Genomic DNA, 56,884 nt, shown 5'->3' with positions numbered 1-56,884 from the left:
CAGTACGGCGCCATCGCCAGCCTCGGCCTGGCCTCAATCCTCGGCCCGTCGGACGGCGCCAAGGCGCTCGCCAATGCCGTCGCCCGCTTCGTCGCCAAGCCCGGCACGCTCTCGGTCAAGGCGACCGCCAAGGCGCCGACGGGCCTCGGCCTCGCCGACGTGATCACCGTGGACGAGCCGAGCCAGATCTTCGATAAGGTGGACATCTCCGCCGACGCGAAGTGAGTGAGCCTCGTTGCCAGCCGATCCTTCGATCGCACCGGACGCCGCCTGGCGTCCGGACGCCCTCCAGCGCTGGTGGGCCGGTCTCCCGACCGGCCCTCGCCGTTTTCTGAGCCGCTGGGTCAATCCGCATAACCAGACCAGGCTGCATCTCGCCAGGCTGATCGCCCGGCGCCCCGGCCAGATCGCGGTCGGCGCCTATACCTATGGGCGGCCCAAGGTCCGCTTCCCGGAGAGCGGCGCGCGGCTCGCCATCGGCCGCTACGGCTCGATCGCCGACCAGGTCGAGATCCTGCTCGGCGGCAACCACCGCACCGAATGGATCACCACCTATCCCTTCCCCGCTCTCCCCGGCCTGTTTCCGCAGGCGAAGGGCATGACCGGCCACGACGCCACGCGCGGCGACGTGACGATCGGCCATGACGTCTGGCTCGGCTCGCAGGCGATGATCCTGTCCGGCGTCAGCATCGGCCACGGCGCCGTGGTGGCGGCACGGGCCGTGGTCACGCGCGACGTGCCGCCCTATGCCATCGTCGCGGGCAATCCCGCCCGGCTGGTGCGCCTGCGCCTGCCGGAGGCGCAGATCGAGCGGCTGTTGGAAACGCGCTGGTGGGATCTGCCGCCGGAGCGGATCGCGCCGCTGCTGCCCCTGCTGATGTCGGACCGCGTCGACGCCTTCGTCGCCGCGCTCAGCGACGGCCCATCAGCCGGCGCTTGAGGCCGAGCGCCGGCTTCTCGACCCAGTACCAGGAGGCCGCCGCGACCAGGACGGTCACGACGAGCGACGGCAGGAACAGCGTCAGCGCCGCCGCGGTCGGGAACAGGGCGACGAAGCTCTGCTGGATCGGCCAGCCATAGAGATAGACGCCATAGGAGAGATCGGCCGGCGGCTCGCTGCGCCAGCCGGTCAGCACCGCCGCCATGGCCAGCACCAGCACGCCCCAGGCGGTCACGACATAGAGCGCCGCCTTGTAGGCTGGCGTCGCCGACAGCAGCGCCGTCAGCACCATCGCGACGGCGAGGCCCGCCAGCGAGAGCGGCACCCGCTCGCGCCAGAGATAGATCAGCCCGCCCGTATAGAAGATCAGCGGCAGGCGAAGCATTGTCTCGACCGATTTCGGCCCTTCGGCGTCGACGACCTCGCGGGCGATGGTCGCGACCACCAGCAGCGCCCAGACCAGCAGCGCCAGGCGCCGGTTCAGCAGCAGGCCGGCGAGCCCCAGCGCCAGCACGCCGCCATAGCAGATCGTCTCGTATTTCAGCGTCCACACCGTCCCCATCGGGAACTGCAGCGGATTGTCCTGGAACACGCCGGGCAGCGGCGCAGAGCTCTTGAAGGTGGTCAGCGTGCGCCAGATGAAGCGCCATAGCTCGGTATCGGCGAGGTAGGCGCCGAGATCCATGCGGGTGAAGGCGCTGCCGAGCAGCAGCGAGACCACCAGCGTCGCCGCGATCAGGCCGGGCGCGATGCGCAACGCACGCGCCACGACATAGTCGCGCCAGCCGCGCTGGGCGAAGCTCATCGTCACCAGGAAGCCCGAGATGCCGAAGAAGCCGTTCACCGCATGTTCGCCGAGCGAGAAGCCGGTCGAGGCGACCAGCGGCTCGTCCGTGACATGGCCGGTCGTGACGCTGACCGCATGCGAGACCACCACCGCGAGCGCCAGCAGCAGGCGCAGCAGGCCGAAATGATTGTGCGGTGCCGCCAGCCCGTCGGCGACGTTGGCGCTCCGGAACAGGTCCGTCACGATGCCTCGCCCCCCTGCTCCGGCGCCGTGTCCAGGCCCTGCCGCGCCAGCGCGCTCTGGCCCCGGCGCGCCGCGAGCGCGCCGGCGGCCGAGCCCGCATGCGCCATCATCTTGTCGCGCTTGGCGATCAGCCCATAGCCCGCCGCCTTGAGCAGGTTGGTGGCAATCGGCCCTAACCCCGGCAGCGGCAGGCCGTAGGCGCGCCGCACATGGTATTCCGACCAGGCCAGATGCCAGCGCGCGGTGAAGCGGCGCTGCGGCGACGGCGCGGTCGAGCGGCCGCGCCCGTGGCGGGCGCTCGCCGCATCGACATGGACGAGGGCGTGGTCGGCATCGCGCAGCCGGCGGCAGAGATCGTCGTCCTCGTAGAACAGGAAGATCGCCGGATCGAAGCCGCCGAGGCCGAGGAAGACCTCGCGACGCAGCAGCAGGCAGGCGCCGGAGAGGAATGGCAGGCAGGCATCGCCCTCGGGCAGGACCATGCGGCCAGGCAGGTTGAGATGCGGCGGCGAGAGCAGCGAGCGCGGCTGCAGGAAGACGCGGCCCGAGGGCTCGATGATGCGCGGCGCCAGCGCGGCCGCGTCGGGATAGGCCTCGGCCGCCGCCAGCAGCGCCGCGACCGCGCCCGGCGCGATCTCGAGATCGGGATTGACGATGAGCACGAAGGGCGTCGTCGCCGCGCGCACGCCGCGGTTGTTGCCGCGGCCATAGCCTTCGTTGCGGGCGTTACGCAGCACCGTCGCCCCGGCCCGCTCGGCGATCTCGGCCGAGCCGTCGCCGCTGGCATTGTCGACGACGATGGCGGGAACGCCCTCCGCCGCCAGCGCGGCGAGGCAGGCGGGCAGCACGGCCGCACTGTCGAAGGAGACGACGATCGCGGTGATCTCGGCGGCGCGGGACATCATGCTGCGCATGTGCGCGGGATGGGCCGGGCAGGCAAGCGGAAATCAGCGCCGGGCCGGCCGGAGCGCCAGCTGGAGCGTCTCGCGCTCGCCGCTCTCGCAGCGCTTGGGCGCGTTGTAGGACTTCACCGCGTAGGCGGCGTTGGCCAGGACGAAGCGGCGGCGCTCCGCCTGGGGCAGGCCGGCGATCACGCCGGCGCGGTCGACCCTGAGGCCGCAATCATAGGCGCGCGAGACCTGCGCCGCCCGGAACTCGACCGTGCCCGGCGCCGGCCCGGCCACGGAGGTGCAGCCGGCGAGCAGGCAGGCGGGCAGGCACGCCGTGACGAAGCGCGGGCGCGGCATGGCTCGTCAGAGCGCTCCGAATTCGCCTGCGCGCACCGCGATCATGCGCTGGCGCAAGGTCGCGCGCTCCTCCGCCGTGCAGCCCTGCGGCTTGACCGACTGGTTGATCGTCTCGGCTTCCGAGACCGCGACATAGGCGGAGCGGGCGCGGGCGATCTGCTCGGGCGTGGCGCCGTGCTCGCGCTCGGCCTGGAGGAAACGCTCCAGCGTGTTGGCGCGCGGGCGCCCGGCATTGCAGGCGCCGGCGCGGGAGACGACCTCGGCGAGCGCGGTCGCCCGCGTCGCGCTCGGATTGCCCGAGGTGGCGACGCAGGCCGACAGCGCCGGTGCGAGCAGCAGAGCGGGCGCCAGGCGGCGCAGGACGAACCGGCCGGTCATCGGGATCAGCCGTTCTTCTCGGGCAGGTTGACCCGCAGATGCGCCTCGCGCAGCTGCTTCGGGGTCGCCGGAGCCGGCGCGCCCATCAGCAAGTCGACCGCCTGCTGGTTCATCGGGAACAGCGCGACCTCGCGCAGGTTCGTCGCGCCCGCCAGCAGCATGATGATGCGGTCGATGCCGGCCGCCATGCCGCCATGCGGCGGGGCGCCGTACTGGAAGGCGCGGTACATGCCGCCGAAGCGCTCGACCACCGTCTCCTCGCCATAGCCGGCGATCTCGAAGGCCTTCACCATCGCTTCCGGCCTGTGGTTGCGGATGCCGCCGGAGGCCAGCTCGTAGCCGTTGCAGGCGATGTCGTACTGGAACGCCTTGAGCGAGAGCGGATCCTCCTCGGTCAGCGCCTTCAGCCCGCCCTGCGGCATGGAGAAGGGGTTGTGCGAGAAATCGATCTTCTTCTCGTCCTCGTTGTACTCGAACATCGGGAAGTCGACGATCCAGGCGAAGGCGAAGGCGTTCTCGTCGATCAGGCCGAGATCGGCGCCGACCTTGTTCCGCGCCGCGCCGGCGAACTTGTAGAACTTGTCAGGGTCGCCCGCGACGAAGAAGCAGGCGTCGCCGCCCTGGAGGCCGAGCTGCGTCACGATCGCCGCGACGCGCTCCGGGCCGATGTTGTTGGCGATCGGCCCCTGGCCCTCGCCGTCTTCCTTGACCATCAGGTAACCGAGGCCGGGCTGGCCCTCGCCCTGCGCCCAGGAGTTCATCCGGTCGCAGAAGGCTCTGCTGCCGCCCTTCGGCCCGGGGATCGCCCAGACGCGGTTCTTCTCGCCCTCGAGGATGCGCGCGAAGATCTTGAAGCCCGAGCCACGGAAATGCTCGGAGACGTCCTGCATCTCGATCGGGTTGCGCAGGTCCGGCTTGTCGGAGCCGTATTTGCGGATCGACTCGGCATAGGGGATGCGCGGCCAGTTCTTGGTGACGCTCTTGCCGCCGCCGAACTCCTCGAACACCCCGGCGATCACCGGCTCCATGGTGCGGAAGACATCGTCCTGCTCGACGAAGCTCATCTCGACGTCGAGCTGGTAGAACTCGCCCGGCAGGCGGTCGGCGCGCGGATCCTCGTCGCGGAAGCAGGGCGCGATCTGGAAGTAGCGGTCGAAGCCCGCCATCATCAGCAGCTGCTTGTACTGCTGTGGCGCCTGCGGCAGCGCGTAGAAATGGCCCGGATGCAGGCGGCTCGGCACCAGGAAGTCGCGCGCGCCCTCGGGGCTCGACGCGGTCAGGATCGGCGTCTGGAACTCCGAGAAGCCCGACGACTTCATGCGCTGGCGCAGCGAGTCGATCACCTTGGTGCGCAGCATGATGTTGCTGTGCAGCTTCTCGCGGCGCAGGTCGAGGAAGCGGTACTTCAGGCGGGTGTCCTCAGGGTATTCGAGATCGCCGAACACCGGCAGCGGCAGTTCGGCCGCCGGGCCGAGCACTTCAAGGCCGGTGGCGAAGACCTCGATCGCGCCAGTGGCGAGGTTCGGGTTCTCGGTGCCCTCGAGACGCGCCTTGACCTTGCCGTCGATGCGGATGACCCACTCCGAGCGGACCTTCTCGGCATCGGCGAAGGCCGGCGAATCCGGATCCACCACCACCTGCGTCAGGCCGTAATGGTCGCGCAGATCGATGAACAGCACGCCGCCGTGGTCGCGGATGCGGTGGCACCAGCCGGAGAGACGCACGGTCGCGCCGATGTCGCTGTCACGAAGCGCGGCGCAGGTGTGGGAGCGGTAGCGATGCAAGGTCACGGGATCAGACTTTCCGGGCATGCGTGCGGGCCGCGTTCGGGCGCGCAAAGAATTTGGGCGGTTAAGCACACGCGCGCAGCGGCATTGTCAAGAACGCCCGCGACATGCCCCGGATCGATCTGCTAAGAGCGCGACGTCATGAAGCTGATCGCCACCACACAGGAGCTGGCCGAGGCCTGCTCCCGCCTCGCCGCGCACCCGTTCGTCACGGTCGATACCGAGTTCCTGCGCGAGACCACCTATTATCCGAAGCTGTGCCTGATCCAGCTCGCCTCGCCCGACGAGGCCGTGATGGTCGACCCGCTGGCGGACGACATCGACCTCGCGCCCTTCATGGCGCTGATGGCCGACACCGCGGTGGTCAAGGTCTTCCACGCCGCCCGGCAGGATCTCGAGATCGTCTGGATGCTCGGCCGCATCCTGCCGACGCCGCTGTTCGACACGCAGGTCGCCGCCATGGTCTGCGGCTATGGCGACTCCGTCGGCTACGAGCAGCTGGTCAACGATCTCGCCAAGGCGCGGGTCGACAAGTCCTCGCGCTTCACCGACTGGTCGCGCCGGCCGCTCAGCGAGGCGCAGCTCGCCTATGCCGAATCGGACGTGACGCATCTGCGCGACGTCTACCTCGCCCTCAAGGCCGATCTGGAGCAGACCGGCCGCGCCGGCTGGGTCGACGAGGAGATGGCGGTGCTGAATTCGCCGGCGACCTACGAGGTCAAGCCGGAGAACGCCTGGCAGCGCCTCAAGGGCCGCATCCGCAAGCCGAAGGAACTGCCCGCGCTGATGGAGCTGGCGGCCTGGCGCGAGCGCGAGGCCCAGCATCGCGACGTGCCGCGCCAGCGCGTGCTCAAGGACGACGCGCTGATGGATATCGTGCAGCGCGCCCCGCGCTCGGTCGAGGCACTGGGCGAACTGCGCTCCGTGCCGAACGGCTTCGAGCGCTCGCGCGCCGGCGGCGAGGTGCTGGCCGCGATCGAGCGCGCCCAGGAACTGGATCCGCGCACCCTGCCCCGCATCGAGCGCGAGCGCGGACGGCCGGGCAATGGCGCCGTGCTCGACCTGCTCAAGGTCCTGCTCAAGGCCACCGCCGACGCCGAGCGCGTCGCGCCCAAGATCATCGCCTCCACCGACGATCTCGAGGCGATCGCCCATGACGACGCGGCGGATGTCCCGGCCCTGCATGGCTGGCGCCGCGAGCTGTTCGGCGAGAAGGCGCTGGCGCTGAAGAACGGTGCCCTGGCGCTGCGCATCGTGAAGGGCCGCGTCACCGTCGGGTGACGCGAGCACCCGGTCCCGAGGCCCTCGCGAGGCTGGCGAACGGTCGCCGGCCTGCCGGCTTTCCCCCGCCCCCGATCCGGAAATTTGCCCCAGACCCGCCTGCCGGCCGCGCCGCTTTGCGTTTGATTAACCCTAACGGGGTCTAATCGCATCATCGCAAGCGTGACAGTCGGTATCGCGTAATGACCTCTCACCTTCACGGGGCTCCGGCCCAGCCCGCCTCCGGCGTCCTTCACCGCAACCGGTTCGCCATCCGCCGCTCGACGGCGCTGCTGGGCCTGTCGCTGCTGACCCTGACGACCGCCTGGAGCGGGGCGACGACCTGGTACATCCTGAACAAGGACGAGCTGGCCGCCCGGCTGATCAAACGGGAAACCTCGCGGCAATACGCCTATGAGGACCGCATTGCAGCGCTGCGCGCCGATATCGACCGCCTCGCCAGCCGCGCCCTGCTCGACCAGGACGGCGTCGAGGCGCGCGTCGACGAGATCGCGACCCGCCAGGCCGAACTCGAATCGCGCCAGGCGCTGGTCACGGCCGTCACCGAGACGCTGCGCAGCGCCGGCCTCTCCGCCGTGCCGAAGACCCCGCCGCCACGCCCGCTCGCCCTGCGCGAGCCGGTGCAGGCTTCGAGCGTGTCGAGCTTCGCCAAGACGGCGCCGCAGCGCGCCGCCGGCAAGCCCGTCCCGGCGCCCGACGCGCTGCCGCTGCGCGGCGCAGCCGACCGCAGCGAGGACGGCTGGACCAATGGCGAGCTGACCGAGCCGACGCCGCCGGCCAAGCGCGTGGCGCTGACGCTGGAGGAACTCGACAAGTCGATCGAGGAGACCGGCGAGACCCAGCTCGCCGCGCTGCGCCGGATCGATAGCAGCCTCGTCGAGAGCTACAAGGCGATGCGCAGCGCGCTCGCCGAAACCGGGCTGAACGCCGACCGCCTTGCCGCCAACGTGCCGGTGCCGAAGGATGTCGGCGGCCCGCTGGTGCCGGTCTCGCTCGATCCGGGCGCCGGGCCGTTCGAGGCGACGCTGCACAGCATCCAGCCGCGCCTCTCGCAGGTTCTGCGCATGCGCGAACTGGTCGGCCAGCTGCCGCTGAAGAGCCCGATGCGCGGCGATGTCGATATGAGTTCGAATTTCGGCTACCGGGTCGATCCCTTCACCCGCGGTCCGGCGATGCATACCGGCATCGACTTCCGCGGCGCACCGGGCACGCCGATCCACGCTACCGCCCCCGGCAAGGTCGTCACCGCCGAATACTCCGGCGGCTACGGCAACATGGTCGAGGTCGAGCACGCCGGCGGCATCACCACGCGCTACGCCCACATGTCGGCGATCGTGGTCAAGGAAGGGCAGACGGTGGAAGCCGGCACCATGGTCGGCCGCGTCGGCTCGACCGGCCGCTCGACCGGCCCGCATCTCCACTACGAAACCCGGATTGACGGCGACGCGATCGACCCGACGCGCTTTCTGCGCGCCGGCAACCGGCTTACCGGCCGCATCTGAGATCGCAGACGAGGACGTCCGGCTCAAGGGGCTGCCGCGACCTGACTTGGGCCGCCGATAATTACTTGGCCAGTTCAGCCGCGATGGCCGCCGCCGCCACTTCGTGGCCATAGCGGTTCCAATGGGCATCGGCGTCGAACTCGAAGCGCTTGCGATGCTGCGCCCAGTCGGCGGCGAAGACCGGATGGAGATCGAGGAAGGGCAGCCCGTGGCGCTTTGCCGCCTCGGCGACGATGGCATTGAGCCTGAGCGCCGGGCTCGTGGTCTTGCCGGCATAGATCGCAGCCCTGTCGCCATCCATCACGAACTGGAGCCGCGCGCCGATCGCCTCCGCACGTGCCTTCAGCCGGGCGAAGAGATAGTCGGTCACCACCCTGATCTCGGGCTCCAGCGCCAGCACGCTGCCGACATCGATATTGGCGGCGTAGCCGCCCTCGCCCTCCGCGGCCTGGGCCGGCCCGAGGAAGGCGTTGACCAGCACCTGCGGCCTCACCTGCCAGCGATAGAGCAGGAAGCGGGCGGTCGCGGTGCGGCGCAGGAATTCGAGCGGCCCGGCGCGCCAGGGCTCGGGGCGGACCTCGCCGGCGACGCGGCCGTTCTCGACCCGCAGCTTCAGGAAGCTCGAGGTGTAGCGACCGGGCTTGAAGACGAAGCTCTCGTCGAAGTCGTTGTGGACCAGCATCACCACGATGCGGTCGGGCCGGCGCTGCTCGACCTCGCGCTCGACCATCTGGAGATACTGGCTGAGCGGCGCGCCGGCCACGCCGAAGCGGTAGACCTCGACCGGGGCGGAAGCGGTGGAGAGCGCGGCAGCGGTGCGCTCGGCGAAGCTCTCGCCGACCGGGACCTGCAGCGCCTCGACGAAGCTGTCGCCGACGAAGGCGATGCGCCCGACGCCCGGCTTGCGGGCGACGGGATAGTCCGGCAGCGGCGAGTTCCAGCCCTCGGCATTGATCGAGAACGGCGCGTCGATCTCGTCGCGCACGCGCCAGGAGCCGGTCTGGCCGGGCGCGTAGCGCACCACCTCGTTGACGAAGGCGTTGCGCGGCACGTCGCTGGCCGGCAGCACGAAGCGGAAGACCACCAGCTCGCAGAACAGCGCGAAGACGAGCACCGCGCCGGCCGACACCGCGAGATTCACGAGAATCTCGCGGGCGCGGGACCGGCGGGGGGCGGTCAATCGATGTCCTCGACCTCGACCGTCGTGCCGTAGACGCGCTGCGCGAGCGACGCCTCCATGAACGGGTCGATCTCGCCGTCCAGCACGTCGGAGGGGGCCGTCGAGGTGACGCCGGTGCGCAGGTCCTTCACCAGCTGATAGGGCTGCAGCACATAGGAGCGGATCTGGTGGCCCCAGCCGATATCGGTCTTGGAGGCCTGCTCGGCGTTGGCCTTGTCCTCGCGCTTCTTCAGCTCGACTTCGTAGAGGCGCGCGCGCAGCATCTCCCAGGCCTTGGCCCGGTTCTTGTGCTGCGAGCGCTCCTGCTGGCAGGCCACCGCGATCCCGGTCGGGATATGGGTGATGCGCACCGCGGAGTCGGTGGTGTTGACGTGCTGGCCGCCTGCGCCCGACGAGCGATAGGTGTCGATCCGGCAGTCAGATTCCTTGACGTCGACCTGGATACGGTCGTCGACGACGGGATACACCCAGACCGAGGCGAAGGAGGTCTGCCGGCGGGCGTTGGAATCGAAGGGCGAGATGCGCACCAGCCGGTGCACGCCCGATTCGGTCTTCAGCCAGCCATAAGCGTTGTGCCCCTTGAACTGCAGCGTTGCCGACTTGATGCCGGCCTGCTCGCCTTCCTGGTAGTCCAGAGTCTCGACCTTGAACTTTCGCCGCTCGCCCCAGCGCCGATACATGCGCAGCAGCATCTCGGCCCAGTCCTGGCTTTCGGTTCCGCCGGCGCCGGGATGGATCTCGATATAGGTGTCGAGCATGTCGGCTTCGCCCGAGAGGAGCGATTCGACCTGCAGGCGCGACGCCTCGGCCTCGACCGTTTTGATGGCGGCCTCGCCCTCGCCGATCGTGGCGGCGTCGTCTTCCATCTCACCGAGCTCGATCAGCGTCAGCGCGTCTTCGAGATCGCGCTCGAGGCGGGTGATACCCTCGATCTGCGTCTCGAGCGCGGTGCGCTCACGCATCAGCTTCTGCGCGTTCTCGGCGTCGTTCCAGAAATCCGGGCCTTCGGAGAGCGCGTTGAGCTCGGCTAGGCGGCGTTGTGCGACATCCCAGTCAAAGATGCCTCCTCAGCAGTCCGATCGACTGCTTGGCGTTATCGAGCTGCGTCTGGACTTCAGGGCGCATGATCGCTGGCCGGCTCCGGTCACGGGGTTTGAAAAGGTCGCCACGACATAGGCAGCTTCGGCGCGCCTGTAAATGGAAGGCGGCCGGCGAATGGAGCCCGACGCCTCCCGGCGCTTGTTGCAAACGCTTCTTGAAGTCACTAAAATATTGATATCGCTTGACTTTCTCCCGAGACTGCCTAGACAGCGGCGCATCGGGGAGTAGCCACCGTCCTCCCGACGGGACCGCGTCAACAGACTCGCGCTTATCGCGCGTGGCGTGGTCAGCCGCAGAACGCGGCCAGGCGAGACCGGCATCGCGCTCGCCCGGAACCGGGCATGGCGCGGCCCGTCGCCAGCCTGGGGTTTGCACGTCTCATGTCTCCGTTCTCGATCACCGTGCTCGCGGTGAGCATGTCCGTCGACGCTTTCGCCGTCTCCGTCGGCCGTGGCGCTGCGCTAGGCCGGCCACGCCTCGCCGAAGCGCTGCGCACCGGCGCGGTCTTCGGCACGGTCGAGGCGATCACGCCGCTGATCGGCTGGGCGGCTGGCCTGGCGGCCAGCAGCCTGATCGAGGCGGTCGACCACTGGGTCGCCTTCATCCTGCTCTCTGGCGTCGGTGTCCACATGCTGCGGGCCGCCAGCCGGACGCCCGAACCGGAGGCGGAGAAGCCGCCCGGCCGCTCCTTCGGCCTGCTGCTGGCGACGGCGATCGGCACCAGCATCGATGCGATGGCGGTCGGCGTCTCGCTGGCGCTGCTCGACGTCGACATCGTCGTGGTCGCGCTGGCGATCGGGCTCGCGACCTTCCTGATGTCCTCCGGCGGCATGCTTGTCGGCCGTCTCGTCGGCGCGCGCCTCGGCCGGATCGCCGAAGCCTGCGCAGGGCTGGCGCTGATCGGGCTCGGCCTGTCGATTCTCCACGCCCATCTCGGCGCTTGAGGGCGGCGCTCCCGCTCCCCGCGCGCGACGCAGCGTCCCACCCGGCGCGATGCCCCCTGCCCGCCCGCGCTTGTCGCGGCCGATGAGCGGCAGGCTATCGTAGCGTCAAACCGGGAGGACGAATCGTGACGCAGATGAAGAGCTACCGCCTGATGCGCTATGGTGCGCCGCTGGAATGCCGCGAGGTCGGCACGCCGGAACCGTCCGGCAGCGAGGTGGTGCTGGCGGTACAGGCCGCGGGGATCTGCCATACCGACATCCATGTCTGCGAGGGCGGCTACGATCTCGGCGGCGGCAAGTTCCTCAAGATGAGCGACCGGGGCGCGAAACTGCCGCACACGCCCGGCCACGAGACGGTCGGGACACTGGTCGCGGCAGGCCCGGAGGCCGAGGGCGTCGCACCCGGCCGCTCCTATCTCGTCTATCCCTGGATCGGCTGCGGCAAGTGCGCCAATTGCGCCGCCGCGCGCGAGCATGTCTGCACAGGCGCCAACCGCTTCCTCGGCGTCTTCGCCGATGGCGGCTACAGCTCGCATCTCGTGGTGCCGCATCCGCGCTATCTGCTGGACATCGGCGATCTCGCGCCGGCCGAGGCGGCGCCGCTGGCCTGCGCCGGGCTGACCGCCTTCTCCGCCGTGCGCAAGCTCGGCAAGCTGATCGAGACCGCGCCGATCCTGGTGATCGGCGGCGGCGGGCTCGGGCTGATGTGCCTGAGCATGCTGGGCGCGCTGGGCGCGAAGGGCGCGGTCGTCGCCGATCTCGACCCGGCCAAGCGGGAGGCGGCGATCGCAGCCGGCGCGATCGGCGCGGTCGACCCACGCGACGCCGACGCGGTGGCGCAGATCGCGGCGCTGTGCGGCGGCGCGCCGTCGGCGGTGATCGACTTCGTCGGCGCGCGCGATTCCGTGCAGCTCGCGATCAACGCCGTGGCCAAGGGCGGCACCTGCGTCGTCATCGGCCTGGTCGGCGGCGACATCCCGCTGTCGATCCCGCTGCTGCCGCTGCGCTCGCTGACGCTGATGGGTTCCTTCGTCGGCAGCCTCGCCGAACTGCACGAGCTGCTCGCCCTGGCGCGCGCCGGCAAGCTGGCGCGCATCCCGATCACCAGCCGGCCCATGCAGGAGGCGAACGCGTTGCTCGACGCGCTGCGCGAGGGCCGCGTGATCGGCCGCGGCGTCCTGCTGCCCGCGGCCTGAGCCACCCCGCATCGCGGCAGGCCGAAACGAAAACGCCGCCCGGCAAGGGCGGCGTTTTGCATTGGGGTGGGCGGTCGCTGCCGGCGGCGCGAAATACCGGTTTCAGTAGAGTCCGCCGGTGCCGGAGCCGACCGAGCGGCCACCGCCCCCGGGCGCCCCGCCGAAGCCGCCGGTGCCGTCGGACGCGCCGATCACCGAATAGCTGTCCGGCGGCGCCGTGCCCGGCTTGAAGGCTTCGAGGATGCCGCCCTCGCCGCCGGCGCGCATGCCGGTGCGGGGATCGACGCGGATCAGCTTGATGCCCGCCGGGACGCGGAACGGCGTCGCCGGCTTGTCCTTCAGCGCGGCCTGCATGAAGTCGCGGAAGATCGGCGCGGCGTACTGGCCCGCGGTCGCCGAGTTGCCGAGCGACTTCGGCCGGTCGAAGCCCATATAGACACCGACGGCGAGGTCCGGCGAGAAGCCGACGAACCAGACGTCCTTGGCGTCGTTGGTGGTGCCGGTCTTGCCGGCGAGCGGCTTGCCGACCGACTTCACGACCGTCGCGGTGCCGGCCTGCACGACGCCCTCGAGCATCGAGACCATCTGGTAAGCGGTCAGCGGGTCGAGCACCTGGTCGCGGTTGTCGACGAGGCGCGGCTCGCGCTGGTTCGACCACTTGTCGGCGTTGCAGCCCTCGCAGACGCGCTGGTCGTGACGGTAGATCGTCGAGCCGGTGCGGTCCTGAATGCGGTCGATCAGCGTCGGGCGGATGCGCCGGCCGCCATTGGCCAGCATGGCGTAGGCCGCCGTCATGCGCATGACCGTGGTCTCGCCGGCGCCGAGCGACATCGAGAGCACCGGCAGCATGTCGTCATAGATACCGAAGCGGCGGGCATATTCCGCGATCAGCGGCATGCCGACATCCTTGGCGAGGCGCACCGTCATCAGGTTCTTCGAGAACTGGATGCCGTAGCGCAGGGTGCGCGGGCCGGTGAACTTGCCGTCGTAGTTGCTCGGCGTCCACATGCCGAGGCCGCCGCCCTGGTCGACCTCGATCGGCCCGTCGAGCACGATGCTGGACGGGGTGTAGCCGTTGTCGAGCGCGGTGGCGTAGACGAAGGGCTTGAACGACGAGCCGGGCTGGCGCAGCGCCTGCGTCGCGCGGTTGAACTCGGACTGGTCGTGCGAGAAGCCGCCGACCATGGCGAGCACGCGGCCCGAGAACGGGTCCATCACGGTGATGGCGCCGTTCACCTCGGGCAGCTGGCGCAGGCGGACCTGGCCGGGCTTGCCGTCGATCGGCTCGACATAGACGACGTCGCCCGGCGAGACGACCTGCGCAATGCGGCCGCGGCGGGTCCAGCGGATGCCTTCGGCGCCGAGGATCGCGGTCTCGCGCTCCTGGCGCAGATGGCCGGAATTCTCGCGGCCCGGATGCAGGCCGACGCGGGCGCCCTCGCCCGTCATCTCCAGCACGACGGCCTGGCGCCAGGGACGGACGTCGCCCAGCACCGGCAGCTCGCCGATCACCGGGCCCCAGTCGCCGCGGCCGATCTCGAGCTTCTGCACGGCGCCGCGCCAGCCGCGGGCCTCGTCATAGCGCACGAGACCGTCGACCAGCGCCTTGCGGGCCATGAGCTGCATCTTGGGATCGACGGTGGCGCGCACCGAGAGACCGCCCTCGAGCAGCTTCTTCTCGCCATAGCGATCCTGCAGCTCGCGGCGGATCTCCTCGGCGAAGTAGCCGGCGGCGATCTGGTTCGGCGAGACAGTGCGCGGATTGACGCCGAGCGGCGCCTTCTTCGCGGCCTCGGCCGCCTCGCGGGTGGCGTAGCCGTTCTCGACCATGCGGTCGAGCACGTAGTTGCGGCGCTCGATGGCGCGCTCGCGGTTGCGGTAGGGATGCAGGTCGGTCGGCGCCTTCGGCAGGGCGGCGATATAGGCGGCCTCCTGCAGGTTCAACTCGTGCACCGACTTGCCGAAATAGTTCAGCGCCGCGGCGGCGACGCCGTAGCTGCCCTGCCCCGGAGCCGGCGCGCCGAGATAGATTTCGTTCAGGTAGAGCTCGAGGATCTTGTCCTTGGAGTAGGTCGACTCGATGCGCAGCGCGATCAGCGCCTCGCGGATCTTGCGCTCCATGCTCTGCTCGGAGCCGACCAGGAAGTTCTTCGCGACCTGCTGGGTAATGGTCGAGGCGCCCTGCGGGCGGCGGCCCGAACCGCGATTGCGGAAGTTCGAGATCGCCGCGCGGGCGAGACCTTCCGGATCGACGCCGAAATGCTTGTAGAAATTCTTGTCCTCGGCCGAGAGGAAGGCATCGACCACCAGCTTCGGCACCGCCTGGATCGGCAGATAGAGCCGGCGCTCGCGCGCGAACTCGGCGATCAGGCTGCCGTCGCCGGCATGGACGCGGCTCATCACCGGCGGTTCGTAATTCCGCAGCTGCGCGGAGTCCGGCAGGTCCTTGGAGTAGTGCCAGATGAGGCCGGCGGCTCCCGCCACGCCGATCACGAAGAGAATCGTGCCGGCCGCGAACGCCCATCCGAAAAGGCGCAGAATGAACCGCATCGAGAAACCTGACCTCAGTCTGCCGGCCGTCGCGCGCGAATCGCCCTGCGCGCCCTGCCCTGCGTAACGCTCTTTAAACGCTGTCTATAACATGGCGCTGATGGCGGAACCGTGGCCTCTGGACAACAGCCGCCATCTTCGCCAGCCCTCACCGCCCATCGCTGGCCGCCGACTTGCCGCCGGCCTGAGCCGGGGCGCGCGTCGTCTCGAAATGCTGGTCGATGGCGGCGTTGACCGCCGCCGCCGCCTTGGCGCGCCAGGCTTCCGAATTCAGCAGCTCGGCATCCTTCGGGCTCGACATGTAGCCGAGCTCGATCAGCACCGAAGGCACGTCGGGCGCCGTCAGCACGCGAAAACCGGCCGAGCGGACCGGCACCTTGTGCATGCGGACCGAGGCCCCGAGATTTTCGACGAGATTGCGCGCGAAGATCGAGGAGAAGCGCCGGGTCTCGCGCTTGGCGAGATCCATCAGGATGCCGGCGACGTCGTGCAGATCCTCGCTGTCGTCGAGCCCGGCCACGGCGTCGGCCTGGTTCTCCTTGGCCGCGAGCCTGGCCGACTCGGCGTCGGTCGCGCGTTCGGAGCCGGTGTAGATCGTGGCGCCGCGCACATCCTGCGCCCGCGCCAGCGAATCGGCATGGATCGAGATGAAGAGATTGGCCTCGGCGGCGCGGGCAATGCGGACCCGCTCGCCCAGCGGCACGAAGCTGTCGTCGTCGCGGGTCATGATCACGCGATAGCGTCCGCTCGCCTCGAGCAGGTCGCGCAGCTTCTGCCCGAAGGCGAGCACCACGCTCTTCTCGGCGATGGAGGCGACGACCGCGCCGGGATCGATGCCGCCATGACCGGGGTCGATCACCACGATCTTGCGGGAATCGCCGGCGGCGCGCGGGGCGACCTCGACCTGCGGCAGCCGGGCGGAGGCGGCGGCGCTGCGGGCCTCGGCGGCGAAATCGCTGCGGCTGACCCGCTTCAGCTCGATGACGAGTTCGCCGAAGCCGCCGCGCACCGTGCGGGTGGCGATGTCGGAGACCGTCGCCGGCTGGCTCAGGCTGATGATCACCCGCGCCCGGTCGGCCATGAACAGGCCGTAGCGGAAGCCGGAGACGAAACCCGCCCCCTTCTGGCCGACTTTCGGATCGAGCTGGAAGTTGACCGAGGGCAGGTCGATGATCGCGCGGTCCGGCCCCGCCATGACGAAGGCGTTGGCCGTGACCGGCTGCGACAGGGTCAGCGTCAGGCGCACCGTCTCGCCCTGCGCCTCGATGCGCGCCTCGCTGGCCACCGGCAGCGGGCGGGCGCCCGAGGCGGACGGGTTGGCCAGGGCCATACCGGCCATGGCGCAGACGAGCAGCGCGGCGAGCCAGGCGAGGAGGCGCGACGCCGTTGCGGCTGGATGGCGAGAGCGACGCGGCAGGAGAGATCTCCGCAATTTCGGGCGCGGCGGTCGGTGATGGTTAACCAATGATGCCGCAATTCGTTGACAGGCCGTTACCATGGCTTGCCGCAGTTCGGGAACCGGCCCGGCGCGATCACGCGATGTTGCTTGCAAAACACTGCAACCTATCTGTAATGGAGTCGGTCGCGTTGCGAAGCCGACGCCGCAGGCCGGACGGGTCGCCAACGATCCTGCCGGGCCCGGCGAAACGGCGACCGATCCCGCCTCCTTCCTGGCGTGGAGCGGCGCAGATTGCGACCGGCAACAGAATCGTCCGCGGACAGACCCGCGTCAGGCAGCAGATCGATGCCGGGTCGGACTTTCGCGAGCGTGTGAACGCGGAATGCCTCGCCACCCGGCCGGCAGGCCGCAGGTCAAAGGTCAGATGTCGGGGCACACGACGCCGCTTCTCATTCCGGTGTTTCGTCGAGACCGCTCAAGCGGTGACGGGCCCTGCGCCCGCGCCGTCATGCACCCCCGTGCCCTGCCCCCGACCCGTTACTTCCCCCTGCAACATGCCGGCCATCGCCGGCCGACGCGCGATGCTCTCGCCCTCGCACGCGGTTTGATTACCGCGTGCCGACAGGCTGCCTGGGCCGTCGCGCAGATGGACTGTTCCAATGCCCAACAAGATGCTTATCGACGCCACCCACCCGGAAGAGACCCGGGTCGTGGTGGTCCGCGGCCCGCGCATCGAGGAATTTGATTTCGAATCCGCCAGCAGGAAGCCCCTGCGCGGCAACATCTATCTGGCCAAGGTGACGCGGGTCGAACCCTCGCTCCAGGCCGCCTTCGTCGAATATGGCGGCAACCGCCACGGCTTCCTCGCCTTCTCCGAAATCCACCCCGACTATTACCAGATCCCGATGGCGGACCGGCAGGCCCTGCTCGCCGAAGAGGAGCGCGCCGAGCGCGAGGAGGAGCGTGACGAGGAGCGCCGCGAGCGTCGCGGCCGCCGCAACCGTCGCGACCGCGCCAAGCGCACGAACGATTCCGGCGAGACCGTCAGCGCCGAGGTCGCCTCGGGCGAGGCGCAGGAAGGCGAGGCGCTGCGCGTCGAGACCGACGGCAAGGAAGCCGCCATGGTCAACGAGGGCGCGCCGGCCTTCGGCGAGGTCTTCGCCCCGGCGGTGACCGAGACCGATGGCGAGACCACGGCCGAGAACGCCGCGCCGCTGACCTTCGAGACCGTCGCCGACGAGACCGCCGAGGCCCCCGCCGCCCATGAGGACGGCGAAGCCGCCGAGGCCCGCCAGCCCGCGCAGGACGACGAGGACGGCGAGGACGGCGACGAGCACGCCGACGGCGAGGAGAACGGCGAGGAAGAGCCCGAGCAGCTCGGCGGCGGCGACGCCCTCGACGACATGCCGGAGCGCCCGCGCAACCTGCGCCGCCAGTACAAGATCCAGGAGGTGATCAAGCGCCGCCAGATCATCCTGGTCCAGGTCGTCAAGGAGGAGCGCGGCAACAAGGGCGCCGCCCTGACCACCTATCTCTCGCTGGCCGGCCGCTATTCGGTGCTGATGCCCAACACCGGCAAGGGCGGCGGCATCTCGCGCAAGATCACCAATGCCGAGGATCGCAAGCGCCTGAAGGAGATCGCCCAGGAGCTCGAGGTTCCGGAGGGCATGGGGATCATCCTGCGCACGGCCGGCGCCTCGCGCACCAAGCCGGAGATCCGGCGCGACTACGAATACCTGATGCGGATGTGGGAGAGCGTGCGCGAGCTGACGCTCGGCTCGGTGGCGCCCGCGCTGGTCTATGAGGAGGGCAACCTCGTCAAACGCTCGATCCGCGACCTCTACAACAAGGACATCGACGAGGTTCACGTCGCCGGCGAGGAGGCCTATCGCGAGGCCAAGGACTTCATGCGCATGCTCATGCCGAGCCATGCCAAGAGCGTGAAGCCCTATCGCGAGCAGACCCCGCTCTTCGCCCGCTTCGGCGTGGAGAGCCAGCTCGACGCGATGTTCTCCAGCACGGTGACGCTGAAGTCCGGCGGCTATCTGGTGATCAACCAGACCGAGGCGCTGGTCGCGATCGACATCAACTCGGGCCGCTCGACCCGCGAGCACAATATCGAGGACACCGCGCTCAAGACCAATCTCGAGGCGGCCGAGGAGATCTCGCGGCAGCTGCGCCTGCGCGACCTCGCCGGCCTGATCGTGATCGACTTCATCGACATGGAGGAGAACCGGAACAACCGGGCGGTCGAGAAGAAGCTCAAGGAGTGCCTGAAGAACGACCGGGCGCGCATCCAGGTCGGCCGCATCTCGGCCTTCGGCCTGCTGGAGATGTCGCGCCAGCGCATCCGCACCGGCGTTCTGGAAAGCTCCTCGGTGCCGTGCCCGCATTGCGCCGGCGCCGGCCTGGTGCGCTCGACGCCGTCGGTCGCGCTGCAGATCCTGCGCGCGCTCGAGGAAGCGCTGATCAAGAGCGCCTCGCACAATCTCGAGGTCCGGACCCGTCCCGAGGTCGCGCTCTACGTGCTCAACCAGAAGCGTGCCCATCTGCGCGACCTGGAGGAGCGCTTCAACATCGCGATCACCATCTCGGCCGACACGGCCCTGCTCGGCACTCGCTATTTCGAGGTCGAGCGCGGCGAGTTCGTCGGCAACGAGAACCGCATCGCCACACCGAGCGCGATGCGCGCCGAGACCATCGTCGAGGAGGTCGAGGAGGAGGACATCGTCGAGATCGACGGCGAGACCGAAGCCGAGGCCGACGCCACGGCTGAGGCCGCTCCGGCCGCCGAGGGCGAGGAGCAGCAGGAGGCCCGTGGCGACGGCAGCAAGCGCCGCCGCCGGCGCCGCCGCCGCCGGCGTGGTGGCGAGCGCGACGACGACCAGGCGCAGAACGGCGCTTCCGGCGAGAGCGATTCGGATGACGGCGAGGCCGGCGACGAGGACGAGGCCGTGAGCGCCGAGCCTGCCGAGGCTGGCGCCGACGCGTCCGCCCCGGCCGAGGCCGAGGCAGCGTCCGCGACCGAGGCGGCGCCCGCCCCTGTGGCCGAGGAGGCCGCACCGGCGAGCGAGGAGAAGCCGAAGCGGGCCCGCCGCAGCCGCGCAAAGAAGGCCGATGCCGAGACCGTCGCGGGCGAGCCGGCCGCCGAGGCGGAAGCTCCGGCCGAAGCCGCCCCGGCCGAGAAGCCGAAGCGCAGCCGCACCCGCAAGAAGGCCGCTCCGGCCGCCGAGGCCGAGGCCGAGCAGGCTCCGGTCGAGGCCAAGGCCAAGGCCAAGCCCAAGGCGGAGACCGCCCCGGCACCCGTCGCCGAAGAGCCCGCCGCAGCCCCGGCCGAGCAGCCCGCCCCGGTGGCGGAGGAGCCCGAGCCGGCGCACCCGGTGGTTCAGGAGGAGCCGGTCGCCGTCGTGCTGACGACACCCGACCCGGACCGCCCGAAGCGCGGTGGCTGGTGGAACCGCCTCGCCGGCCGCAAGTAACGGCCCGAGCAAACCGATAGGACGAGGCCCGCCGCGCGCTGCGCGGCGGGCCTTTTCTTATGCGCCCTTGCGGGGAGGTCGATCCGGCCGCGACTTCGGCGGCCTCGCTTACCGCTCTATCGCCGTGACGCCGACGGCGCTCAGCCCGGCTGCGGCACCGGCACCGGCGGCGGCACGCTCGCCATCGCCGCCGCCCCACCGGTAGCCGGACGGCCGGCGCCCTCGCGCACGGTCACGGCGTTCGAGGCGAAGGGGATGCCCGCCTCGTTCAGGCCGCGATAGACCCGCTTCAGCGCCTCGCGCTGCAGCAGCGAGGCGTGGCGCGGCTTGGCGGTGAACTTGAGGCGGACGACGATCGCCTGGTCCGTGATGTCGGCCACGCCCTGCATCTTCAGCTGCGCGATGAAATTGGGCCCGAACTCCGGATCCTCGAGCAGTGCGGCGCCGATCTTCTTGATGGTCTTGCGCGCCTGCTCGATGTCGGCGGAATGGTCGAGGCGCACGTTGAACTTCACCGTCGCCCAGTCGCGGCTGGCATTGGTCAGCGAGGCGATCTGGCCGAAGGGCACGGTGTGCACCTGCCCGCTCTGATGGCGCAGCTGCATGGAGCGCAGCGAGATCTTCTCGACAGTGCCCTTGAGCCTGCCGGTATCGACATATTCGCCGACCCGGAAGGCGTCCTCGATCATGAAGAAGAAGCCGGAGACGATGTCGCGCACCAGCGCCTGCGAGCCGAAGGAGACCGCGAGGCCGAGAATGCCGAAGCCGGCGAGCAGCGGGCCGATATCGACGCCGAGCCGCGAGAGCAGCACCAGCACGGTCAGGCCGATCACCGCGCCGAGCACGACGCCGCGCAGCACAGGCATCACCGTGGCGAGCCGCGAGGGCACGCTGTCCTCGGGCTCCGCATCCTCGTCGCCCGGCATGACGGGGCCGCGACGCGGCGTATAGGCATCGAAGAAGCTGCGCAGGAAGACGAGCGCGACCCAGCCGGCGAAGGCGAGCGCCGCGATGCCGAGCATGCGGTGCATGAAGGCCATGAACTGGTCCATGCTCATCGCGAAGAGAAGCCCGGCCCAGATCCGCGCGACGAGATAGAAGCCGCAGGCCCACATCAGGCCGCCGGCCGCGGCCCGCATCGCGCTGCCGACCGCGCGCGAGAGCGGAGTCGGCGCCGCGATCTCGGCCCGGCGCGCCTGCCGGCAGGCCAGGAAGCTGGTGACGCCGACGGAGAGGATCGGCACCAGGGCGACGATGATCTGCGTCAGCTCCGCGGCTTCCGCCCAGCGGCCGCCATCGGGCATGCTCGCCGCGGCCCGGCCGATGGCCCAGAGCAGCAGCGCGATGGCGATGTAGATCCAGGGCAGCATGCGCGCGAGATAGAGCCGCCAGGGCGACAGCGCCCCGCCGGCGGCGCCGCTGATCACCAGGGCGGTGAGATCGTGGCGCGCGTCGAGCAGCCACCAGATCTTGTAGAGGCAGAGCAACAGCCCGCTGATCGCGACCAGCGCCGCGACCGGCTCCGGGCCGGAGGCGACGCGATAGGCCAGCAGCGCCGCGACGATCGAGACCGGCACCATCACCGCATAGAGCGTGATGGCGCGGACATGCCGTTCGGCCCGCGGCAGCGGCATCAGCCGGCGCTCGGGGGCACCGGGCGCGAGCAGGAAGCGGGCGACGGCGACGTAGGTCGCGCCGATCGCCGAGCCGTTGACGATGCCGGAGAGCAGGTGATGCGCGAGGTCGACCTCCGGCAGCAGCAGCGCCCGCGCGCCGCGCGCCACGATCAGCCAGACCAGGATGGTGAGGAGGTCCTGGGCCAGCCCGTAGCCGGACGCCCGTAGCCGCGCGGTGAAATAGGCGGCCTGCGGCTGCAGGCGGCGACGGAAGAAGCCCGCCGTCGCCAGCCGCACGATGCCGGACGCGGCGAGGCCGGCGAGGATGATGAGCACGACATGGCGGCCGGCCTGCGGGTTGACGTTGGCGGCCCAGCCGCGTGCCCAGTCCTGCGGCAGCGCCGCCAGGCCCGGCAGCGCGCGCACACCCTGCCCCAGCCCATCGTTGAAATTGTCCCAGGCCTGCTCGACCCCGCTCGGCTCGTCCTCCGCCCCGGTGGGCGCAGCGGCGGCGGCCGGCGGCGCGGCCTTGCCGCCCTTGCCCCCGGGCGCCTTGGCGGCGGGTGCGACCTCCGCGGCCGGTGCGGAGGAGAAGCGCAGCTCGATCTTGCGGCCATCGGCGGCGAGCGCCTCGACCAGCCGACGCACGGCCTCCGAGCTCTCGTCGCCGCGCAGCGTCAGCGTCACGGGCTCGCCGGCCGCGGGGGTCGGTGGCCTCTCCTGCTGTTGCGCGATGGCCGCCGAGGCCGCCATGGCCAGCCAGAGAGCGACAGCCCGACCCAACCACGACCCGATGCCCGTGCGACGCATGTGCGCTCTCCAAACAGCACGCCAGAGTGCTGTCGGGGAGCCCGGCTTGGCAAGCGCCGTTCAGCGGGTCTTCAGCCAGGCCCCGAGGCGCGCGACCGCATCGTGGCATTCGGCGAGCGATCCGGCGAAGGAGAGCCTGACGGTGCGCGCGCCGCGCGCCTCGTCGAAGTCGAGCCCCGGGGTGATCGCGACGCCGGCGCGCTCGAGCGCGTCGCGGCAGAAGCTCATGGAATCGTTCGAATAGCGCCCGATGTCGAGATAGACGTAGAAGCCGCCGTCGACCGGCAGGAAGTCGCCGAGGCCGATTTCCGGCAGCGCCTTCAGCAGATAGTCGCGGTTCTCCGCATAGCCGGCCTTGATCGCCTCGCATTCCTCGACCGCGTCGAAGGCCGCCTCGCCCGCGACCTGGCTCAGCATCGGCACCGAGATCGAGAGATTCTGCTGCAGCCGCTCAATGGTGCGCACCAGCCGCTCCGGCACCACGAGCCAGCCGACGCGCCAGCCGGTCATGCAGTAGTATTTCGAGAAGGAGTTGACGATGATCGCGTCCTGATCGACCGCGAGCGCCGTCATGGCCGGCTCGTCATAGGTCAGCCCATGATAGATCTCGTCCGAGATGTACCAGAGCCCGAGGCGGCGGCACTCGGCGCCGACGTCGGCGATGGCCTGGGGCGACATCACCACGCCGGTCGGGTTGCCGGGGCTCATGGTGAGCACGCCCGCCAGCGGCGCCTGCTCATGGGCGCGGGCGATCAGTTCGGGCGTCAGCGCATAGCGCGTCTCCGGCCCGACGGGGATCGCCACCGGCTCGAGCCCCAGCGCCACCAGGATGTTGCGATAGGCCGGGTAGCCCGGCGCCGTGATCGCGACGCGCGCACCCGGCTCGAAACAGGCGAGGAAGGCCAGGATGAAGCCGCCGGAGGAGCCGGTCGTCACTACGACGCGCTCCGGCGGCACGGAGACGCCGTAGCTGTCATGGTAATGGCGCGCGATGCGCGCGCGCAGCGAGGGAATGCCCAGCGCCTGGGTATAGCCGATGCGCCCGTCCTCCAGCGCGCGACCGGCGGCGGAGCGGATGCTGGCTGGCGTCGGGGCCGATGGCTGGCCGACCTCCATATGCACGACGGAACCACCGGTGCGCTCTATGGCCGCGGCGGCGTTCATCACGTCCATCACGATGAAGGGCGAGACGGCCTCGGCGCGGGCGGCGGGACGTGGCGCGACGGGCGGAACGGAAGCGGCGGCGGTCATGGGCACCTCGGCGGAGCGACGATGGGCGGAGCCTTGCCCGCAGCGCCGTCGATCCGCAAGCACCCTTCAGCCCGGCAGCATGGCCCGTGGCGTTCCGGGTTCCCATTCGGCGGATTCCTCGAAGCGCGCGCGGTTGCGGCCATCGGCCTTGGCCCGATAGAGGACCGCGTCGGCGCGGCTGTAGAGCTCGGCCGCCTCCTCGCGCCCGTCGAAGGCGGTGCCGCCCAGCGTCGCCGTGAGATGCGCGGCTGTGAGCGATGCCTCGTGCGGGATGGCGAGCGTCTCGATCGCCGCGACGATGGCGTTGAAGTAGGCCTCGGCGACATCGGGGCGACATTCGTAAAGCAGCAGCCCGAATTCCTCACCGCCGATGCGGCCGACCATGTCCATCGGCCGCCGCAGGCAGGATTCGATCGCACGGGCGACCTTACGCAGCGCGCGGTCGCCGAGCTCGTGGCCATAGCGGTCGTTGTAGCGCTTGAAATGGTCGACATCGAGCACGGCGAAGACCACCGGCACGCCGTCGCGCCGCGCCTGCCGCAGCGCCAGCGCGACATGTTCCTCGAAGGCGCGGCGATTGGCGATGCCGGTCAGCGGATCGGACAAGGCGCGGTCGTGCAGGATGCGCCGCAGCAGGAAGTGATCGCGCTCGGCGCGCTCGCGCAGCCAGCCGCCGACGCCGCTGACCAGGATCGCGCAGAGCATCACGACGCAGAGCCGGGCATGCTCCGCCCAGAAGCTCGGATCGGTCATCACGAAGCCGAGCATGGCGGTGGCGAAGGCGACCAGGGCGGCCACCGCAGTGGCCTGCACGATCGTCAGCCCGATCGGCAGGAACACCGCAACCACGATAACGATCTGGGCGATGTCGGCATGAGGCAGGCCGCGCGCCTTGTAGGTGCTGGCGATATAGGCGCCGGCGATGCCTATCGCGGCGATCAGGCAGCCGGAGATCCGGTGATAGGCGAAGCTCGCATCGCTGGTGGCCAGCCGCCATTGCAGCCAGATCATCAGCGTGAGCACCCCGATGCGCAAGACCAGCGCGCTCATCAGGCCGTGATCGCCATAGGGCGGGAGCTGCCCCGCCTTGTCGAGGCGCAGCAGATCGAGCCCGAAGAAGGTGATCCAGATCGCGAAGGCGACCGTCACGCAGACGAAGGTGGCGCGCCGCTGGTCCGCCCGCATGGCGAGGCGGTACTGCCGCTCCAGGCTAGGCTCGAAATGCAGGGTGAGCGTGCGCGGCACCGAAGCAGCGGCGTCCGACGCTCCGCGAGGGAGCGAAAGCGCATCCGAAGCAGACGTGGGTAAAAGCTTGCGCACCCTGACGATGATGGCTGGCCTTTCCTAACGCGGCTTTGACCCGAGGCCGTCTCCCGGGTCCATCGCGCTGTTTATCCTTTGAGGGTTTCTGACATCTTCCCGCGTTCGCGTGCATCCGACGCAGTCGCGGCAGATGATCTCACCTCGCGAGCCAGGCTCCGCCGATCAGGACCAGTTGGGCAAGGACGACACCGAGCATGACCTTGCGTCGTGCCAGGACGACGATCGCCACGGCGGTCGCCAGCGCGGCGAGGCGGAGCGCGAGCGGCGTCTGCGCCAGCGCACCGGGCGGGAAGAAGGTCAGCTTGGCGGCGACGCCGGCCAGCAGCGAGGCCGCGACCATCCGCACCCAGTCGAGCCAGGGCGAGGTCTCGTCTAGTCGGCGCGCGAAGGCGACCGCGAGCCAGCGCCAGATCCCGGTCGGCAGCACCGCGAAGAGGAACAGCGCCAGATAGGGCCACCAGGGTCCGTCGAGAAAGGCGATGGGCTGGGTCATGCCGCCCCGCCCCGTGCCGCGGCGAGGCGCTTGAGCAGGAAGGCGAGCGTGCCGCCGGCGACACCGCCGACCACGAGATCGAAGCCGCTGCCGAAGAGCCAGTTCGCCAGCGGCGTCAGCCCGAAGCCGAGCGCGATCGCCAGCCCGTCGGGCCAGCCGCGGGCGCCGGCGCTCATCGAGGCGATGAAGAAGATCGGCGAGAGGAAGAGCAGCCCGGCCGCCACCGGCGTCGGCACCACGCCGGCGAGATGGAAGCCGACATAGGTACACAGCGCGCTGATCGCGATCAGCGCGTTGCCGAAGCCGAGATAATACGGAACCCGCTGCTCCGGCGGCAGGGCCGGCAGGCGCCGCATGCCCTCGACCCAGGAGGTCACCGCGACATAGTGCGAGAGCAGCAATTGCTGGCCGAAGCCCTGCCCCGGCCGGCGCAGCAGCGGCAGCAGCGAGACCGTCAGCGGCAGGAAGCGCAGCGAGGCGAAGGCGATCGCAACCGCGATCGCGCTCCAGGCGGCGCCCGTCGCGATCGAGGCGAAGAACAGCACCTGGGAAGGCCCGGCCCAGACGATGACGGTGGAGAGGACCGCGACTTCGACCGGAAAGCCTGAATCGCGTGCCAGCGTGCCGACGCCGGTCAGCGACAGGCCGACAACCCAGGCCGGCAGCATGGCGGCATCGCGGAACCCCGTCAGCGCCGGCCGCAGCCAGCTCGCACGCGCAGGCTCGCTCATGCCGGAGCGAGCCTGCGCGAGCCGGGCAGCTTATCGTGGACGGGAAGAGACAGAGACGGCATCGACGGCGCGGGACCCGGTCACTGGACGCTCGTTCCGTTAAAGCCCGAGTTCGCGCGGCGGGGGGAGCCCCCTGCCCGCGCAGCCGCCCCGCGCGCGACGCAGTGCGCCGCGCTGCGCCGTGCGATCAGAAGCTCTTCAGCGCGACGCCCAGCAGTTCGTTGCCGAAATCGACGATCTCCTTGGGGATGCCGCCGACGGCGCGATAGCCGAGAAAAGCGAGATAGAGGATGGCCGGCACGACGATCCAGCCGACCACCTCCTCGAAGACCTTGCGGCGGCGGCGGCGGCGGGCGCGCTGCTCGAACCAGCCCGGCTTCTCGGCGGCCGACGCCGGGGCGACGGCCGCCTCGGCCTCGGGCTCGGCATCCTCAGCCCACGCGCTCTCGCGCTTGCGTCGAAACAACACGGTGTCAGGCCTTCGTCAACGGGACTTTGGGAACGGTGCGGACATTGCGCGCCGAGGCCTTCGGCGGGTCGCCCGCCGGGACCGGAGCGGCGCCGCCCTTGGGGCCGGATTTCGGCGCGGGCTTGGGGCCGCCCTTGCCCGAGCCGCCCTTCGGCCCGGCCGAACGCGCCGTGGCCGCCTTGCCGGCCTGCGCCTTGGCGCGGGATTTCGGCTTGCGCTTGGCCGCGGCCGCGGCGACGTCCTTCTCCGGTTTGGGGCTGACCGGCCCGTCCGGGAATTCGAGGCCGAGTACCTTGATGCCGGTCTCCGACTGGATCACCACGACCTTGACCGCGCCGCCGGCTTTGAGGCGGCCGAACAGCACCTCGTCGGCGAGCGGCGTCTTGATGGTCTGCTGGATCAGCCGTGCCATCGGGCGGGCGCCCATCGCCTCGTCATAGCCGTTCTCGACCAGCCATTCGCGGGCCTCGTCGGTCAGTTCGATCGTGACGTTGCGGTCGGCGAGCTGGGCCTCGAGCTGGAGCACGAACTTGTCGACGACGCGCGCCACCACGCTCTTCGGCAGATGGCCGAAAGAGATCACCGAATCGAGCCGGTTGCGGAATTCCGGCGCGAACAGCTTGTTGATCGCCTCGGTGTCGTCGCCCTCGCGCTTGGCGCGGGTGAAGCCATAGGCGTTGCGGGCCATGTCGGCGGCGCCGGCATTGGTGGTCATGATCAGGATGACGTTGCGGAAATCGACCTGCTTGCCGTTGTTGTCGGTCAGCTTGCCGTGGTCCATCACCTGCAGGAGGATGTTGAACAGGTCGGGATGCGCCTTCTCGATCTCGTCGAGCAGCAGCACGCAATGCGGATGCTGGTCGATCTGGTCGGTGAGCAGTCCGCCCTGGTCGAAGCCGACATAGCCCGGAGGGGCGCCGATCAGCCGCGAGACGGTGTGGCGCTCCATGTATTCCGACATGTCGAAGCGGATCAGCTCGACGCCGAGCGACGAGGCGAGCTGGCGGGCGACCTCGGTCTTGCCGACGCCGGTGGGGCCGGCGAAGAGATAGCAGCCGATCGGCTTCTCGCCGTCGCGCAGGCCGGCACGCGCCAGCTTGATCGATGAGGACAGCGCCTCGATCGCCTTCTCCTGCCCGTAGACCGAGCGCTTCAGCGTGGTCTCGAGATTGCGCAACACCTCGGCATCGTCCTTGGAGACGGTCTTGGCCGGGATGCGCGCCATGGTCGCGATCGCCGCCTCGATCTCCTTGACCCCGATGGTCTTCTTGCGCTTCCCCTCGGCCAGCAGCATCTGCGAGGCGCCGGTCTCGTCGATCACGTCGATCGCCTTGTCCGGCAGCTTGCGGTCATGGATGTAGCGCGCCGACAGCTCCACCGCCGCCTTGATGGCGTCGTTGGTGTAGCGAAGCTTGTGGAACTCCTCGAAATAGGGCTTCAGCCCCTTTAGGATCTCGATCGTGTCCGGCACCGAGGGCTCGTTGACGTCGATCTTCTGGAACCGGCGCACCAGGGCCCGGTCCTTCTCGAAATACTGGCGGTATTCCTTGTAGGTCGTCGAGCCGATGCAGCGCAGCCCGCCCGAGGCGAGCGCCGGCTTGAGCAGGTTGGAGGCGTCCATGGCGCCGCCCGAGGTCGCACCGGCGCCGATCACCGTGTGGATCTCGTCGATGAACATGATCGCCTTCGGGTGCTGCTCGATCTCCTTCATCACCTGCTTGAGGCGTTCCTCAAAATCGCCGCGATAGCGGGTGCCGGCCAAGAGCGTGCCCATGTCGAGCGAGAAGACCGTGGCGTCCTGCAGGACGTCCGGCACCTCGCCGCGGATGATCTTGAGCGCCAGGCCCTCGGCGATCGCGGTCTTGCCGACGCCGGGCTCGCCGACCAGAAGCGGGTTGTTCTTCTGGCGACGGCAGAGGATCTGGATGGTGCGCTGCACCTCGGCCTCGCGGCCGATGAGCGGGTCGATACGGCCGTCCTTCGCCTTGCGGTTCAGGTTGACGCAATAGGCCTCGAGCGCGCTCTCCTTCTTCTTCTTGTCCTTGTCCTCACCGGGCTGGTCGGCACGCTGCTCGCGCGGCTGCTCGACCTCCTCCTCGGCGCCGCGCACGGGGCGGGCCTCGCCGGCCCCCGGACGCTTGGCGATGCCGTGGCTGATGTAGTTGACCGCGTCGTAGCGGGTCATGTCCTGCTCCTGCAGGAAGTAGGCGGCATGGCTCTCGCGCTCGGCGAACATCGCCACGAGCACATTGGCCCCCGTCACCTCCTCGCGGCCGGACGACTGGACGTGGATCACCGCGCGCTGGATCACGCGCTGGAAGCCGGCGGTCGGCTTGGAATCGTCGCGACCGTCGGTGATCAGGTTGGTCAGCTCCGCGTCGATATAGTCGACGAGGTTGCGGCGGAGCATGTCGAGGTCGACGCTGCAGGCACGCATCACCGCGGCCGCGTCCTGGTCGTCGACCAGGGCCAGCAGGAGATGTTCCAGCGTCGCATATTCGTGGTGGCGTTCGTTAGCGAGCGCCAGCGCCCGGTGGAGCGCCTGTTCCAGGCTGCGCGAGAAGCTCGGCAAGGTCAGCGCTCCCGATCAGGTTGCAGGGTGGGTCGAACGGTCAAGATCACTTCTTCTCCATCACGCACTGCAGCGGGTGCATGTGCTTGCGCGCGAGGTCCATCACCAGCGTCACCTTGGTCTCGGCGACCTCGTAGGTGAACACGCCGCATTCGCCGACGCCGTTCTGGTGAACGTGCATCATGATGCGGGTCGCCTCGGCGCGATCCTTGTTGAAGAAGCGCTCCAGGACGTGAACGACGAACTCCATCGGCGTGTAGTCGTCGTTGAGGATCAGCACCCGGTAGAGATTGGGCCGGCGCGTGCGCGTCCGCGTCAGGACAGCTGTGCCCGCATTGTCGCGGCCGCCATCCGAGGGCGGGCCCGGCGGCTTGGGCTTGCCGGCGAGCCGCGGCTCGTCCGCCCCGGCCGTTCCCGATGGCATCGCGGCGGGGTGGCGCTGGTCTGTCGGCATCGCGGCGATACGGCTCAAGGCGTCCCTTCCGAAGGCTGAACCCCAAGATAGTGCTTCGCCGGAGAATTTACAGACGTCCCCTCGCCTTCGCCAGCCCATTGCGCGCCAGCCCACAAGCGCGCACCGGATCACAGCGGACCAAAACAAGAAAGCCCGGCCGCGAGGCCGGGCTTTCGAACAGTCTGCGAGCGGGGCCGTCAGGCCCCGGGCCTCACTTGGTCGCGGCCGGGACGGCCTTGGCGACGATGCCCTCGAACGGCTTGTAGGCGTCCTTGGCGATGGCGGTGAAGAGCTCGCCCATCTTGGAGACCTGGGCGACATAGCCCTCGAAGGCGGTCTTCACGTAGTCGGCCTGAATCTCGACGGCCTTGTCGAGCGTCTTGACGCCGGCGAGCTTCTCGAGCGTCGCGGTGCCGTTCTCGAAGGACTTCTTGGCGTAGTCGGTCGCCTCGACGGCGATCGCCTGCACGCCCTTGCTGGTGGCGCCGAAGGCCTTCAGGGCCGCGTCGACGTTGTCCTTGGAGGCTTTCTGCATGGTCTCGAACTGCTGGATCATGTCGTTTCCCTCGACGCGCTGGGCGCCGCCTCTGCTGACGGGCCACAAGGCCCGGATTCGGTGTCCCCGAAGTCAGATGAAGGGTTCATCACCGGGACGGCCTTCATATTGTGCATCGCAACATGAAAGTCAAGAATGCGCTGCAATGCATCAAGAACAGGACGCCCCCGCACTGGCGCAGCGCGCCCGCCTCCCGGAAGCGCATCGCCGTTTAACGGCTCCGTAACCGCATCCTCCTAACCTCCCTGTCTGTGTCCTTCTCGCCACGTCTGGCGGCTGGACGGGTGGGTATGAGTTGAGGCGGTTGCATGGTTTCGGGGTGCGTTGATACCCGACGCGGGCGCTTGTTCGCGTTCATCGGGCTCGTGAGTGTCGCTGCCGTGACGCTGGTGGCGACGATCTCGCCGGCAGAGGCGGCACGCAAGAAGCGGCGCCAGGTCAGCGGAGGCTATGCGCCTCCCTATGCGGCGATGGTGGTCGACGCCAAGTCGGGCCGCACGCTGCACGCCGTCAACGAGGACGCGCCGCGCATCCCCGCCTCCATCACCAAGGTGATGACGCTCTACCTGCTGTTCGAACAGATCGAGCGCGGGCGCTTCCGCATGGATTCGCCGCTGCGCGTCTCGGCTTATGCGTCCGGACAGGCGCCGTCGAAGATCGGCCTGCGTCCCGGCGCGACGATCAGCGTCGAGAACGCCATCCTCGCCCTGATCACCAAATCCGCCAACGACGTCGCCGTCACCGTCGCCGAGAACGTCGCCGGCTCGGAGAGCGATTTCGCCCGCCAGATGACCGCCCGGGCCCGCTCGCTGGGCATGAGCCGCACCACCTTCCACAACCCGCACGGCCTGCCCCACAACCCGCCGAACCTCACCACGGCGCGCGACCTGACGGTGCTCGCCCGCGCCATCGAGGAGCGCTTCCCGCGCTATTACCGGATGTTCTCGACGCGGAGCTTCAACTTCGCCGGCCAGAGCTACCGCAACCACAACAAGCTGCTCGGCCGCGTCGAAGGCGTCGACGGCATCAAGACCGGCTATACTCGCGCCTCCGGCTTCAACCTGATGACCTCGGCCAAGGCCGATGGCCGCCATATCGTCTCGGTCGTGCTGGGCGGCCGCTCCGGCGCCTCGCGCGACCAGACCATGGCGACGCTGGTCGCCGCGCATCTGCCGCGCGCCGCCACCGGCGGCCGCAGCGCGCCGATGATCGCCGAGAGCCGCCCGGTCGCCCCCGAGCCGCCGCAGCGTCCCGCCGCCGCCGAGCCGGCTATCGTCGCGGCCGCCGCCACCGCGCCCGTGCCGGTGCCCCGTCCGCGTGCCGAGGAGGACGCTCCCGTCCCGGCCACGGCCCGCGCCTATGCCGCGCCGACCACCACCCCCGTCGCTCCGCCGCGCCCGGTCATCGCCGCCGGCGCCGGCCAGCCGCTGCGCCTCTCCGGCATGCGTCCGGTCGCCTCCAGCACCACGACCCCGGCCGCGATGCGCTGGTCGATCGGCCAGCCCGCCGCCGACGGCAAGGTCCTGCGTCCGCCGGCGAATGTCGACGTGACCTCGTCGATCGCCAAGGTCGCCGAGCCCGGCGAGGAGAAGGTGCGCGTCGCCCATGCGGCCGCGGCGCCTGCCAAGATCGAGGAGCGCCTGCCGGCTCCCGCCGCCGCTCCGGCCCGCGCCGCCGCGCCTGCGCCGGAAGCGCGCCCGACCGCCCGCTCGGCCGCCGCCAGGCCGACCCCGGCCTCGAAATGGGTGATCCAGCTCGGCGCCACCGACGACGAGGCCAAGGCCCGTGAGATCCTCGCCCGCGCCAAGGCCAAGGTGTCAGGCTCGCTCGCCGAGGCCTCGCCCTTCACCGAGAAGGTCGAGACCCGCGGCACCACGCTCTACCGCGCCCGCTTCGCCGGCTTCGACGACTCGAAGGGTGCCGAGCGCGCCTGCGCCCAGCTCAAGCGCGGCGGTTTCTCGTGCTTCGCGGTCCGTGGCTGACCGATCGGGAAAGGAGTTCACCCATGCTTTTTCAGCAAGGTATCCTTGGCCTGATTGACCCGGGCAGCAAGCCCGCCGGTGCCGCCGGCATCAGGATGGATGCGCTTCATCAGGCGCCGATGGGCCTCGCGGATCGCCTCCTGCCCCGCCCCCGGCTGAAGCCCCAGGATCTCGTAGGCCTCCTGGTCCGTCATCGCGCCCGTGCGCGCCGCGCCGCCCTGCCGCGGGTCAGCGTGACCGTCAGCGTCTTCACGCCAGCCGGGCGCCCGGCGGTCGAGATAAGCCTCTAGCAGGCGGGCGCCGTCGGGATCCCCGGCGGCGCATTCGCGCATCAGCGCCGCAAGCTCGGCCGGGCCGAGCGCATCGAGATCGCGGCCGGCGAACTGGCCGGCGCGGACCTTGCCCGTCACCGCGCCGCTGTCGTGGTCGAGCTCCATCTCCAGCAGCACCGAATTGACCTTCGAGCGCGCACCGGCGCCGGACTGCCCGAGATCCTTCGCCCAGTCCGGCATGCGCAGGCCGCCCGGCCCGTAGGCGCTCCAGCCGAGCAGCCAGGCGCCGAGGCCGCCGAGGAAGATCGCCATGTCGGGCCGGCCTCGCAGCAGCAGGAGCCCGGCCACGCCCAGCGACAGCGCGCCGCCGACCGCCTTGCCGGCGCGCACCAGCTTCTTCGGATCGAGCCCCGCGAAGCTCTTCGAGAGCCACCAGATCAGGATGACGGCGGCTATGCCGTAGAGCAGGGCCAAATCAGCGTCCTTTCATCGCGCCGAGCAATCCGCGAACAGCGGGGCTGGTATCGGACAGCCGGCGCATCGCCTCATGGCCGCCGCTCGCATAGGCGGCGGCGCCGCGCAAGAGATCGAGCAGGGAGCCCGGCGCGTTCACGTCAAAGCGGGCATGCGCACCGCCGGTGAGCCGGGCCATCTCGGCGAAGGCGCGCCCCGCCAGCGCGTCGTCGCCCTCCTGGAACAGGAAGCCGCGGATGCCGCGCAGGCCGAGCTCGCCCGCCAGCGCGCAAAGCGTGTCGATCTCCTCCTCCATCGCATCGCCGACATAGACGAAGGCGCGGATCGGCACGGTCCTGGCCTCGTCGCGGACATGGCGCAGCACGCGGGCGATCTGGGTCTGGCCGCCGCGGCAGTCGATGCGGCTCATGAGGCCTGTCAGCCGCCGCGGCTCGCCGACCCAGCCGGAGGCGCGGCATTCGTCGAAGCCGCGGAAATAGACGAGCTGCACCGCCAGCCCGCCGGTGCGGTCGGCCACCTCGAACATCTGACCCTGCAGCGAGCAGGCGAGGTCCCAGCTGGGCTGGCGGCTCATCGTGGCGTCGAGGGCGAAAACGAGGCGTCCGGCCGTGCCGGTCGCCAGCGGGGCGAGCTGCTTCGCGGCGCCGAGAAAGCGGTCGATCTCGCCCGGCCGCGACTGCTCAACGGGCGCAGCCGCCCCGGCCTGCCTGGCCTTGTCGATCGCCGTCCGGTCGTCTCGCTGCGTCATGCGCCCGACATCATGCCTTTCTCCGTCACCCGGATTGTCCCTCTTCGCGCATATTGGCCGGGGCGAGCGCTTTTGCTACCCGTGCACCCGACTCGTGGGGGAGGTCATGATGGCAGAGGTCGCGGTGTTCGAGACAGTGGCGGCGATGCGCGCCGCCGTCGCAGGCTGGCACGCCGCCGGCGAAGCCGTCGCCCTGGTGCCGACGATGGGCGCGCTGCACGACGGCCATGTCGCGCTGGTGGCCGAGGCGCGGAAGCATGCGCGGCGGGTCATCGTCTCGATTTTCGTCAACCCGACCCAGTTCGCGCCGCACGAGGACTTCAAGAAGTACCCTCGTACCTTCGAGGGCGACCGCGCCAGACTCGAGGCGATCGGCGCCGACGCGATCTTCTTCCCCTCGGTCGAGGAGATGTACCCGGCCGGGTTCGCCACGCGCGTGCTGCTGCTGGGGCCGGCCGCGGTCGGGCTCGAGGACCGCTTCCGGCCGACGCATTTCGAAGGCGTCGCAACGATTTGCTGCAAGCTCTTCACCCAGTCCCGCGCCGATTTCGCGGTGTTCGGCGAGAAGGACTACCAGCAGCTCCAGGTCGTGACGCGCATGGCGCGCGACCTCGACCTCGGCATCACGATCGTACCGCTGGCGACGATACGCGAGGCGGACGGTCTCGCCATGTCGTCGCGCAACCGCTACCTCGCCCCGGAGGAGCGCGCGCTGGCGCCGGCGCTGCACCAGGCCATGCAGGCGCTCGCCGCGCGCATCCGCAATGGCGAGCCGCTGGCCGTGGCGGTAAGCGAGACGCAGATGCAGGTCATCGGCGCCGGCTTCGAGCTCGACTATCTGGAAGCCCGCCATGCCTGGACGCTGGCGCCGGTGACCGCGCTGGCGGACGGCCCCATCCGCATCCTGGTCGCAGCCCGCATCGGCGCGACGCGGCTGATCGACAACATCGCGGTCTGAAGGCGCGGCGGGCGCTCACTTCGGGCTTGCTCCCCATGGGGAAGCGTCTACGCTCCGGCCGTCATGGGAGCCAGCATGCGCCGAGCCGCGAGACCGTTCCTGTGTGGCCTCGGCGTGCTGATATCAGCTGCCGCAGCAGCCGAGCCGATCGATACGGCCCCCGGGGCGCGCGCGTGGAGCGTCTTCGTCAGCCCCTATGCCTGGGCCGCATCCCTCATCGGTGATGCCGCGATCGCCGGCCGCCGCACCGCGGTCGCGGTGCCCTTCTCGGAAGTCCTCTCCCATCTCGATCTCGCGGTGATGGGCAATATCGAGGTCGGTAACGGGCTCTATGGCGTCTATCTCGACGGGCAGCATGTCGAGACGAGCCAGCGGGCCCAGGCGCTCGGCCTGCGGCTCGGAATCGGCATCACCACGACGCGTCTGTCGGCCGGTGCCTTCTTCAAGCTTCACGAGGTCGCCCTCGGCGGGCAGACGGTCTTCAACCGGCCGCGCACGCTGTCGCTGGAGCCGACCGCGGGCCTGCGCTGGACGCGGCTTTCGGCGGATATCGGCGTGCTCGGTCTCGGCTTCGGCAAGGCGTCGGACTGGTACGACCCCTTCGCGGGGCTCCGGATCAATGCGGATCTCGACGCGCGCTGGAACCTGTTCGTGCAAGCCGATATCGGCGGCACCGGGGCTTCGCAGTACAGCGCCCAAATCCAAGCCTATCTCGGCTATCGCACCTATCTCCTCGGCCACGAAACCGTGCTGCGCGCCGGCTATCGCGCCATTCACCAGGTTCACGAGGCGGCCGACTTCACCGGCCGCGGCCGCTTCCGCTGGGACGTGACGCAGCACGGGCCGGCACTCGGCCTGACCATGCGCTTCTGAGGCTCACGATGAAGGAATCGCCCATGTCGCGCCGCTTCCGCCCGTTCCGTCTCACCGCCGCCCTGCTCGCCGCCTGCTGCTGGCGCAGGGCACGGCGCAGGCCTGCACGCGCTTCGTCTATTTCGGCGCCGGCGGCAGCGTCGTCACCGCCCGCTCGATGGACTGGAAGAGCGACATCGCCACCAATCTCTGGATCCTGCCGCGCGGCGTGGCGCGCAGCGGCGAGACCGGGGCCAACACCATCCGCTGGAGCTCGAAATACGGCAGCGTCGTCGCCTCCGCCTACGACATTGCCACCAGTGACGGTGTCAACGAGGTCGGCCTGTCGGCCAACCTGCTCTGGCTGGTCGAGTCGGAGTATCCCCGCTTCGACCCGTCGTCCAAGCCCGGCCTCGCGATCTCGGCCTGGGCCCAGTACATGCTCGACAACTTCGCCACCGTGGCCGAGGCGGTCGAGGCGCTGCGCAAGGAGCCCTTCACCCTGGTCTCCGACACCATGCCCGGCGGCGAGCCGCGGCTGGCGACGCTGCATCTCTCGCTGTCGGACAAGAGCGGCGACAGCGCCATCGTCGAGTATATCGGCGGCAGGCAGGTCATCCATCACGACCGCGCCTATCAGGTGATGACCAACTCGCCGACCTTCGAGAAGCAGCTGGCGCAGGCGGAATACTGGAAGCAGATCGGCGGCACGGTGATGCTACCCGGCACCAACCGCGCCTCGGACCGTTTCGTGCGCGCGGCATTCTACGTCAACGCCATCCCGAAGGACCCGGATCCCAATCGCGCCGTCGCCAGCGTGTTCAGCGTGATCCGCAACGTCTCGGTGCCGTTCGGCCTGACCACGCCTGACCAGCCCAACATCTCCTCGACGCGCTGGCGCACCGTCTTCGACCATGCGCGCCAGCTCTACTTCTTCGAGTCGGCGCTGACGCCGAACACCTTCTGGGTCGATCTCAGGAAGATCGACTTCTCGCAGGCCGGGGGCACCCGCAAGCTCGACCTCGGCAAGGACCAGGATCGCATCTATTCGGGCGATGCCACCGGCTCCTTCTCGCCGGCCAAGCCCTTCGCCTTCCTCGGCGTGCAGGGCTGACGGCGGCGCGGCGAAACGCAAACGGGCCGCCCCGGAGGGCGGCCCGTCAGATCTCGACAGAAGGCAGAGCGGTCTCAGGCCGGCAGGACCACCACCTTGGTCTTGACCGGGGTGCGGTCGTAGAGGTGCATCATGTCCTGCGTCAGCAGGCCGACGCAGCCGCTGGTGATGCCGTTGCCGATCGATTCCGCGTCGAGCGAGGCATAGATCGTGTAGAGCGTGTAGCGGCCGTTCTGGTAGAGATAGAGCGTGCGGGCGCCGAGCGGGTTGTCGAGGCCGCCGGGCATGCCGCGGGCGTATTTGGCCGCTTCGGGCTGGCGCTTGATCATCTCCTTCGGCGGGGTCCAGGTCGCCCATTCCGCCTTGCGGCCGACATAGGCGTCGCCGCTCCAGCGGAAGCCGTCACGGCCGACATTGGCGCCGTAGCGGGTGGCATTGCCGTCTTCCTCGATCCGGTAGACGTAGTAATTGGCCGGATCGACGATGATGGTGCCGGGCGCCTCGTTGGTCTCGTAGCGCACCGTACGGCGGAAATATTTGCGATCGACCTTGCTGACGTCGATCGCCGGAACCGGGAACTTCTCCTTCGGCACCGGCCCGTAGACCTGCTGCGCCTCGGCCAGCGTCATGCCGCCATCGGTGGCGCAGCCGCCGAGCGCCAGCGCGCCGAGGCCGGCGGCCGATCCGGCCAGGAAGGTGCGCCGGCTGAGACGCTCCGCGACGAGCCCGCGCGCGGCGGCGCCGCCCATCATGCCGAGCCCGGCCTTGTCAGTGTTCATGATCATCTGTCCCGATGCGCGAAGGAAGGATGCTGCGCTTGTCCTGCCCAGCGTCCAGCGGCGCCCCCGCGCGCGACATTGCCGCCAGAGGCCGCCGCTTGCAAGATCGCCGTGGCGAGCCGCCCTGCCCGCCCCTGCGCGCTGCCGCTAGAGGAGGCCGAGCTCGGCCAGCTCGCGCCGCATCTCCTCCGGCATGGCGCCGAGTTCGCCGCCGCGCTCGGAGAGGTCGCGGGGGACGTCCTTGTCCTGGAGATAGCGCCAGCCCTGGAACGGCCGGTAGGGCCGCGGCTCGACCGGCACGACCACAGGCTCCATAACGATATGGCAGCGGCCGATGCCGTCCGCATCGGTGAAGGGGCGGATGTCGAGCAGGCGCTGGCGGGCGCTGAGCTGCCCCTTGATCACCCAGTAGAGCGAGCCGCCGTCGCGCAGTTCGTCGACGCGCTTGGGCACCATGCGGGTGGTGTGGAGCTGCTCGGCCGGCTCGCCGCGGGCGCGGCGGAGCGCCTGGCGCTGCGCGATCCAGCCCTCGAGATCGCCGATCGATTCGGCCCCGACGCAGAGCTTGATGAGGTGAAGCGGCATGGCGCGGAATCTATCGCCCCGCGCCGGGCCCGGCCAGAGGCACGCGCCTTTCTCCACAAGCCGGAACCGGCCGCCGCCGGGACGGTTGGCATCTCGTCGCGACGGCGTCAGGCTGGCGGCAGCGACGGGACAAGCGGAGGCGGGACATGCGCGGACTTCAGGGCAAGGCGATCCTCGTCACCGGCAGCTCGTCGGGCATCGGCTACGCCATGGCGGAGCGGCTGGTCGCCGAGGGCGCGAAGGTGATGCTGCACGGGCGCGACCAGAACGAGGTCGAGACCGCGACGCGCCGGCTCGGCCCGGCCACCGCCGCGACGATCGGCGACCTCGCGGAACCGGCGACCGCCCAGATGCTGGTCGACGCGACACGCAGCGCCTTCGGCCGCATCGATGCGCTGGTCAACAATGCCGGCATCTATCCGCGCGGCGTGCTCGGCGAGACGACGCCCGCCTTCTTCGACCATGTCTTCGCGATCAACACCCGCGCGCCGCTGCTCTGCGCCGAAGCGGCGATCCGCGCCTTCCGCCTGCAGAAATCCGGCGGCAGCATCCTCACCGTCGGCTCGATCAACGCCTGGTGCGGCAATTCGAACCTCACCGTCTATTCCATGTCGAAGGGGGCGCTGATGACGATGACGCGCAACCTCGCCAACACGCTCGGCCGCGAGCACATCAGGGTGAACCAGCTCAATGTCGGCTGGACCTTCACCGCCAACGAGGATGCGACGCAGCAGCGCGAGGGCAAGAAGCCGGGCTGGGAGACGGAGGTGCCGCTGGAGTTCGCGCCGTCCGGCCAGATCATGCAGCCGGCCGAGATCGCCGCCCACACCGCCTTCTGGCTCTCGGAGGAGAGCGGCCCGGTCTCGGGCCAGGTCTACGAAGTCGAGCAGTTTCCGCTGATCGGGCGCGGCCGCGCCGCGGACTGAGGCGCGACACGGGGCGGGCAGCCCGCCCGGCCGCCCCTGCCCGCCACTCGCCGGTCACTCGCCGAGCACGACGACCTTGGCGCCTTCGGCGACCTGGGCGCCGGGTTTGGCGCCGAGCTCGGTGACGGTGCCGTCGCGCGGCGCGGTCAGGACGTGCTCCATCTTCATCGCCTCGACGATGGCGAGGCGCTGGCCCTTGGCGACGCTGTCGCCCTGCTGGACGAAGAGCGCCACCAGCTTGCCGTGCATCGGCGCCTTGACCACGCCACCGCCATCGGCCGCCGCGTCGAGATCGACCGCGAAGGGATCGAACAGCGAGACCGCGCTCTGCCGCCCGCGATGGAGCGCGAGATAGGTGCCGGGCTCGGCCTGCGCCAGCATGACCTCGTGCTCGCCCTCGCCGAGCGGATGGCCGGGCAGCGAAACGCGCGCCTGCTCCTCATGCCATTCGATCCGCGCCTCGACGCGCTCGCCGTCGACGGTGAGCGGCAGGCCGAGCGGCGGGCGCGGCATCAGCGAGAAGGCGTCGGCATGCAGCCAGGGAGACAGCGCCTCGCCATCGACCCGCTCGGCCGCCGCCAGCAGGCCGGCGAGCTGCCGGTCCTCCTCCAGTTGCAGCGCGGCGGCGGCGATGGCCGCCGCGTCGAGCGGCTGCGGCTCGGCCCCGAGCGCCGCCATGTTGCGGTCGATGAAGCCGGTGTCGAGGGCCCCTGCCCGGAAGCCCTCGGCCTCGGCCAGTGCCTTGAGGAAGGCGAGATTGGTGCGCGGTCCCGCGACGACCGTCGCCCCCAACGCGGCGGCCAGCCGGTCGAGCGCCTGCGCGCGATCGGCGCCATGGGCGATCACCTTGGCGATCATCGGGTCGTAGAAGGGCGTGACGCTGTCGCCGGCCTCGACGCCGGTGTCGATGCGGATGCCTTCGCCGTGCGGGAACTGCAGCGCCCACAGCTTGCCGGTCGACGGCAGGAAGCCCTTCTCCGGATCCTCCGCGTAGAGCCGCGCCTCGACGGCGTGACCGTCCGCCCGCACCCCGTCCTGGCCGAAGCCGAGCGGCTCGCCGGCGGCGACGCGCAATTGCAGCTCGACGAGGTCGAGCCCGGTGATCGCCTCGGTCACCGGATGCTCGACCTGGAGGCGGGTGTTCATCTCCATGAACCAGAAGCCGTCCTCGCGCAGCCCGTCGCGGCCATCGGCGATGAATTCGACCGTGCCGGCCCCGACATAGCCGACCGCGCGGGCGGCCTCCGTCGCGGCCTTGCCCATGGCGGCGCGCACCTGCGCCGTCATGCCGGGCGCCGGCGCCTCCTCGATCACCTTCTGGTGGCGGCGCTGCAGCGAGCAGTCGCGCTCGTAGAGGTGGACGACGTTGCCATGGCCGTCGGCGAAGACCTGGATCTCGACATGGCGCGGCGAGAGCACGTATTTCTCGACCAGGACGCGGGTATCGCCGAAGGCGTTGCCGGCCTCGCGCTGGGCGCTGGCGAGCGCGTCGGCGAAGTCCTCCGGCCGGTCGACCTTCTTCATGCCCTTGCCGCCGCCGCCGGCGACGGCCTTGATCAGCACGGGATAGCCGATGCGGCCGGCCTCGGCGGCGAGAAAGTCAGGCTCCTGCCGGCTGCCGTGATAGCCCGGCACCACCGGTACGCCGGCCTTCTCCACCAGCGCCTTGGCGGCGTCCTTGAGGCCCATGGCCCGGATGGCCGACGCCGGCGGGCCGACGAAGACAATGCCGGCCGCGGCACAGGCTTCGGCGAATTCGGCGTTCTCGGAGAGGAAGCCGTAGCCGGGATGGATGCAGGCGGCGCCTGCCTCCTTGGCCACGGCGAGGATGGTCTGCGCGTCGAGATAGCTCTCCCGTGCCGGCGCGGGGCCGATCCGCCAGGCCTCGTCCGCCATCTGCACGAACAGCGCCTCAGCATCCGCGTCGGAATGCACGGCGATGGTGCGCAGGCCGAGCCGCTGCGCGGTGCGGATCACCCGGCAGGCGATCTCGCCACGGTTGGCGATCAGGACGGAGGGCAGTTTCGCGGCAATCGACATGGGCGCATCCTTCGACCGATGCACCGTTATAGCCCAGTCGCGCCGGCTGTCTGCGCCTCGTTTCGCAGGTCGCGGATGGGCGCCTGCCCCGAGACGGCGCTCAGTCCAGCAGCCGCAGCCGGCGTCCGAGCCACAACGTTACCGTCGTGCCGGCGAGCAGGCCGAGCGCGAAGACCCAGCCTGAGACCGCGCCGGCCGAGATGCCGGAAAGCAGCGTGCCGACCGTGCAGCCCAGCCCGAAGACCGTGCCCCAGCCGAGCAGGACGCCGCCGACGAGCCCGCGCACGGCCTGGCTCGCGCTCGGTAGGCGCGGCCTGAACTCGCCCGCCGCCAGCGCCGAGGCGAACGCGGCCGCGACGATGCTGGCGACGAACAGGCCGTTCGGCGTCAGCAGCGCGTCGCGCACTAGCGTGGCGCAGCCGCGGAAGCTGTCGAGCCCCTCCAGCCGCGAGGGCAGCCAGCCGAGGCCGGTGGCGAACTGGCGCGAACGCGAGCCGATCTCGGCCGTGACGCCGAGCGGCGAGAGCCGCAGATAGGCGGCCGTCCCGATCAGCCCGACGAACAGCCCGCCGAGCCAGGCCGGCCAGCGCCGCAGGAAGATTGCCGCAAGCGGGTCGCGCGGCGTGGGCTCGGCCTGCTCCGGCAGCCGGCCGGCCTTGAGGAGCCACCAGGCCAGCGCCCCCAGCACCGCGAGCGAGGCGAGCAGCGCGCCGGCATAGCCGAGATGGCGCGGCAGGAAGAGCACAGGCGCGTCGACGATGGCGGCGAGGTAGAGCCCGTTCCAGCTCAGGAAGCCGAGCACGAAGCCTGCCACCGCCCCGACCAACGCGAAGGGCGCGGTCGGCGAGCCCTCGCCCAGCCGGTAGAGATGGGCGCTGAGGCAGGAGCCGGAGATCGCCATGCCGGCGCCGAAGACCACGCCCGCCAGCAGGAGCGCCGGGCCGACCGGGCCGATATGGGCCGTCGGCGGCAGGCGCTGGCCGGACGGGTCGGGCAGCCAGGCGCCGTAGATCAGCGTGTTGCCGGCGATACCGACCGCCAGCGCGGTCAGGATGCCGAGCAGCCCGCGCGGATCGCGCCGGTCGAGCCAGTCCTTCCAGATGCAGAAGAAGCAGAAGCGGGCGCGCTGCAGCACGAAGCCGACGGCAGCGCCCAGGATCAGGGAGAGCTGGAGCGGCGTCGCGGGCTCGGCCCGCGCGCCGACGAGGTGGATGGCGGCGGCGAGCGCGGCCGCGACAGCCACGGCCGCCGGGAGGCGCAGCGGCGCAGGGCTGCCCGCCGCGGCCTCGGGCGCCCGCCCTGTCGCGAGCGGGCTGTCGGGGGTGGACAGGCTCATCGAGGCCATCGCTCGCTTATGGGGTGCAGCGGGTTACTTGCCGCCCCAGACCGTGCCGGCCGGGTTGCTGATCGGCAGGCCGACGACATTGCCGTATTCGGTCCAGGAGCCGTCATAGTTGGCGGCCTCGTAGCCGAGCACGCGCGAGAGGATGAACCAGCTGTGGCTGGAGCGCTCGCCAATGCGACAGGAGGTGATCACCGGCTTCGAGCCGTCGATGCCGACCTCGGCATAGAGCTTCTTCAGCTCCTCAGGCGACTTCAGCGTGCCGTCGGCGGCGTTGACGGCGCGCGCCCACGGCACGTTGACCGAGCCGGGGATGTGGCCGGCGCGCAGTGCCAGCTCCTGGAAGCCGGCGGGGGCGATGATCTTGCCCGAGAACTCGTCCGGCGAGCGGATGTCGAGGATGCGGGCGGGCGAGGTCTTCTCGACCGCGGCGAGCACGTCGGTCAGGCGGGCGCGCAGCTTGGTGTTCGGCTTGCCCACGGTGAAGGCGGAGGCCTTGACGCTGGCCGGGGCCGTGGCGAGCGGGCGCTTCTCCAGCTCCCATTTCTTCCGGCCGCCGTCGAGCAGCTTCACATTGTCCCGCAGCCCGTAGATGTCGAACACCCAGGCGCCCCAGGCGGCGAACCAGTTGTTGTTGTCGCCGTAGAGGACAACGGTGGTGTCCTTGTCGACGCCGAGCTTGCGGGCGAGCGCCTGGAACTTCTCAGGGCCGGCGATGTCGCGCGACACTGTCTCGACCAGGTCGGTATGCCAGACGATGTTCTGCGCACCGGGGATGTGGCCGCGCTCGAAGACGCCGGGCTCGACGCTGACCTCGAGCACCCGCACCTTGGGATCCTCGAGGTTCTTCTCGAGCCAGTCGGTGGTGACGAGCGGCCCGGACTGGGCGAGCGCGGCGCCGCCGATCAGGACAGACGCGGCCAGCACGGCGGCGCCGCGCAGGAACAGTGAAACGACGGACATGCGATGGTCTCCCTGCGCGGACCGGCGGATAAACCGCCCTGCCCGCGTACAATGGCTGGAAACCGCATGATTTCGTCCGGATGACCCAAGGAAAAGCCGGACAGGATTTTTTTGTTTCGACCGTCGAGGGAAGCGATCGATCGTCGCGATGCAGCGCGGCGGAGGATTATTCCTGCCTCGCCCCGGACTGTACCGGGACCGGACGCAAGGTCGCCCGGCAGATCGCCCAGCTCGCCTGGAAGCAGATGCCCGCGACCACGAGATCGAACAGGTATTCCGGCCAGCGCACCGGCATCAGCCGCGCCGCCAGCCCGACCAGCGCGAAGCCGGTCGTCGAGATGGCGTCATTGCGACTGGACAGCCAGGTCGCGCGGATCACCGGATGGCTCTCGCGGCGGAAGCGCCAGAGCGCGAGGATGACGAGCAGCGCCACGACGATGGCGCTGGCGGCCGAGAAGCCGAGCGCCCAGGGCTCGATCGGGCGCGGCCGCACGAGCTTGTCCCAGAGATCCCAGAGGGTATGGAGGCCGGCGACGGCCATGACACCGGCGATGCCGAGCGCCGCCAGCCGCTCGGCGCGCGCATCGCGACCGAAGACAAGCGCCGCAATGCCGTAGAGCAGCACGTCGTAGACCCAATCGACGCCGTCCTTGAAGAGCTGGTCGTTGCCGATCGCCAGCGCCCAGAGCACCACGCCGATGGCAAAGAGCAGGATCGAGAGCGCGATCGCCCAGATCGTGCGCCGATAGGCGCCGGCGACCGTGGGCGCGACGCTGACGGCCATGGCGTGGCCGTCAGGGCCGGGAGCCTGCCCCGCCTCAGCCGATGCCGATGGTCGCGTGCCGTCCGAGGCTGCCAAGCGGGCCCTCCCGAGCCGGCGCCGACATTGATGCGGGCAGCGGACCGCCGCAAGGCGGCCCGCTGCCGATCGCGAAGCGACGAGGCGCCGAGGCCTCGCCGTTTGCTGGCAGGCGGTCAGCCGCGGCCGACGAAGGGCGCCTTGGTAGCCATGACCGTGACGAAGAGCACGTTGGCCTCCGGCGGCAGGCTCGCCATGTGCAGCACCGTGGAGGCGACGTGATCGACGTCCATCACCGCCTCGATCTTGGTGGTGCCGTCGGCCTGCGGCACGCCCTCGGTCATCTTGCGGGCCATTTCGGTCAGCGCGTTGCCGATGTCGACCTGGCCGACGGCGATGTCGTATTTGCGCCCGTCGAGCGAGGAGGCCTTGGTCAGGCCGGTGATCGCGTGCTTGGTCGCGGTATAGGCGATCGAGTTCGGGCGCGGCGCATGGGCCGAGATCGAGCCGTTGTTGATGATGCGGCCGCCGCGCGGGCTCTGGTCCTTCATCAGCTTGAAGGCCTCCTGCGTGCACAGGAACGGGCCGGTCAGGTTGGTATCGACCACCGCCTGCCACTGCTCCAGGCCGAGATCCTCGAGCATGATGCCGCCGGGCGCGTTGACGCCGGCATTGTTGAACAGCACGTCCAGGCGGCCGAAGGCCTGCTTCGTCTTGGCGAAGAGGTTCTGCACCGAGGCCTTGTCTGTCACGTCCGTCGAGACGGCGAGCGCCTGCGCCGCCGGCAGGCCGGACATGCGGATGGTCTCCTCCAGCGCATCGGCGCGGCGACCAGCGAGAACGGTGTTGTAGCCCGCCTTCAGGAAGGCGATGGCGACCGCACGGCCGACGCCCGAACCCGCCCCGGTGATGATCGCGACCTTGTTGTGACCAGACATGCGTTTCCTCGTCCCCTAGCTGAATTCAACCGTTTCAGGCGGCCGACCTTAATCACTGCATGCCGTATACGAAAGCAAGCGCATCGCTGGGGTGCCTTGCTCTGGCGACGGATCGGCTCAGGCGCGGGCCGCCGCCGCCCGCACCGCCTCCGCCTGTTCGACGATCAGGCGCCGGTCGGGCTCGAAGCTCAGCGCCGCCAGCGCGCGGGCCGCGGCGAGTTCGGAATGATGCAGCGCTGCCGGGGCGAGGCGCCCGTCGCCGGCGGTCGCGAGCATGGCGAGCCCCTTCTGCAGGCGTATGCCGATCTCGACCGCCTGCGCCCCGTCGCGCGCGACAGTGATGAAGAGGTCGTCGAACAGGTCACGCGTCTCCAGCGCCGGCACGGTGACGTTCTGGCAGCGAGGCTCCTCCTCGACGCCGGGCTCGGCCCAGATCGACAGAACGCGGACCGTGCGGCCGATCACGTCGATCGCGGTGCCGGGATCGTTGGTGGCCGAGGACAGGGCGCGCGAGGCGATCTCGGCCAGCACCGCTAGGCCAAAGCGCGGATCCTGGTCGAAAGAGCGCATGTCGCCGATGCTGAAGGCCCGCCGGGCGCGCTCGGCTCCCTCCTCGTCGAGCGGCGCGGTGGCGCGCGCCAGCACGGTCTCCGGCGCGACGAAGGTGCCGGGCAGGACGCAGACATCGATCCGCCCGCCGGCCTCCTGCGCCAGCGCGTCGAGCGCGGCGACGTCGAGATGCTGGAGATAGCCGGTCTCGCCGCCGTGGATCGCCTGGCCGCCGGCCGGCGCCGCATCGGGCGGCGGCAGCGCGCCCATATGCGGATGGCGCCGCCGCTCGCGCAGCGCGCCTGCGGCCGCCTCCTCGACCCGCTTGGTGGTCTCGCCGAGACGGCCGAGGCGGGACAGGTATTCGATCCAGCGCAGCAGCGTCACCACGACGACGCCGATCACCACCACGGTGACGATAAACAGCACCGCCCGCCCCTCCGGCCCGTAGCTGCCGGTGCTGAGCGCGACGATCCCGACGATGCTGAAAAGGAAGGCGCCAATGAAGGTGGAGAGCGCGTTCTGCGCCTTGGTGTCCTGCAGCAGCAGGGTCGTGGCGCGCGGCGTGACGCTGCCAGCGACTCCGGCATAGGCGGAGACCATGGCGCCCAGCGAGAAGGTCGTCACCGCCAGCATGCTCGACGCCATGATGCCGAGGATGTTGTCGACGGAATCGGCGCCGATGCGCTCGGCCAGCGCCGAGGAGATGAAGGGCCGCAGCAGGATCGCGACCAGCGCCGTCAGCGCCCCGAGCATCGAGAAGAGAGCGGAGCGGACCCAGAGCCTGCGGGTGAACTGCGCCAAAACCCACTGCCAGCGCGACATCGCCACCCCTTCGCTCGCCGTTTGCGCGGTTCAATCTGCCCGCTCGGCGCGGCGATGCCAACCAGGGCACGCCCCCTGCCACCTTGCAGTCAGACCGGCCGGGCCGCCCGTCATCCGCCGGAGCGGCCGGCACTCAGAATCCTGCATACAAAATTCGGCATACCATCTTGCCGCCCTTTGCGGGGCGCTTTACCCATGGTCGCAATAGCAAGAGCCTAAAGGGAGGCAACGATGAAGAAGTTCCGCAAAAGCGCGCTCGTGATCGCCATGCTGGCGTTCGCCGCCGGCCCGGCGCTGGCCTTTCCCGACCGACCCGTCCAGCTGATCGTGCCGTGGGCCGCCGGCGGCGGCATGGATTCGGTGATGCGCATCTTCGCCGTCGGCTTCGAGGCCGAGCTGAAGCAGCCGGTCACGGTGATCAACCGCACCGGCGGCGGCGGCATCGCCGGCCACACCGCGATCGCCAACGCCACGCCCGACGGCTACACGGTCGGCGGCGCCAGCCCCGAAATCTCCTTCTACAAGACGCTCGGCCTCGGCACGGTCGGCACCGACGACATCGACATCTTCTCGCGCGTCGCGCTGATCCCGGCCGGCGTCACCGTCAAGGCGGATTCGCCCTACAAGACGATCGCCGAGTTCATCGAGGCGGTGAAGAAGGCGCCGAAGGGCACCTTCACCTCCTCCGGCACCGGCACGGGCGGCTCATGGCACATCGCCGCGGGCGGGCTGATGAAGGCGGCCGGCCTCCCGGCCGACCAGATCCGCTGGGTTCCGTCCAATGGCGGCGCCCCCGCGCTGCAGGACCTCGCCGCGGGCAGCATCTCGGCCTTCACCGGCTCGCCGATCGAGGCAAAGGCGATGATCGAGGGCGGGCGCGTGCGCACCATCCTGCTGATGACCGACGCGCCGCATCCGAACTTCCCGGGCGTGCCCAACACCAAGGAAGCCGGCCTCGACTGGACCTATTCGAACTGGTTCGCGCTGGCCGCGCCGAAGGGCCTGCCGGCCGACCGCCGCAAGATCCTCTACGAGGCGGCCGAGCGCGCCATGAAGCGCGACGACGTGCGCAAGGGCATGCTCGACCGCGCCATGACCCCGGTCTGGGACAGCGCCGAGGAGCTGAAGGAGTATGTGAAGACCTTCGGCGAGCGCGGCGCCGCCGTGCTCAAGGATCTCGGCCTCGCCAAGAACTGATCCGGAAGGGCGCCCCGCGACGGCGGCGCCCTTTCCAACGCTTTCAGGCCCCGCCGTCGCGCGGGGCCTTTTTCATGGCAGCCTCACATGCGGAAGACGCCGAAACGCGTCTCCGGGATCTCGGCGTTGAGGCAGGCGGAGAAGGCGAGCGCCAGCACGCGCCGCGTCTCGGAGGGCAGGATAATTCCGTCGTCCCAGAGCCGCGCCGTGGCGTGGTAGGGCGAGCCCTCCTCCTCGTATTTCGCGCGGATCGGCGCCTTGAAGGCCTCCTCGTCCTCGGCGGACCAGCTCTTGCCCTCGGCCTCGATATTGTCGCGGCGGACGGTGGCGAGCACGCTCGCCGCCTGCTCCCCGCCCATCACCGAGATCTTGGAATTCGGCCAGGCGAACAGGAAGCGCGGCGAATAGGCCCGGCCGCACATGCCGTAATTGCCGGCGCCGAACGAGCCGCCGACCAGAACGGTCACCTTCGGCACGCGGGCCGAGGCGACCGCCGTGACCAGCTTGGCGCCGTCCTTGGCGATGCCGCGCGTCTCGGCGTCGCGGCCGACCATGAAGCCGGTGATGTTCTGCAGGAAGAGCAGCGGGATGCGGCGCTGGCAGCACAGCTCGATGAAGTGTGCGCCCTTCTGCGCGCTCTCCGAGAACAGGATGCCGTTATTGCCGATGATGCCGACCGGGATGCCGTGGATGCGGGCGAAGCCGGTGACCAGCGTGGTGCCGTAGAGCCGCTTGAACTCGTCAAACTGCGAGCCGTCTACCAGGCGGGCGATGACCTCGCGGATATCGTATTGCTTGCGCAGATCGGTCGGCACCACGGCTTCGAGCTCGGTCGGATCGTAGAGCGGCTCGACGGGAGCGGCGATGTCGATGTCCGGCCGCTTCACCGAATTCAGGTTGGCAGCGATGCGCCGGGCAATGGCGAGCGCGTGCACGTCGTCGCCGGCATAGTGATCGGCGACGCCCGACAGCCGCGCATGGACGTCGGCGCCGCCGAGATCCTCGGCCGAGACCACCTCGCCGGTCGCCGCCTTCACCAGCGGCGGGCCGCCGAGGAAGATCGTGCCCTGCCGGCGCACGATCACCGTCTCGTCGGACATGGCCGGCACATAGGCGCCGCCGGCGGTGCAGGAGCCCATCACCACCGCGATCTGCGGAATGCCCGCGGCCGAGAGCGTCGCCTGGTTGTAGAAGATGCGGCCGAAATGCTCGCGGTCGGGGAAGACGTCGGTCTGGTGCGGCAGGTTGGCGCCGCCCGAATCGACCAGGTAGATGCAGGGAAGATTGTTCTCGCGGGCCATCTCCTGGGCCCGGAGGTGCTTCTTCACCGTCATCGGGTAGTAGGTGCCGCCCTTGATGGTGGCGTCGTTGCAGACCACCATCACCTCGCGCCCGCTGACGCGGCCGATGCCGGCGATCATGCCCGCCCCGTGCACGTCGCCCTCATACATACCGTAGGCGGCGAGCGAGCCGATCTCGAGGAAGGGCGAGCCGGGATCGAGCAGGCGCAGCACGCGCTCGCGCGGCAGCAGCTTGCCGCGGGCGGTGTGCCGCTCGCGGGACCGGGCATTGCCGCCCTGCGCGGCCTGCGCGCGCCGCTCCTGCAACTCCTCGCGCAACACCGCCCACGAATCCGCGTTGGCGCGGATGTCGGCAGCGTTCAGATCGACCCTGCTTTCGATGACGGACAAGGGGCGCCCTCCCTGGCGAGCTCTCCGCCGGTTATCGCGCGCCCGGGCGCAAACGCCAACCGGCACCGCCGCCAAGACGCATCGTGCGCGATGCCGCCCCGTGTGCCGCCCCGTGCACCTCAGTCGCGCATGCGGCGCACGGAGCCCGTCACCGCCGGGCCGGCCACGACGCCGACGGCCCCGCCGGCGACCGCCCCGATAGGGCCGCCGATCAGCGCCCCCGCCCCGGCACCGGCCGCAGCGCCCGCGACGCGCTCCTCGGTGCTGGTGCAGGCGCCGAGCAGCCCGGCCAGCACGCCTGCAAGAACGATCCGCCTCATCATCGCCTCCGAACAGATGGAATCCAGGACGACAGGCTGGCGGCGGATGGTCAACGGACGGTAAACGGCGCCTCGACGCGCATGGTGGGGCCGAAGACGGCCTCGAAACGCTCCTGCAAGGCGAGATCGACCTCGACCATGCTGACGGGGTGGCCGAGATCGACCAGCGAGGTGACGCCGTGCTCGCTGACGCCACAGGGCACGATCCCGTCGAAATGCGCCAGCTCCGGCTCGACGTTGAGCGCGATGCCGTGGAAGGAGACCCAGCGGCGCACCCGGATGCCGATCGCGGCTATCTTGTCCTCGCGCTCCGGGCCCTTCTCCGGCCGCCTGACCCAGACGCCGACGCGGTCTTCTCGGCGCTCGCCGCGCACGCCGAAGGCCTCCAGCGTGCCGATCAGCCAGGATTCGAGGGCGGCCACGAAGCGGCGCAGGTCCGGCTGGCGGCGCCTGAGGTCCAGCATGACATAGACCACGCGCTGGCCGGGCCCGTGATAGGTGAACTGCCCGCCCCTGCCCGTCCGGTGCACCGGGAATCGCTCTGGGGTCAGCAGGTCCTCGGCGCGGGCCGAGGTGCCGGCGGTATAGAGCGGCGGATGCTCCAGTAGCCAGACGCGCTCGGCGGCCTGCCCGTCGGCGATCAGCGCCGCGCGCGCCTCCATCTCCGCGACTGCCGCCTCATAGCCGACCGGCGCATCGGAAATCGCCCATTCCACCGGGCTGTCCGGCTGCGTCGACGCAAAGGATGCCAGCTCCACCGCCCTCATCTTCACCTTGGCTTAACCATAACGCATCAACCTTGAGCGGACCGTCACCGGCGCGCCATGGGCTCCAGCACATGCGCCGTTTTACCGGGCGCGGCAAGTTCGTGGAATGCGCGTAATTCCAAGCTTCGGAGACCCGGTGTGAAGGCAGATCTCGATCACGTCTCGATGGACATCACGGTCGTGCTCGGCTCGGCTCAGATGCCGATCTACAAGCTTTTGCGCATGGGCCGCGGCGCGATCATCGAGCTGAACGCCACCGAGGGCGACGAGGTGATGATTCTCGCCAACAACCACCCCTTCGCCAAGGGCCAGGTCGTCGTCAGCGGTACCCGCATCTCCGTCGAGGTCACCGAAATGCTGAAGCGGCCGACGGTTTTCAGCATGAAGCCCGTCTCGGACGCCGCCTGAATCCACAGGCTTCGACGCCTTTCCACTTTTCCTTCACGCGGGCACTTGTAGCCGGGAACCCGATTTGTTAGACCCGCGCCGCTCACGAGATGAACGCGCCCGGCGCAGACATCCCGGGCCGCTGCGGTCATGGCGGAATTGGTAGACGCACTACCTTGAGGTGGTAGCGGGGAGACCCGTGGAGGTTCGAGTCCTCTTGACCGCACCAGTTATGGGCGAGAGCCCCGTCAGACGGCGACTCTTCGGGGTCGCCGTTTTGCGTTGTGGCGTCGCAATCGCCGCGAATTGGCCGCCCGGCATTGCCAGAGCGGGCCGCCGCTGACACAAGGGGCGCGCAGCCCGCCCCGCCGGCGCTCCCCATTCAATCCTCGCCCCATTCCCGCGCACCCCGGAGTCGGACCGATGGTGGACACCGATCACGCTGCCGAGCCCGCCCTGTCGCGCCCGCTCCGCGATTCCGAGGGCGACATCGATTCCGGCTTCGTCGCGCTGGTTTCGCAGGCCGTCCTCGCCGCCGACAGCGCGCGCCTGCGCGAATTGGTCGAGGACCTGCACGAATCGGATCTCGGCGACCTGCTGGAGGCGCTCGACAGCGAGGAGCGCCCGCAGCTGATCGAGCTGCTCGGCGACGCCTTCGACTTCACCGCCCTGACCGAGGTCGACGACGGCGTCCGCGAGGAGATTCTCGACGAACTCTCGCCGGAGACGGTCGCCGAAGGCGTGCGCGACCTCGACACCGACGACGCGGTCTACATCCTCGAGGACCTCGACGAGGCCGACAAGCAGGAGATTCTCGGCAAGCTGACGCCGGCCGAGCGCTCGGTGCTGCAGCAGGGCCTGGACTATCCCGAGGATTCGGCCGGCCGGCGCATGCAGGCCGAGGTCATCGCCGTGCCGCCCTTCTGGACGGTGGGCCAGACCATCGACCATCTGCGCGAGACGCAGGACCTGCCCGACCGCTTCTTCGAGATCTTCGTGGCCGACCCGGCGCACCGCTTCGTCGGCACCGTGCGGCTCGACCGGCTGCTGCGCACCCGCCGCCCGGTCAGCATCGCCGACCTCGTCGAGGAGGACCGGCGGGTCGTCGATGCCACCGACGACATCGAGGACGTGGCGCGCATGTTCGAGCGCTACAATCTCGTTGCCGCGCCGGTGGTCGACGCCTCCGGCCGCCTCGTCGGCGTGCTGACCATCGACGACATCCTCGACGTCATCGAGGAGGCCGCCGACGACGACGCCAAGCACCTCGCCGGCGTCGACGCGGACGAAGAACTCTCAGACCCGGTGCGCGACGTGGCGCTCAGCCGCTTCCGCTGGCGCTTCATCAGCCTCGTCGCCGCCTTCCTCAGCGCCTCGGTCATGGCGATGTTCGAGGCGCAGCTCTCCAAGCTGGTGGCGCTGGCCGTGCTCGCCCCGATCGTCGCCAGCCAGGGCGGCAACGCCGCGACGCAGACCATGACGGTGGCGGTGCGTGCGCTCGGCACCCGCCAGCTCGGCAGCTGGAACATGGCCCGCTTCTTCCGACGCGAGATGATCGTCGGCCTGGTCAACGGCGTCGCCTTCGCGATCATCACCGGCACGGTGGCCGGCTTCTGGTTCACCAGCATGATGCTGGGCGTGGTGATCGGCATGGCGATGATCGTGACGCTGCTGGTGGCGGCGCTCGCCGGCGTGATCGTGCCGCTGGCGCTCGACCGGTTCGGCGTCGACCCGGCCATCGCCTCGGGCACCTTCGTCACCACCGTCACCGACGTGGTCGGCTTCTTCTCCTTCCTCGGGATCGCGACGATCCTGCTGAAACTCGGCTGAGGCGCGAAAGCGGCAATAGCGTAAACGGGGCGTCAACAATTCTCCGCAATCGTGCGCGCAAATGGACCTCGCCGCATGATCTCGTCCCGACTGCCTCGCTTCCTGCTCACCGCCGTGGCTCTCGGGCTCATCGGCGGCTGTGGCGCGCTCGAGAACCACTATCCCGAGAAGGGGGACGCCAAGCCACATGCGGGCGTCGCCGAGGCACGGCGCTACCCGATCCAGGGCATCGACATCTCGCGCTGGCAGCGCGACATCGACTGGGAGGCGGTGAAGCGCGCCGGCACCCGCTTCGTCTTCATCAAGGCGACCGAGGGCGGCGACTTCATCGACCCGAACTTCCGCAAGAACTGGGAAGGCGCCCGGGCCGCCGGCGTTCCGCGCGGCGCCTACCACTTCGTCTACTGGTGCCGCCCGGCCCATGAGCAGGCGGTCTGGTTCAAGCAGCACATCCCCAACGATCCCGACGCGCTGCCGCCGGTGCTCGACGTCGAGTGGAACGGCCATTCCAAGACCTGCCCGAAGAAGGTCGAGCGCTCGCTGGCGCTTGAGAAGATCCGGCTGATGCTGACCGAGCTCGAGCAGCTGACCGGCAAGAAGCCGGTGATCTACACCGACATCACCTTCCACAAGGACATCCTGGAAGGCGAGTTCAACGACTATCCCTTCTGGATCCGCTCGACGGCGGCCAAGCCCGAGGCGCGCTACAACAATCGGCGCTGGGCCTTCTGGCAGTTCACCACCACCGGCCGCGTCCCCGGCATCAAGGGCGATGTCGATCGCAACGCCTTCTACGGCAACGAGGGCGAGTTCACCGGCTGGCGGACCGGGCAGTTCGACATCGGCACACGCCGCTGGCTGCGTCCTCCCTCCGTGCCCGGCAACGCCAGCCCCGGCCCGGAGCGCAAGCCGGCCGCCTCCACCCTGCCCGGCGCCAGCGCCCCGCTGGCCACCGAGGGCTTCGAGCCGGCTGCGCTCGGCCAGAGCGTCGAGGAGGCCGCGGCCGACGCGCCCGCGGAGTGAGCCCGCCCCCCGCCGGTTAACCAAGGCTGAAACCGGCCCCTCAAATGCTAACCATCGCTTAACCCGCCCGCCGCCTACTTTGCGCCTGCGAACGGGAGAGAAGCATGGCGCGCGGCGCTCAGGACAGTTCATCCGCACGCCGGACCGCGCGGCTCAGGCTCAGGCTGGGCGCGCTCGCCGCGATGCTCGTGACCTGCATCGAGCCCGCCATGGCGCTCTATCCCAAGAAGGGCGACGCCGCCCCGCATCACGGCGTGCGCGCCGCACGGCGCAGCGTGATCCAGGGCATCGACGTCTCGCGCTGGCAGGGCGAGATCGACTGGGCGCTGGTCAAGAGCGCCGGCACGCGCTTCGCCTTCATCAAGGCGACCGAGGGCGGCGACCATCTCGACCCGATGTTCCGCCGCAACTGGGAAGGCGCCCGCCGCGCCGGCGTGGCGCGCGGCGCCTACCACTTCGTCTGGTGGTGCCGCCCGGCCAAGGACCAGGTCCGCTGGATGAAGCGGCACATCCCGCGCGACCCGGACGCGCTGCCGCCGGTGCTCGACGTCGAGTGGAACGGGCACTCGCGCGAATGCGGCAAGAAGATCCCGCGCGCCAAGGCGCTCGCCAAGATCCGCGAGATGCTGCAGGGGCTCGAGCAGCACACCGGCAAGAAGCCGATCATCTACACCGACATCACCTTCCACGAGGACGTGCTGGAAGGGGAGTTCAACAACTACCCCTACTGGCTGCGCTCGACGGCGGCGCCGCTGAAGCACCGCTACAACCGCGCGCGCTGGGAATTCTGGCAGTTCACCACTACCGGCCGCGTGCCCGGCATCACCGGCGACGTCGATCGCAACGCCTTCTTCGGCTCGGAACGCGAGTTCGTGGCCTGGCGGGAAGGACGCTTCGACATCGGCACGCGCCGCTGGCTGCGCGGCGAGCCGCGCATCGCCGCGCCGAAGCCGCCGCCGACTCCGGCGGGCTTCCGGGCTCCGCCCGCCGCGGGCGGCACCGCGCTGCGACGGGCACCGCCGGCCCCGATCCCGCCGGCGCGCATCGGTCGCCCGCGCGAGGTCGCGACCACGGGCTCGCTCAGCCGCAACTGAGCCGGCGCTACCGTCACGAAACCGTCGCGTCGCGGTGCTGATGCAGGCGGGCATCTCAGCTGAGGACGCCGCCCGTGCCGCACCTGCGGGACATCCAGTCGCAGACCGGCATCGTCTGGGCCTACCGCTTCTCGGCCGAGGGCGCGCCGTCGCTCGTCCCGCGCGACGAGATGCCGGAGCTGGCGCCCGAAGAGGGCTTCGTCTGGCTGCATCTCGACCTGGTCCACACCCGCGCCCAGGCCTGGATCGAGGCGCGGGGCGAACTGCCGCCGGCGGCACGCGAGCTCCTGCTCTCGCGCGAAACGCATCAGCAGCTCGACCACAATGCCAGTGTCGTCTGGGGCATCGCCCACGACCTGACACGCGACATCGTCGACCGGACGGACTCCGTCGGCGCCCTCGCCTGGGCGCTGGGCGAGCGTTTCCTGCTCACCGGCCGGCGTGAGGCACTGCAATCGGTGCGCAAGGCGGTCGAGGCGCTGGAAAGCGGCGAGCGCATCGGCGCGCCGGCGGAGCTGTTCGAGCACCTGATCGAATATCTGATCGACGACGTCACCGACGCGATCGTGCGGCTCTCCGACGAGACCGACAGCATCGAGGACTGCATCCTGCTGGAGCGGCTCGACGACGGGCCGCAGCGCGTCGGCACGGTCCGGCGCCGCGCGGTGCAGCTGCATCGCCAGTTGGCGGGGCTGCACCTGCTGTTCAGGCGCTTCGCGGAGACGCCGTCGGGCCGCGCCGCGCCCGAGCCGGCGCGCGCCGCGGCGCTGCGCCTGCTGCTGCGGATCGACACGCTGCGCCAGGACATCCAGTCGGTGCAGGATCGCGCCCGGCTGCTGCAGGACGAGATCGCGGTGCGCTCGGCCAACCAGACCAACCGCCAGCTCTACACCCTGTCGATCCTGACCGCGCTGTTCCTGCCGGCGACCTTCATCACCGGCCTGTTCGGCATCAATGTGAAGGGGCTGCCCTGGACCGAGTCGGATCTCGGCGCCGAGATGGTGACGGTCGCCTGCCTCGGCGCCTCACTGCTGACGCTGCTGCTGCTGAGGCGGCGCGGCGTGATCGGGCGCTAGCCTTCGAGCGCGGTGATCATGTCGACGCGGGTGGCGTGGCGGCCGCCCTCGAATTCGGCGTCGAGGAAGGCGTCGACGATGTCCAGCGCCAGCCCCTCGCCGACGATGCGGGCGCCGAGCGCCAGCATGTTGGCGTCGTTGTGCTGGCGCAGCATCCGCGCCGAGAAGGTGTCGGCGCAGACGCCGCAGCGGATGCCCTTTACCTTGTTGGCCGCCAGCATGATGCCCTGCCCGGTGCCGCACAGCACGATGCCGAGGCGGCAATCGCCGGCGGCGACCAGCCGGGCGGCCGCCTCGCCATGGCGCGGATAGGGCGTGCTCTCGGTGGTGGTCGGGCCGATGTCGACGACCACCCAGCCCCGCGCGGAGAGATGGGCGGCGATCGCCTGCCGCAGCGGGATCGCGGCGTGGTCGCTGGAGAGGACGATGCGGTTGTCTGCGCTCACGACGATGATTCCCGAATGCGGTTGTTGCTGGCGGATGGGCGGCTCAGGCGCCGGTCTTGGCGATTCAGGCGCCGGTCTTGGCGGTTTGGCGCTCGGCGCGCTTGAGCGCCCCCTTGGCGCCGATGCCGATGCCGAGGCGGATCAGCAGGAACTCGACCACGGCGACCACCACCAGCACGCCCAGCAGGATCATCTGGTCGCTGCTGCGCCCGATGCCGAGGCTGCCATTCTGGCTCAGCACCGCGCCGGCGGCCAGCGCCATGAAGAGCGCCTGCACCAGATAGGTCACGACCGCGCAGAGCGCGGCGACGGTCCAGGCCCGGCCGGACTCCGGCAGGGCCCGCTCGCGCAGGAACCAGAGCTGCCCGGCCCAGGAGGCGGCGCCCCACATCAGGAAGAAGCCCATCGCGGTCATGTTGCCGGGGCTGAACTTGAAATACGATTCGATCGCCAGGAAGGCGAGGTTCAGCAGGATCACCCCGACCACGAGGAAGCCGGCGAAGCGCAGCACGAGCGCGGCGTTCGACATGGGCGAGGCGGGCGGCTGCTGGGCCATGCGTGCGTCTCCGGTAATCGCTGTCCGACCGCCCGCTACGGCACGCGGCGCCTGCCGTAAAG

51 protein-coding genes, 1 tRNA gene and 1 riboswitch (1 of these 53 cut by a window edge) are annotated in these 56,884 nt (G+C 70.0%); of the genes, 19 read left to right on the top strand and 33 right to left on the bottom strand.

Annotated elements, in window-relative coordinates:
* A protein-coding gene (locus tag ABE438_RS13300; protein ID WP_346503110.1) for a hypothetical protein crosses the window boundary here: on the top strand, window positions 1-225 show its 3' portion. 1,617 nt of this gene lie to the left of the window's left edge; 225 of the gene's 1,842 nt are visible here — the last part of the coding sequence; the start codon falls outside the window, past its left edge; its stop codon occupies window positions 223-225.
* A gap of 106 nt (window positions 226-331) precedes the next feature.
* Window positions 332-940 (top strand): CatB-related O-acetyltransferase, encoded by a 609-nt coding sequence (locus tag ABE438_RS13295; protein WP_346503195.1) that lies wholly within the window; start codon window positions 332-334, stop codon window positions 938-940.
* Here the strand turns inward: ABE438_RS13295 and ABE438_RS13290 are convergent.
* The 5 genes from ABE438_RS13290 to aspS are packed head-to-tail and all read right to left on the bottom strand — an operon-like array spanning window position 912 to window position 5,379.
* Window positions 912-1,970 carry an acyltransferase family protein gene (locus ABE438_RS13290; protein ID WP_465248612.1) on the bottom strand — a complete coding sequence of 353 codons (1,059 nt, stop codon included), beginning with the start codon at window positions 1,968-1,970 and terminating at the stop codon, window positions 912-914. The two genes, ABE438_RS13295 and ABE438_RS13290, sit on opposite strands and share 29 nt — an antisense overlap.
* Window positions 1,967-2,875 carry a glycosyltransferase gene (locus ABE438_RS13285; RefSeq protein WP_346503109.1) on the bottom strand — a complete coding sequence of 303 codons (909 nt, stop codon included), beginning with the start codon at window positions 2,873-2,875 and terminating at the stop codon, window positions 1,967-1,969. Before ABE438_RS13285 ends, ABE438_RS13290 begins: the two co-directional genes overlap by 4 nt.
* A gap of 42 nt (window positions 2,876-2,917) precedes the next feature.
* On the bottom strand, window positions 2,918-3,217 hold the full coding sequence (locus tag ABE438_RS13280; protein WP_346503108.1) for a hypothetical protein: 300 nt from the start codon (window positions 3,215-3,217) through the stop codon (window positions 2,918-2,920).
* Window positions 3,218-3,223: 6 nt separating this feature from the next.
* The gene (locus ABE438_RS13275; RefSeq protein WP_346503107.1) at window positions 3,224-3,595 is read right to left on the bottom strand and encodes a hypothetical protein; all 372 of its coding nucleotides are present in this window, start codon (window positions 3,593-3,595) and stop codon (window positions 3,224-3,226) included.
* A gap of 5 nt (window positions 3,596-3,600) precedes the next feature.
* Entirely contained in the window at window positions 3,601-5,379 is a 1,779-nt protein-coding gene (gene aspS, locus ABE438_RS13270) for an aspartate--tRNA ligase (RefSeq protein ID WP_346503193.1), read from the bottom strand.
* Between the two features lie 144 nt (window positions 5,380-5,523).
* Between aspS and rnd the strand changes: the two genes are divergently transcribed.
* Both rnd and ABE438_RS13260 read left to right on the top strand, forming a co-directional pair.
* Window positions 5,524-6,663: a ribonuclease D gene (gene rnd / locus ABE438_RS13265; protein WP_346503106.1), complete on the top strand. Its 1,140-nt coding sequence runs from the start codon at window positions 5,524-5,526 to the stop codon at window positions 6,661-6,663.
* 182 nt (window positions 6,664-6,845) lie between these two features.
* On the top strand, window positions 6,846-8,165 hold the full coding sequence (locus ABE438_RS13260) for a M23 family metallopeptidase (RefSeq protein WP_346503105.1): 1,320 nt from the start codon (window positions 6,846-6,848) through the stop codon (window positions 8,163-8,165).
* A 61-nt stretch (window positions 8,166-8,226) separates the two neighbouring features.
* Here ABE438_RS13260 and ABE438_RS13255 read toward each other — a convergent pair whose 3' ends face one another.
* Window positions 8,227-9,306 (bottom strand): SGNH/GDSL hydrolase family protein, encoded by a 1,080-nt coding sequence (locus tag ABE438_RS13255; RefSeq protein WP_346503104.1) that lies wholly within the window; start codon window positions 9,304-9,306, stop codon window positions 8,227-8,229.
* A 35-nt stretch (window positions 9,307-9,341) separates the two neighbouring features.
* A protein-coding gene (gene prfB / locus ABE438_RS13250; protein ID WP_346503103.1) for a peptide chain release factor 2 occupies window positions 9,342-10,470 on the bottom strand; the annotation gives its coding sequence in 2 pieces (ribosomal slippage) (window positions 9,342-10,400 and window positions 10,402-10,470; 1,128 coding nt in all).
* Between the two features lie 183 nt (window positions 10,471-10,653).
* Window positions 10,654-10,751: riboswitch (yybP-ykoY riboswitch) on the top strand.
* Between the two features lie 75 nt (window positions 10,752-10,826).
* On the opposite strand from prfB, the gene ABE438_RS13245 reads away from it, so the two are divergent.
* Together ABE438_RS13245 and ABE438_RS13240 are read left to right on the top strand one after the other, a co-directional pair.
* Window positions 10,827-11,390, top strand: coding sequence for a manganese efflux pump MntP (locus tag ABE438_RS13245; RefSeq protein WP_346503192.1), 564 nt, complete (start codon window positions 10,827-10,829; stop codon window positions 11,388-11,390).
* A gap of 134 nt (window positions 11,391-11,524) precedes the next feature.
* Entirely contained in the window at window positions 11,525-12,586 is a 1,062-nt protein-coding gene (locus ABE438_RS13240; protein ID WP_346503191.1) for a zinc-binding dehydrogenase, read from the top strand.
* Between the two features lie 102 nt (window positions 12,587-12,688).
* Here the strand turns inward: ABE438_RS13240 and ABE438_RS13235 are convergent, their stop codons facing one another.
* Together ABE438_RS13235 and ABE438_RS13230 are read right to left on the bottom strand one after the other, a co-directional pair.
* Window positions 12,689-15,136, bottom strand: a complete 2,448-nt coding sequence (locus ABE438_RS13235; RefSeq protein ID WP_346503102.1) for a penicillin-binding protein 1A — start codon at window positions 15,134-15,136, stop codon at window positions 12,689-12,691.
* 148 nt (window positions 15,137-15,284) lie between these two features.
* Window positions 15,285-16,475, bottom strand: coding sequence for an N-acetylmuramoyl-L-alanine amidase (locus tag ABE438_RS13230; protein ID WP_346503101.1), 1,191 nt, complete (start codon window positions 16,473-16,475; stop codon window positions 15,285-15,287).
* 719 nt (window positions 16,476-17,194) lie between these two features.
* On the opposite strand from ABE438_RS13230, the gene ABE438_RS13225 reads away from it, so the two are divergent.
* Window positions 17,195-20,014: an Rne/Rng family ribonuclease gene (locus tag ABE438_RS13225; RefSeq protein ID WP_346503100.1), complete on the top strand. Its 2,820-nt coding sequence runs from the start codon at window positions 17,195-17,197 to the stop codon at window positions 20,012-20,014.
* A 140-nt stretch (window positions 20,015-20,154) separates the two neighbouring features.
* On the opposite strand, the gene ABE438_RS13220 is transcribed toward ABE438_RS13225, so the two are convergent.
* The 9 genes from ABE438_RS13220 to ABE438_RS13180 all read right to left on the bottom strand — a co-directional run bounded on the left by ABE438_RS13220 (window position 20,155) and on the right by ABE438_RS13180 (window position 30,289).
* Window positions 20,155-22,317 carry a mechanosensitive ion channel family protein gene (locus ABE438_RS13220; protein WP_346503099.1) on the bottom strand — a complete coding sequence of 721 codons (2,163 nt, stop codon included), beginning with the start codon at window positions 22,315-22,317 and terminating at the stop codon, window positions 20,155-20,157.
* A 183-nt stretch (window positions 22,318-22,500) separates the two neighbouring features.
* Window positions 22,501-23,691, bottom strand: coding sequence for a pyridoxal phosphate-dependent aminotransferase (locus ABE438_RS13215; protein ID WP_465248611.1), 1,191 nt, complete (start codon window positions 23,689-23,691; stop codon window positions 22,501-22,503).
* A 66-nt stretch (window positions 23,692-23,757) separates the two neighbouring features.
* A complete protein-coding gene (locus tag ABE438_RS13210) occupies window positions 23,758-24,936 on the bottom strand; it encodes a GGDEF domain-containing protein (RefSeq protein WP_346503098.1) in 1,179 nt (392 codons plus the stop codon).
* Between the two features lie 214 nt (window positions 24,937-25,150).
* Window positions 25,151-25,507 carry an AzlD domain-containing protein gene (locus ABE438_RS13205; protein WP_346503097.1) on the bottom strand — a complete coding sequence of 119 codons (357 nt, stop codon included), beginning with the start codon at window positions 25,505-25,507 and terminating at the stop codon, window positions 25,151-25,153.
* A complete protein-coding gene (locus ABE438_RS13200) occupies window positions 25,504-26,238 on the bottom strand; it encodes an AzlC family ABC transporter permease (RefSeq protein WP_346503096.1) in 735 nt (244 codons plus the stop codon). The genes ABE438_RS13205 and ABE438_RS13200 overlap by 4 nt, the downstream gene beginning before the upstream one ends.
* Before the next feature lie 187 nt (window positions 26,239-26,425).
* Window positions 26,426-26,707: a hypothetical protein gene (locus ABE438_RS13195; protein WP_346503095.1), complete on the bottom strand. Its 282-nt coding sequence runs from the start codon at window positions 26,705-26,707 to the stop codon at window positions 26,426-26,428.
* Between the two features lie 4 nt (window positions 26,708-26,711).
* On the bottom strand, window positions 26,712-29,279 hold the full coding sequence (clpA, locus tag ABE438_RS13190) for an ATP-dependent Clp protease ATP-binding subunit ClpA (protein ID WP_465248610.1): 2,568 nt from the start codon (window positions 29,277-29,279) through the stop codon (window positions 26,712-26,714).
* Between the two features lie 46 nt (window positions 29,280-29,325).
* Window positions 29,326-29,703, bottom strand: coding sequence for an ATP-dependent Clp protease adapter ClpS (gene clpS / locus ABE438_RS13185; protein ID WP_465248615.1), 378 nt, complete (start codon window positions 29,701-29,703; stop codon window positions 29,326-29,328).
* 241 nt (window positions 29,704-29,944) lie between these two features.
* The gene (locus ABE438_RS13180) at window positions 29,945-30,289 is read right to left on the bottom strand and encodes a phasin family protein (protein WP_346503093.1); all 345 of its coding nucleotides are present in this window, start codon (window positions 30,287-30,289) and stop codon (window positions 29,945-29,947) included.
* Window positions 30,290-30,654: 365 nt separating this feature from the next.
* Between ABE438_RS13180 and ABE438_RS13175 the strand changes: the two genes are divergently transcribed.
* The gene (locus tag ABE438_RS13175) at window positions 30,655-32,271 is read left to right on the top strand and encodes an SPOR domain-containing protein (protein ID WP_465248609.1); all 1,617 of its coding nucleotides are present in this window, start codon (window positions 30,655-30,657) and stop codon (window positions 32,269-32,271) included.
* A 17-nt stretch (window positions 32,272-32,288) separates the two neighbouring features.
* Here the strand turns inward: ABE438_RS13175 and ABE438_RS13170 are convergent, their stop codons facing one another.
* Window positions 32,289-33,017: a DnaJ domain-containing protein gene (locus tag ABE438_RS13170; protein ID WP_346503091.1), complete on the bottom strand. Its 729-nt coding sequence runs from the start codon at window positions 33,015-33,017 to the stop codon at window positions 32,289-32,291.
* Window position 33,018: 1 nt separating this feature from the next.
* Complete coding sequence (locus ABE438_RS13165; protein WP_346503090.1) at window positions 33,019-33,765, bottom strand: VWA domain-containing protein; 747 nt, start codon at window positions 33,763-33,765, stop codon at window positions 33,019-33,021.
* Between the two features lie 106 nt (window positions 33,766-33,871).
* Here ABE438_RS13165 and panC point away from each other — a divergent pair, with 106 nt between their 5' ends.
* The 3 genes from panC (at window position 33,872) to ABE438_RS13150 (ending at window position 36,689) form a co-directional block, all read left to right on the top strand.
* Window positions 33,872-34,723, top strand: coding sequence for a pantoate--beta-alanine ligase (gene panC, locus ABE438_RS13160; RefSeq protein ID WP_346503089.1), 852 nt, complete (start codon window positions 33,872-33,874; stop codon window positions 34,721-34,723).
* Between the two features lie 114 nt (window positions 34,724-34,837).
* On the top strand, window positions 34,838-35,596 hold the full coding sequence (locus tag ABE438_RS13155) for a hypothetical protein (RefSeq protein ID WP_346503088.1): 759 nt from the start codon (window positions 34,838-34,840) through the stop codon (window positions 35,594-35,596).
* Window positions 35,597-35,669: 73 nt separating this feature from the next.
* On the top strand, window positions 35,670-36,689 hold the full coding sequence (locus ABE438_RS13150) for a linear amide C-N hydrolase (protein ID WP_346503189.1): 1,020 nt from the start codon (window positions 35,670-35,672) through the stop codon (window positions 36,687-36,689).
* A gap of 74 nt (window positions 36,690-36,763) precedes the next feature.
* Here the strand turns inward: ABE438_RS13150 and ABE438_RS13145 are convergent, their stop codons facing one another.
* Both ABE438_RS13145 and ABE438_RS13140 read right to left on the bottom strand, forming a co-directional pair.
* On the bottom strand, window positions 36,764-37,441 hold the full coding sequence (locus ABE438_RS13145) for a L,D-transpeptidase (RefSeq protein ID WP_465248614.1): 678 nt from the start codon (window positions 37,439-37,441) through the stop codon (window positions 36,764-36,766).
* 174 nt (window positions 37,442-37,615) lie between these two features.
* Window positions 37,616-38,053, bottom strand: coding sequence for a DUF1489 family protein (locus ABE438_RS13140; RefSeq protein ID WP_346503087.1), 438 nt, complete (start codon window positions 38,051-38,053; stop codon window positions 37,616-37,618).
* Between the two features lie 146 nt (window positions 38,054-38,199).
* Between ABE438_RS13140 and ABE438_RS13135 the strand changes: the two genes are divergently transcribed.
* Window positions 38,200-38,979, top strand: a complete 780-nt coding sequence (locus ABE438_RS13135) for an SDR family NAD(P)-dependent oxidoreductase (RefSeq protein ID WP_346503086.1) — start codon at window positions 38,200-38,202, stop codon at window positions 38,977-38,979.
* Window positions 38,980-39,033: 54 nt separating this feature from the next.
* Here the strand turns inward: ABE438_RS13135 and ABE438_RS13130 are convergent, their stop codons facing one another.
* From ABE438_RS13130 to ABE438_RS13105, 6 genes are all read right to left on the bottom strand, one after another.
* The gene (locus ABE438_RS13130; RefSeq protein ID WP_346503085.1) at window positions 39,034-41,019 is read right to left on the bottom strand and encodes an acetyl/propionyl/methylcrotonyl-CoA carboxylase subunit alpha; all 1,986 of its coding nucleotides are present in this window, start codon (window positions 41,017-41,019) and stop codon (window positions 39,034-39,036) included.
* A 100-nt stretch (window positions 41,020-41,119) separates the two neighbouring features.
* A complete protein-coding gene (locus ABE438_RS13125; protein ID WP_346503084.1) occupies window positions 41,120-42,355 on the bottom strand; it encodes a YeeE/YedE family protein in 1,236 nt (411 codons plus the stop codon).
* A gap of 33 nt (window positions 42,356-42,388) precedes the next feature.
* A complete protein-coding gene (locus tag ABE438_RS13120) occupies window positions 42,389-43,324 on the bottom strand; it encodes a sulfurtransferase (RefSeq protein WP_346503083.1) in 936 nt (311 codons plus the stop codon).
* A 166-nt stretch (window positions 43,325-43,490) separates the two neighbouring features.
* Window positions 43,491-44,108 carry a cation efflux transmembrane domain-containing protein gene (locus tag ABE438_RS13115; protein WP_346503082.1) on the bottom strand — a complete coding sequence of 206 codons (618 nt, stop codon included), beginning with the start codon at window positions 44,106-44,108 and terminating at the stop codon, window positions 43,491-43,493.
* 191 nt (window positions 44,109-44,299) lie between these two features.
* Window positions 44,300-45,061: an SDR family oxidoreductase gene (locus tag ABE438_RS13110; protein ID WP_346503081.1), complete on the bottom strand. Its 762-nt coding sequence runs from the start codon at window positions 45,059-45,061 to the stop codon at window positions 44,300-44,302.
* Between the two features lie 117 nt (window positions 45,062-45,178).
* Window positions 45,179-46,435: a DUF2254 domain-containing protein gene (locus tag ABE438_RS13105; RefSeq protein ID WP_346503080.1), complete on the bottom strand. Its 1,257-nt coding sequence runs from the start codon at window positions 46,433-46,435 to the stop codon at window positions 45,179-45,181.
* A 231-nt stretch (window positions 46,436-46,666) separates the two neighbouring features.
* Between ABE438_RS13105 and ABE438_RS13100 the strand changes: the two genes are divergently transcribed.
* Window positions 46,667-47,632, top strand: a complete 966-nt coding sequence (locus tag ABE438_RS13100; RefSeq protein ID WP_346503079.1) for a Bug family tripartite tricarboxylate transporter substrate binding protein — start codon at window positions 46,667-46,669, stop codon at window positions 47,630-47,632.
* Window positions 47,633-47,715: 83 nt separating this feature from the next.
* Here the strand turns inward: ABE438_RS13100 and ABE438_RS13095 are convergent, their stop codons facing one another.
* The 3 genes from ABE438_RS13095 to lipB form a co-directional block, all read right to left on the bottom strand.
* Complete coding sequence (locus ABE438_RS13095; protein ID WP_346503078.1) at window positions 47,716-49,323, bottom strand: carboxyl transferase domain-containing protein; 1,608 nt, start codon at window positions 49,321-49,323, stop codon at window positions 47,716-47,718.
* A 119-nt stretch (window positions 49,324-49,442) separates the two neighbouring features.
* Window positions 49,443-49,643 carry a hypothetical protein gene (locus ABE438_RS13090; protein WP_346503077.1) on the bottom strand — a complete coding sequence of 67 codons (201 nt, stop codon included), beginning with the start codon at window positions 49,641-49,643 and terminating at the stop codon, window positions 49,443-49,445.
* 50 nt (window positions 49,644-49,693) lie between these two features.
* Complete coding sequence (lipB, locus tag ABE438_RS13085) at window positions 49,694-50,401, bottom strand: lipoyl(octanoyl) transferase LipB (protein ID WP_346503076.1); 708 nt, start codon at window positions 50,399-50,401, stop codon at window positions 49,694-49,696.
* Between the two features lie 147 nt (window positions 50,402-50,548).
* Here lipB and ABE438_RS13080 point away from each other — a divergent pair, with 147 nt between their 5' ends.
* From ABE438_RS13080 to ABE438_RS13055, 6 genes are all read left to right on the top strand, one after another.
* Window positions 50,549-50,818 (top strand): FliM/FliN family flagellar motor switch protein, encoded by a 270-nt coding sequence (locus ABE438_RS13080; RefSeq protein ID WP_346503075.1) that lies wholly within the window; start codon window positions 50,549-50,551, stop codon window positions 50,816-50,818.
* Between the two features lie 123 nt (window positions 50,819-50,941).
* Window positions 50,942-51,026 (top strand) — tRNA-Leu (locus tag ABE438_RS13075).
* A 194-nt stretch (window positions 51,027-51,220) separates the two neighbouring features.
* Window positions 51,221-52,627 (top strand): magnesium transporter, encoded by a 1,407-nt coding sequence (gene mgtE / locus ABE438_RS13070; RefSeq protein WP_346503074.1) that lies wholly within the window; start codon window positions 51,221-51,223, stop codon window positions 52,625-52,627.
* A 75-nt stretch (window positions 52,628-52,702) separates the two neighbouring features.
* Window positions 52,703-53,650, top strand: a complete 948-nt coding sequence (locus ABE438_RS13065) for a glycoside hydrolase family 25 protein (protein ID WP_346503073.1) — start codon at window positions 52,703-52,705, stop codon at window positions 53,648-53,650.
* A 104-nt stretch (window positions 53,651-53,754) separates the two neighbouring features.
* A complete protein-coding gene (locus ABE438_RS13060) occupies window positions 53,755-54,744 on the top strand; it encodes a glycoside hydrolase family 25 protein (protein WP_346503072.1) in 990 nt (329 codons plus the stop codon).
* A gap of 74 nt (window positions 54,745-54,818) precedes the next feature.
* Window positions 54,819-55,820, top strand: coding sequence for a CorA family divalent cation transporter (locus ABE438_RS13055; RefSeq protein WP_346503071.1), 1,002 nt, complete (start codon window positions 54,819-54,821; stop codon window positions 55,818-55,820).
* Here ABE438_RS13055 and rpiB read toward each other — a convergent pair.
* Window positions 55,817-56,266 carry a ribose 5-phosphate isomerase B gene (gene rpiB, locus ABE438_RS13050; RefSeq protein WP_346503070.1) on the bottom strand — a complete coding sequence of 150 codons (450 nt, stop codon included), beginning with the start codon at window positions 56,264-56,266 and terminating at the stop codon, window positions 55,817-55,819. The two genes, ABE438_RS13055 and rpiB, sit on opposite strands and share 4 nt — an antisense overlap.
* A gap of 64 nt (window positions 56,267-56,330) precedes the next feature.
* A complete protein-coding gene (locus tag ABE438_RS13045) occupies window positions 56,331-56,822 on the bottom strand; it encodes an ABZJ_00895 family protein (protein ID WP_346503069.1) in 492 nt (163 codons plus the stop codon).
* Window positions 56,823-56,884: the final 62 nt, after the last annotated feature.

Origin of the sequence: Allobosea sp. TWI1241 (assembly GCF_039673065.1) — a bacterium.
GTDB lineage: Bacteria > Pseudomonadota > Alphaproteobacteria > Rhizobiales > Beijerinckiaceae > Allobosea.
This window is presented reverse-complemented; position numbering and strand designations above follow the sequence as displayed.

Bases quoted from the DNA above. Each gene is read 5' to 3' on its own strand.
- ABE438_RS13285 (WP_346503109.1), bottom strand. From the start codon at position 2,875: ATGATGTCCCGCGCCGCCGAGATCACCGCGATCGTCGTCTCCTTCGAC.
- ABE438_RS13280 (WP_346503108.1), bottom strand. From the start codon at position 3,217: ATGCCGCGCCCGCGCTTCGTCACGGCGTGCCTGCCCGCCTGCCTGCTC.
- ABE438_RS13275 (WP_346503107.1), bottom strand. From the start codon at position 3,595: ATGACCGGCCGGTTCGTCCTGCGCCGCCTGGCGCCCGCTCTGCTGCTC.
- rnd (WP_346503106.1), top strand. From the start codon at position 5,524: ATGAAGCTGATCGCCACCACACAGGAGCTGGCCGAGGCCTGCTCCCGC.
- ABE438_RS13260 (WP_346503105.1), top strand. From the start codon at position 6,846: ATGACCTCTCACCTTCACGGGGCTCCGGCCCAGCCCGCCTCCGGCGTC.
- ABE438_RS13245 (WP_346503192.1), top strand. From the start codon at position 10,827: ATGTCTCCGTTCTCGATCACCGTGCTCGCGGTGAGCATGTCCGTCGAC.
- ABE438_RS13240 (WP_346503191.1), top strand. From the start codon at position 11,525: ATGAAGAGCTACCGCCTGATGCGCTATGGTGCGCCGCTGGAATGCCGC.
- ABE438_RS13235 (WP_346503102.1), bottom strand. From the start codon at position 15,136: ATGCGGTTCATTCTGCGCCTTTTCGGATGGGCGTTCGCGGCCGGCACG.
- ABE438_RS13230 (WP_346503101.1), bottom strand. From the start codon at position 16,475: ATGGCCGGTATGGCCCTGGCCAACCCGTCCGCCTCGGGCGCCCGCCCG.
- ABE438_RS13225 (WP_346503100.1), top strand. From the start codon at position 17,195: ATGCCCAACAAGATGCTTATCGACGCCACCCACCCGGAAGAGACCCGG.
- ABE438_RS13215 (WP_465248611.1), bottom strand. From the start codon at position 23,691: ATGACCGCCGCCGCTTCCGTTCCGCCCGTCGCGCCACGTCCCGCCGCC.
- ABE438_RS13205 (WP_346503097.1), bottom strand. From the start codon at position 25,507: ATGACCCAGCCCATCGCCTTTCTCGACGGACCCTGGTGGCCCTATCTG.
- ABE438_RS13200 (WP_346503096.1), bottom strand. From the start codon at position 26,238: ATGAGCGAGCCTGCGCGTGCGAGCTGGCTGCGGCCGGCGCTGACGGGG.
- clpS (WP_465248615.1), bottom strand. From the start codon at position 29,703: ATGCCATCGGGAACGGCCGGGGCGGACGAGCCGCGGCTCGCCGGCAAG.
- ABE438_RS13180 (WP_346503093.1), bottom strand. From the start codon at position 30,289: ATGATCCAGCAGTTCGAGACCATGCAGAAAGCCTCCAAGGACAACGTC.
- ABE438_RS13165 (WP_346503090.1), bottom strand. From the start codon at position 33,765: ATGACGCAGCGAGACGACCGGACGGCGATCGACAAGGCCAGGCAGGCC.
- panC (WP_346503089.1), top strand. From the start codon at position 33,872: ATGATGGCAGAGGTCGCGGTGTTCGAGACAGTGGCGGCGATGCGCGCC.
- ABE438_RS13145 (WP_465248614.1), bottom strand. From the start codon at position 37,441: ATGATGGGCGGCGCCGCCGCGCGCGGGCTCGTCGCGGAGCGTCTCAGC.
- ABE438_RS13140 (WP_346503087.1), bottom strand. From the start codon at position 38,053: ATGCCGCTTCACCTCATCAAGCTCTGCGTCGGGGCCGAATCGATCGGC.
- ABE438_RS13135 (WP_346503086.1), top strand. From the start codon at position 38,200: ATGCGCGGACTTCAGGGCAAGGCGATCCTCGTCACCGGCAGCTCGTCG.
- ABE438_RS13130 (WP_346503085.1), bottom strand. From the start codon at position 41,019: ATGTCGATTGCCGCGAAACTGCCCTCCGTCCTGATCGCCAACCGTGGC.
- ABE438_RS13125 (WP_346503084.1), bottom strand. From the start codon at position 42,355: ATGAGCCTGTCCACCCCCGACAGCCCGCTCGCGACAGGGCGGGCGCCC.
- ABE438_RS13120 (WP_346503083.1), bottom strand. From the start codon at position 43,324: ATGTCCGTCGTTTCACTGTTCCTGCGCGGCGCCGCCGTGCTGGCCGCG.
- ABE438_RS13115 (WP_346503082.1), bottom strand. From the start codon at position 44,108: ATGGCCGTCAGCGTCGCGCCCACGGTCGCCGGCGCCTATCGGCGCACG.
- ABE438_RS13110 (WP_346503081.1), bottom strand. From the start codon at position 45,061: ATGTCTGGTCACAACAAGGTCGCGATCATCACCGGGGCGGGTTCGGGC.
- ABE438_RS13105 (WP_346503080.1), bottom strand. From the start codon at position 46,435: ATGTCGCGCTGGCAGTGGGTTTTGGCGCAGTTCACCCGCAGGCTCTGG.
- ABE438_RS13100 (WP_346503079.1), top strand. From the start codon at position 46,667: ATGAAGAAGTTCCGCAAAAGCGCGCTCGTGATCGCCATGCTGGCGTTC.
- ABE438_RS13090 (WP_346503077.1), bottom strand. From the start codon at position 49,643: ATGAGGCGGATCGTTCTTGCAGGCGTGCTGGCCGGGCTGCTCGGCGCC.
- mgtE (WP_346503074.1), top strand. From the start codon at position 51,221: ATGGTGGACACCGATCACGCTGCCGAGCCCGCCCTGTCGCGCCCGCTC.
- ABE438_RS13065 (WP_346503073.1), top strand. From the start codon at position 52,703: ATGATCTCGTCCCGACTGCCTCGCTTCCTGCTCACCGCCGTGGCTCTC.
- ABE438_RS13060 (WP_346503072.1), top strand. From the start codon at position 53,755: ATGGCGCGCGGCGCTCAGGACAGTTCATCCGCACGCCGGACCGCGCGG.
- ABE438_RS13045 (WP_346503069.1), bottom strand. From the start codon at position 56,822: ATGGCCCAGCAGCCGCCCGCCTCGCCCATGTCGAACGCCGCGCTCGTG.